Genomic DNA, 56,830 nt, shown 5'->3' on the forward strand with positions numbered 1-56,830 from the left:
CGCCGGCTTGTCAAGGGCGGGCGAGGGCATTGCGCGACAGCTCGCACCGATATAGAATTATGATCGTCATCTAAAGGAGCCGCCATGACTACTGTCGATCTGTTTTCGTTCGATATGCGCAGGCATCGGGTGGTGGAATGGCAGGCGCCGGGACCGATTGCCCGGGCGGCATCCGGAATGTCCGGGCTCGAGACCATGTGCGCGATCCGCGACGGCATCCTGCCACCGCCGCCGATGGCGCGGCTGATCGGTTTCGAGATGCGCATCGCCGAGCCCGGCCGGATCGTGATGGAACTGGATCCGGATGAAAGCCTCGAAAACACCATCGGACTGCTCCACGGCGCGACGGCCGCGGCGCTGCTGGATACTGCCATGGGTTGTGCCATCACCACCATGCAGCCGGCGGGACAGACCTCGGTCACGCTGGACCTCAAGCTGACCTATCTGCGGCCGTTGTCGGTGCGGTCGGGCGCGATCTCGGCGGAAGGCAAAGTGATAAAGTTCGGCCGCCAGACCAGCTATGCCGAAGGCTTCGTCCGCGACCGTGCAGGCAATCTTGCAGTGCACGCGACCGGAACGTTCACGATGATCGGCGTTGAAAAGGCGAATTAGATGCAGCTTTTCCCGCGTACAACTGCTATTATATGACCAGGGACATTTAATGGGATGCGTTGATGCGTTATTCGAAAGAGCACAAGCTGGAGACCCACGCACGGATCGTGAAAAAAGCCTCGGTGCGACTTCGCGAAAAGGGTGCGCATGGCATCGGCGTCGCCGACCTGATGAAGGAAGCGGGCCTGACCCATGGCGGCTTCTACGCGCATTTCGATTCCCGCGAGGCGCTCGTCATCGAGGCTTTTGCCTATGCGATGGACCGCTCGGTCGAGCATTGGCGAAAAATCGCCGCTGAAACGCCGCCGGAGAAGCGGCTGTCGACGATCATCGATTCCTACGTCTCGACGGTTCATCGCGACGATCCCGGCCGCGGTTGCGCCGTTACGACGTTAGGTGCCGAGATCGCCCGGGAAAGCGCGAAGACGCGCAAGGCCTTTGCCACCAAGCTGGAGCAGTTGATCGATGTGATCGCCGACCAGATTCCGGACGTGCCGCGCAAGACGGCCCGCAGGCAGGCGATGGGCACGCTAGCGACGATGATGGGTACGCTGGTGATGTCGCGCGTGGCCGGCAGCGGTGAACTCTCCGACGAAATTCTCCTCGCCGGCCGCGATGCGGCGCTGACGCGCGCCGAGGCGAAGCCGGCTGCGAAGAAGACGCGGGCGAAGGTGAATTAGAATCGACGGCCTCTCCACGTCGTCCCTGCGCACGCAGGGACCCATACGCCGCGGCCGATGGAAGGGGCACGCGGGGAGGCAGCTTTTATCGCCATTCACATCGGTGGGTATGGGTCCCTGCGTGCGCAGGGACGACGGTGGTTCTGTGCCAGGCCGTCACCGCCCGCCAAACAGCGCGCGCTCGCTTTCCACCGTCTCGTGGATGTAGTCGGCCACCGCCCTGATCCGCGCCAGGTCCTTGCTGTCGGCGTGCATCAGCATCCAGAACGTGCGCGAGATCCTGACCTCGTCGGGCAGCACTGCGCGCAGTTCGGCATGCGCCTTCGCCATGAAATGCGGCAGCACCGCAATGCCGAAGCCGGCAATGGTGGCGTTGAGCTGCGCGATCAGATTGGCGCTGCGAAATTTGGCCGAGATCTTCGGCGAAACCTGGGGCAGGTAATCCAGCTCGGGCGTGAACAGCAGTTCCTCGATGTAGCCGACGAAGCGATGTCCCGGCAGGTCGCCGCGGGAAGTGATTTTCGGTGCCCGGTCGAGATAGGCCGGCGCGGCATAGAGCCCGAGGCTGTAGTCGAGCAGCTTGCGCCCGACGATCCGGCCCTCCTTGGGCATGGAGAGGCTGATCGCGATGTCGGCCTCGCGCTTCGACAGGCTGAACAGCCGGGCGGTGGCGACGAGCTGCAGGTCGAGATCGGGATACCGCTCGGTGAATTTCAGAAGCCGCGCCGCCAGAAAATGGCTGCCGAACCCGTCGGGGGCGCCGATCCGGACCGTGCCGGTGAGCTGGGCGCGCGATCCGCCGACCGCCTCCTGGTTGGCGACGATGGTGGATTCCATCGCTTCGGCACTATCGGCGACGCGCTGGCCGGCTTCGGTCAGGAGGTAGCCGGTCTTGCGGCGGTTGAACAGTTTTGCGGAGAGATGCCGTTCCAGCCGGTCGACACGGCGGATCACGGTGGCATGATCGACCGATAGCTGCTTGGCGGCAGCGGAAACCGAGCCGCCGCGCACGATCGCCAGCACGAAACGGAAGTCATCCCAGTCGATCGTCTTGGTGCCTTGATCCAGCATTTCCGCACATCTATGGTGCAATATATCGGACTTGTATCCCAAGAAATGCAGGTCAAAAAGGGGCTCGAAAGCGATCCCAGACGGGACCTTAGGGAGATCATTCATGCGCTCAATCGGACACTTTATCGGCGGCAAAGAGGTCAAGGGAACGTCCGGCCGGACGGCCGACGTGTTTGAGCCGATGACCGGCGACGTCCAGGCCAAGGTGGCGCTGGCCTCAAGAGCAGAAGTCCGTGCGGCCGTCGAGAACGCCGCGCTTGCCCAGCCCGAATGGGCCAACACCAATCCGCAGCGCCGCGCGCGGGTGATGATGAAGTTCGTCGAGCTGGTGCAGCGCGACTATGACAAGCTCGCTGAGCTCCTGGCACGCGAGCACGGCAAGACAGTTCCTGACGCCAAGGGCGACATCCAGCGCGGCCTCGAAGTCGCGGAATTCGCCTGCGGTATTCCGCATTTGCTGAAGGGCGAGTACACCGAAGGCGCCGGCCCCGGCATCGACATCTACTCCCTGCGCCAGCCGCTGGGCGTCGTCGCCGGCATCACGCCGTTCAATTTCCCGGCGATGATCCCGATGTGGAAGTTCGCGCCCGCGATCGCCTGCGGCAACGCCTTTATCCTGAAGCCTTCGGAGCGCGATCCCGGCGTGCCGATGCGGCTGGCCGAATTGATGATGGAAGCGGGGCTGCCGCCCGGCATCCTCAACGTCGTCAACGGCGACAAGGAAGCCGTCGACGCCATTCTCGACGACCCCGATATCAAGGCGATCGGCTTCGTCGGCTCGACGCCGATCGCGCAATACATCTATGAGCGCGCCGCCCAGACCGGCAAGCGCTGCCAGTGTTTTGGCGGCGCCAAGAACCACGCCATCGTGATGCCCGACGCCGACATGGATCAGACGGTCGACGCGCTGATCGGGGCCGGTTACGGCTCGGCCGGCGAGCGCTGCATGGCGGTCTCCGTCGCCGTTCCCGTCGGCAAGACCACCGCCGACCGCCTGATGGAAAAGCTGATCCCGCGCGTGGAGTCGCTCAAGATCGGAACCTCGGTCGATCCGTCCGCCGATTACGGCCCGCTGGTCACCCGCGAAGCGGTCGAGAAGGTGAAGAACTACATCGATATCGGCATCAAGGAAGGAGCCACGCTCGCCGTCGACGGCCGCGGCTTCAAGATGCAGGGTTACGAGAAGGGTTTTTATCTCGGCGGCTCGCTGTTCGACAACGTCACCAAGGACATGCGGATCTACAAGGAAGAGATCTTTGGCCCGGTGCTCTCGGTGGTGCGCGCCCATGACTACAAGGAAGCCCTCGCACTGCCGTCCGAACATGATTACGGCAACGGCGTTGCGATCTTTACCCGCGATGGCGACGCGGCGCGTGACTTTGCCGCCAAGGTCAATGTCGGGATGGTCGGCATCAACGTGCCGATCCCGGTCCCGATCGCCTACTACACCTTCGGCGGCTGGAAGAAGTCGGGCTTCGGCGATCTCAACCAGCACGGTCCGGACTCGGTCCGCTTCTACACCAAGACCAAGACGGTGACCTCGCGCTGGCCGTCCGGCGTCAAGGAAGGCGCGGAGTTCTCGATTCCGTTAATGAGGTAATGGTGTAGCCCAGCCGTCATTGCGAGCGCAGCGAAGCAATCCATCTTGCCGCGAAAGGAAGAATGGATTGCTTCGTCGCTTCGCTCCTCGCAATGACGACAAGAATGAGCAAGTCGGAATGCAGTTCGCTCTCAATGAGGATCAGATCGCGGTTCGCGACATGGCGCGCGAATTCGCCGCGGAGAAGATCGCGCCGCATGCGCTGCGCTGGGACGAGGAGAAGCATTTTCCTGTCGACGTGATGCGCGAGGCCGCAGGCCTCGGCATGGGCGGCATCTACATCAAGGACGACGTCGGCGGCTCCGCGATGACCCGTTTCGACGCCGCCCTGATCTTCGAGGCGCTGGCGACCGGCTGCCCGACGGTGTCGGCCTTCATCTCGATCCACAACATGGCGTCCTGGATGATCGATGCCTATGGCAATGACAGCCAGCGGCAAACGTGGTTGCCAAAGCTCTGCACCATGGAGCTGCTGGCAAGCTATTGCCTGACCGAACCGGGCTCCGGCTCGGATGCCGCGGCACTCCGCACCCGTGCGGTGCGTGACGGCGATCATTACGTGCTCAACGGCCAGAAACAGTTCATCTCGGGCGCTGGTGGCGGCGATCTCTACGTCGTGATGGTGCGGACCGGCGGCGACGGGCCCGGCGGCATCTCGACGCTCGTCATTCCGGCCGAAACGCCCGGTGTCTCGTTCGGCGCCAACGAGCGCAAGATGGGCTGGAACGCGCAGCCCACGCGCGCGGTGATGTTTGAGAACGCCCGCGTGCCGGTCGAGAACCGGCTGGGCGAGGAGGGCATCGGCTTCAAGATCGCGATGGCCGGGCTCGACGGCGGCCGCCTCAATATCGCGGCGTGCTCGCTCGGCGGCGCGCAGAGCGCGCTCGACAAGTCGCTCGCCTACATGAAGGAGCGAAAAGCCTTCGGCAAACGTCTCGATGAATTCCAGGCGCTGCAGTTCCGCCTCGCCGACATGGCGACCGAGCTGGAAGCGGCGCGGACCTTTGTCTGGCGTGCGGCCGCCGCGCTCGACCGCAAGGATCCCGACGCCACCATGCTGTGCGCGATGGCCAAGCGGTTCGGCACCGATGTCGGCTTCGAGGTCGCCAACCAGGCGCTGCAACTGCATGGCGGCTACGGCTATTTGAGCGAATACGGCATCGAAAAAATCGTGCGCGACCTGCGCGTGCACCAGATCCTGGAAGGCACCAACGAAATCATGCGGCTGATCGTGTCGCGCAAGCTGATCGAGGGCGCGCGATGACGGATATGGCCATTGCAGACGGCGACCTCGTCGCGCGCAAGGAAGGCTCAGTCGGCATTCTCCGATTGAACCGGCCGAAGGCGATCAATGCCGTGACGCTGGAGATGTTCCACGACATCGACAAGGCGCTCGATGCCTTCGAGGCGGATACTGATATTGCGGTGATCGTTCTGGAAGGTGCCGGCGAGCGCGGGCTGTGCGCCGGCGGCGACATCCGCGCGCTGTGGGAAAGCTCCAAAGTCAAGGGCGATCTCGGCAAGATCCTGTGGCGCGACGAATACATCCTCAACGCCCGCATCAAGAAGTTCCCAAAGCCCTACGTCGCCTTCATGGACGGCATCGTGATGGGCGGCGGCGTCGGACTGTCGGCGCACTCGAGCCATCGCGTCGTCACCGAGAAGACGAAACTCGCGATGCCAGAGGTCGGCCTCGGCTTCTTCCCTGACGTCGGCGGCACCTGGCTGTTGTCGCATTCGCCGGGCGAGATCGGCACGTATTTTGGATTGACCGGGCAGACCATGAACGGTCCAGATGCCATCCATGCAAGATTTGCCGATGCGGTGGTGCCGTCGGCAAAACTGCCGGCCTTGCGCGAGGCATTGACGAAGGTTCAATCCGGCACGACATCGGCTGACATTAGGAAGCTGATCGACGGCTTCTCGACTGGAGAAACGGCCGGGCCGGTTGCCGTGCAGCAGGCGAAGATCGATGCGTTGTTCTCCCACGACCGCATGGAAGACATCATCGCGGCGCTGCAGCGCGATGGTTCTGATTTTGCGCAGGCGACGCTGAAGACGCTGAACGAAAAGTCGCCGCGCGGCATGGTGGTGACGCTCAAGCTGCTGCGGCTGGCGCGCAGCGCGCGCGCTCGCTGGAGGAATGCCTGGTGCGGGAATATCGTGCCGCGCTGGAAGTGTTCGCGAGCGACGATTTTCGCGAGGGCGTGCGCGCCGCCGTCATCGACAAGGACCGCAATCCGAAATGGTCGCCGCCGAGAATCGAGGACGTGACGCCGGAAATGGTCGCGTCTTATTTCGCCGAGATCGGCGCTGACGAACTCAGATTTCCCTGATCAGAACGAGAAAGTTTAGCGGAGGATTCGAGATGGCAAATATCGCATTCATTGGCCTCGGCAATATGGGCGGCCCGATGGCGGCCAATCTGGTCAAGGCCGGTCACAAGGTGACCGCGTTCGATCTGGTCGAAGCCTCGCGCGATCAGGCCAAGGCCGACGGCGCCGCGATCGCCGTGAGTTCGGTCGCTTCCGTCAAGGGCGCTGATGTGGTCATCACCATGCTGCCGGCGGGCAAGCATGTGCTAACGGTCTGGAACGAAGTCATTCCGGTGATGACCAAGGGCACGCTGATTATCGATTGCTCGACCATCGACGTCGAAAGCGCCAAGCAGGCGCATGCGCTCGCGGCCAAGCACGGCATGCTATCGGTCGATGCGCCCGTCTCGGGCGGCACCGGCGGCGCCAAGGGCGCGACGCTGACCTTCATGTGCGGCGGCGAGGAAAGGGCGTTTGCTGCGGCGAAACCGGTGTTGGAGAACATGGGCAAGAAGATCGTCCATTGCGGCGGCGCCGGCGCAGGGCAGGCGGCCAAGATCTGCAATAACATGATCCTGGGGATTTCGATGATTGGGGTGGGTGAAGCCTTTGCGCTCGCCGAAAAGCTGGGCCTGTCGCATCAGGCGCTGTTCGATGTCGCCTCGACCTCATCGGGGCAATGCTGGGCGCTGACGTCCTATTGCCCGGTGCCCGGCCCGGTGCCGACTTCGCCCGCTAACAACGATTATAAGCCGGGATTTGCGTCGGCCCTGATGGTGAAGGATCTGACACTGGCGCAGGATGCGGCCAAGGCTGCGGGCGCGGCGACGCCGCTCGGCAAGCACGCGCAGGAGATCTACAAGGCTTTTGATGCCGCCGGCCATGGCGGGGTGGATTTTTCCGGGATTATCCAGCACGTTGAGAGTCTCGCTGCGAAATAACGGAGACCTGATGACGACCTTCCAGGAAGCGCGCGCCTTTCTGCTCAAGCACCGCACCGATTACGATGCGGCCGTGAAGGGATTTCGCTGGCCGGACCCCGTTCCATTCAACTGGGCGCTCGACTGGTTCGACGCGGAACTCGCGCGCAATCCTGACAGCCGGGATCGCCCGGCGCTCTGGATCGTCGATCCCGGCGACAAGGAAACAAAGCTGACGTTCGCGACGCTGTCGCGCCGCTCCAATCAGGTCGCAAACTTCCTGCGGGCGCAGGGGCTGAGGCGCGGCGATCATTTGTTGTTGCTGCTCGGCAATGTCGTGCCGCTGTGGGAGACCATGCTGGCGGCGATGAAGCTCGGTGTGGTCGTGATCCCCGCGACCACGCTGCTCACCCCGGACGAACTGCGCGATCGGCTCGAGCGGGGCAGGGCGCGGGCGGTGGTTGCCTCGCAGGATCAGGTCGCGAAATTTGCGGGCCTCGGCGGCGACGGACTGGTGCGCATCGTGGTCGGCGCGACATCGAACCACGATGGCTGGCTGCCTTTCGAACAGGCCGCCATTGCCTCCGACGACTTTGCGCCTGACGGCCCGACCAATGCCGACGATCCGATGCTGCTTTATTTCACCTCGGGCACCACGGCGAAACCAAAGCTGGTGCGGCACAGCCAGCGCAGCTATCCGGTCGGCCACCTCTCGACGATGTTCTGGCTCGGCCTGCAGCCGGGCGATGTCCATCTCAACATCTCTTCGCCGGGCTGGGCCAAGCATGCCTGGAGTTGCTTCTTCGCGCCGTGGAATGCCGGCGCCACCGTGTTCGTGGTCAACCAGCCGCGCTTCGACGCCAAAGCCCTGCTCACTACGATCGGCCGCTGCGGCGTCACTACGCTGTGCGCGCCGCCGACCGTGTGGCGGCTGTTCATTCAGGAGAAGCTCGCGGATTTCAAGGTAAGCCTCCGTGAGGTCTGCGGCGCCGGCGAACCGCTCAATCCCGAAGTGATCGACCAGGTGAAGGCGGCGTGGGGTCTCACCATCCGCGACGGCTATGGCCAGACGGAGACCGCGGCGCTCGCCGGCAACTCGCCGGGCCAGAAGGTGAAGGTCGGCTCGATGGGCCGTCCGTTGCCGGGGTACCGGGTGCGGATCACCGACAGTGACGGCCACGACACCAAGGAGGGCGAGGTGACGCTGGTGCTCGGCGCCGACCGTCCCGCAGGCCTGATGCAGGGCTATCAGGGCGAGGACGGCAAATTGAGCGGCGCGGACGGCGATCTTTACCGTTCAGGCGACGTGGTGTTTGCCGACGACGAGGGCTATCTCACCTTTGTCGGCCGCTCCGACGACGTCTTCAAATCTTCCGATTACCGCATCAGTCCATTCGAGCTGGAGAGTGTGCTGCTGGAGCATGAATGGGTAGCTGAAGCTGCCGTTGTCCCAAGTCCCGATCCGATCCGGCTCGCGATCCCCAAGGCCTATGTGCTGCTGGTATCGGGTGTAGAGCGCTCGCCGGAGACGGCGCTGTCGATCTTCAGGCATCTGCACACCCGGCTCGCGCCGTTCAAGCGCATCCGCAAGGTCGAGCTGGTGACGGAACTGCCGAAGACGATTTCCGGAAAGATCCGCCGCGTCCAGTTGCGCCGGCTCGAACATGATAATAATCGCAGCGATGCGCTGCGCGGAGCGGAGTTCCGCGAAGAAGAATTCCCGGAGCTGCAGAAAGTGCGGACCGCCGGGTTGGAGAGCTAATCAATGAATGAAGTCTGGAAGAAGCCGCCGGTCTCGTTTGAGGCCTATCAGGCCATGGTCGGCAAGGAGATCGGCGTGTCGTCGTGGCACCTGATCGACCAGAGCCGGATCAACCTCTATGCCGACGTGATCGAGGACCATCAGTTCATTCATGTCGACCCGGAACGGGCAAAGAAGGAAACCGCGTTCGGCAATACCATCGCGCATGGCTTTCTCACCATGTCCTTGATGAGCATCATGTCCTATGAGGTGATGCCGGTCATCGAAGGCACGGCGATGGGCGTGAACTACGGTTTCGACAAGCTGCGCTTCCTTTCGCCGGTCCGTGCCGGCTCGCGGGTCCGCGGCCGCTTCACGCTTGTTGAAGCCAAGCTGCGCAAGCCGAAGGAATTGCAGTCGCGCACCAACGTTACCGTCGAGATCGAGGGCGAGGACAAGCCGGCGTTGGTCGCCGATTGGATCGGGCTGATCTATTTCAACTAGGTTTTGCCCGTCATGGCCGGGCAAAACCGCGAAGCGCGTCTTCAAACCAGTTGACCCGGCAATCCATCGCTGCTCAAAAACCTTCAATTTGATGGATGCCCGGGTCACCCCCGATCAAGTCGGGGGCAGGCCCCGGGCATGACGGGCAGGAACAATCGGGATCAATACTCATGGCAATCAGGTTTGACGGACGCGTCGCAATCGTCACGGGCGCGGGCAATGGTCTGGGACGGGCGCATGCGCTGGGGCTGGCGAGCCGCGGCGCCAAGGTGGTGGTCAACGATTTCGGCGGCGCGCGGGACGGCACCGGCGGCTCGCTGACGCCGGCCGAATCCGTGGTCGAGGAAATCCGTAAAGCCGGCGGCACGGCGATGGCCGACGGCGCCGACGTCTCGAAGTTCGGACAAGTCACCGCGATGGTCGAGCGAGCCACGAAGGAGTGGGGCAGTGTCGATCTGCTCTGCGCCAACGCCGGCATTCTCCGCGACAAGTCGTTTGGAAAAATGGATGTCGCCGACTTTGCCAAGGTGCTCGATGTCCATCTCGTCGGCACGTTTTACTGCTGCAAGGCGGTGTGGGAAGGCATGCGCGACCGCAATTACGGCCGCATCGTGCTGACCACCTCGTCGTCGGGCCTGTTCGGCAATTTCGGCCAGGCCAATTACGGCGCGGCGAAAGCCGGCATGGTCGGCCTGATGAACGTGCTGGCCGAGGAGGGCCGCAAGAATAATATCCGCGTCAACACGATCTCGCCGACCGCGGCCACCCGAATGACGGAAGAGCTGCTGCCGCCGCAGGCGCTGGCGCTGATGAAACCCGAAGCGATCACGCCCGCGGTGGAATATCTGCTCAGCGAGGACGCGCCGACCCGCACCATCATGGGCGCGGGCGCGGGTTCGTTTGCAGTGATCAAGATCATCGAGACCGAAGGCGTCAACTTAGCCCAGTCCGACTGGACGCCCGACGCCATCGCGGCGCATTTTGCCGAGATCGACGATGTGTCGAACGCGAAGGCGCTGCAGGGCGCATTCGAGCAGACGCAGAAGTACGTCGCCCAGGCCGCGGCGAGGGCGGGGATTAAGCTGTAGCTCACCGTCCCTCCGCCGTCATGGCCGGGCTTGACCCGGCTATCCACGTCTTTGTTGCCGCATCAAGATCAAGACGTGGATGCCCGGGACAGGCCCGGGCATGACGACTGTTATTGTGGCAGCCAATCTGGCCTACACTCTCGCTATGTCTTCGCACTCCAAAAGCGCCGCCGTCATCGGCGCCGGCCCCGCCGGGCTGATGGCCGCCGAAGTGCTGGCGCAAGGCGGCGCCAGCGTCACCGTCTATGACGCCATGCCGTCGGCGGGGCGCAAATTCCTGATGGCTGGGCGAGGCGGACTCAACCTCACGCACAGCGAAGCGCTGCCGCAATTCCTTGCTCGCTATCGTGAGGCGATGCCGCACCTGAAAACCGCCATCGAAGCGTTTCCGCCGCAGGCTTTACGCGACTGGAGCGAGGCACTGGGGCAGGAGACTTTTGTCGGCTCAAGCGGCCGGGTGTTTCCGAAAGCCTTCAAGGCCTCTCCATTGCTGCGGGCATGGCTGCGGCGGCTGGACTCGATGGGCGTCAAATTGGTGCTACGCCATCGCTGGGTCGGCTGGGATGAGCAGGGCCGCCTGCGGTTTGAAGCGCATGATGGCGCACACGTCGTCGATCCCTGCGCAACCGTGCTGGCGCTCGGCGGCGCGAGCTGGCCGCGGCTTGGTTCAGACGGCACGTGGACGGAAGCGCTCGCCGCGGTGGGCGTGAAGATATCGCCGCTGCGGCCGGCAAATTCCGGCTTCACCGTCGCCTGGTCGGAAATCTTCCGCGACCGTTTTGAGGGTCAACCGCTCAAGGGCGTGGCGTTGACCTTTGCAGCGCATACTCAGCGTGGCGAGGCCATCGTCACCCGTACCGGCATCGAGGGCGGCGCGATCTATGCGCTTTCGGCTGAGCTGCGCGAGGCCATTGCGATTTCAGGGCAGGCGACCCTGCGCATCGCGCTGCGGCCTGATCTTGAGCAAAGAGAGCTGATCGCGCGGCTGTCGGGACCAAGGGGCAAGCAATCCCTGTCCAACTTCCTGCGCAAGGCCGTGGGTTTGTCACCGGTTGCGATCGGCTTGCTGCAGGAAGCCGCCAAGGCATCCGGCGCTTCGCTGGCGTCGATGTCGCCGGCCGATCTCGCTCACCTCATCAACGCCGTCCCGATCGAACTCGACGGCATCGCGCCGATCGCGCGCGCGATCTCGACAGCGGGCGGAATAGCGTTCGACGAACTCGACGGCGAATTCATGCTCAAGCGCTTGCCCGGCGTTTTTGCCGCTGGCGAGATGCTCGATTGGGAAGCGCCGACGGGAGGGTATCTCTTGCAGGCGTCGTTCGCCACCGGCGTAGCGGCGGGCCGGGGTGCGCTGAGGTGGCTTAATTCGTAGGGTGGGTAGAGCGAAGCGAAACCCATCACTTCGCAGCCCGGCGAGTCCCGATGGGTTTCGCTGCGCTCTACCCATCCTACGGACTACGAATTCACCGCAACTTCCCTCTTGCCGCGACCGGCAGCGTGCCGATGATATCGTCGCCGCGCACCATCACTACTTCGTCCATCATGTTGACGACGACGCAGACATGGTTGGGTACGATACGCACGACGTCGCCGACATTCGGCCGCGTGTTGCTGCGGGCCAGGTCAAGAAAGCCGTGCTCTTCCGCAAAGCGCGCGATCTTCGCCTCGGGGTGCTCCAGGATCAGCCCGTAGCCGTCGAGGCCGCCGCCGGGATCCGATGTCAGCGTCTTCGAGCCGGCGTCCAGAATGCCGCGGTCCGGTCCGGCGCGGCTCACGACTGTGGAATAGATGTTCAGCGCGCAATCGTCCCATTCGGCGACGCCGGCCGCGACCTGCATGCGGTCGTTGTAGATATAGGTGCCGGGCCGGTGCTCGGTCGCGCCCTTCAGCTTGCCGAGATTTTTCAGATTGGGCGAGCCGCCGGTCGAAACCATCGTCGCATCGAGCCCGTGCGCGCGGACGCCCGCCAGCGCCTCGTCGAAAAACTTTTGTGCTTCCACCCAGCCGGTCTCGGTCGGGTACAGCATGAAGCCCGCAAATTGCAGGCCCTTCGAGCCAGCGATCTCGCGCGCGAGCGCAATCGCTTCGGCCGGCGTTTCGACACCGGCGCGCTTGCGCCCCGTATCGCACTCGACCACGACCGACAGCGGTCTGCCCGAAGCTGCGGCGGCCTGCGGTAGGCCGGCGATCACGGTCGAATTGTCGGCGGCGACCGTCATGTTGGCCTTGGCCTGCAGCGCCGCGAGGCGGGCCATCTTTTCCTCGCCGATCAAATTGTAGCTGATCAGGATGTCGTCGATCCCGGCCTCCGCCATCACTTCGGCCTCGCCGAGCTTCTGGCAAGTGATGCCCTTGGCACCGGCTGCGATCTGCATCTGTGCGAGCAGCGGGCTCTTGTGGGTCTTGATATGCGGCCGGTTGGCGACGCCGGCGGTATCGCAGGCCACCTGGATGCGGGCGATGTTGCGCTCGACGCGGTCCATGTCGATGACCGCGCAGGGCGTGCCGTATTCGCGGGCGATTTTTGCGGCGAGGGGCGTTGTCATGCTCTTCTCTCTGTCTCGATCTGTAGGATGGGTAGAGCGCAGCGAAACCCATCAATCCCGTCGACGCATCATGATGGGTATCGCTGCGCTCCACCCATCCTACGCTTGCTCAATTTCTTCCCGCAAAACTTCCAGCTCCAGCCACCGGTCTTCGGCGGCGGCCAGCTCTTCCTGCGCTTTTGCAATCGCCGATGACGCCGCGTCGAATTTCTTGCGATCCTTGGCGTAGAGGTCGGGATCGTCAAGCAGCTTCTGCTGCTTTGCGATCTCGGCCTGCAATTTCGCGATCGTTTTCGGCAGGGTTTCCAGCGCGTGCTTTTCGTTGAAGTTCAGCCGGCGTTTTGGCGCGGCGGAAGGGGCGTTAGCTCTGGTCTCCTTCTTTTCCTCAATCGGCGCCGGTCCATTGACTGATTCCCGCGACAAATCCTCGCCGCGCTGGGCCAGCATGTCGGTGTAGCCGCCGGCATACTCGATCCAGCGGCCATTGCCTTCCGGCACGATCACCGACGTCACCACGCGATCGAGGAAATCGCGGTCGTGGCTGATCAGGATCACGGTACCCTCGTAATCGCCGAGCATCTCCTCGAGCACGTCGAGCGTTTCGAGATCGAGGTCGTTGGTCGGCTCGTCCAGTACCAAGAGGTTCGACGGCTTTGCCAGCGCTCGCGCCAGCATCAGCCGGCCGCGCTCGCCGCCGGAAAGCACCTCCAGCGAAGTGCGCATCTGTTCTTGCGCGAAGAGAAAGTCCTTCATGTAGCTGACCACGTGCTTCGGCTTGCCGCCGACCATGACATGGTCGCCGCGGCCGCCGGTCAGCGCTTCCGCCAGCGTCGATTTCGGATCGAGGCTTTCGCGGTGCTGGTCCAGCGTCGCCATTTCGAGATTGGCGCCGAGCCGGATCGTGCCGCTATCAGACGGATCGTTGCCGATCAAAAGATGAACCAGCGTGGTCTTGCCGGCGCCATTCGGGCCGACGATTCCGATGCGGTCACCGCGCTGGATTCGAGTTGAGAAGCCATCGACGATCTTGCGGTCGCCATAGGCCTTGGCGATGTTCTTAGCCTCGATGACCAGCCGGCCAGATTTTTCAGCTTCGGCGGCCGCGAGGTTGGCATTGCCGGCAGCGCCACGATAATTGCGCCGCTGGTCGCGCAGCGCGTACAGGTTACCGAGCCGCTTGACGTTGCGCTTGCGGCGGCCGGAGACGCCATAGCGCAGCCAGTGTTCCTCGTTGACGATCTTGCGGTCGACCTTGTGCTGCTCGCGCTCTTCTTCCGCCAGCACCTCGTCGCGCCAGCCTTCGAATGCGGAGAAGCCGCGGTCGATCTGCCGGATCTGGCCGCGGTCGAGCCAGGCGGTCGAGCGCGACAGGTTGGAAAGGAAACGGCGATCGTGACTGATGAGGACGAGCGCGCAGCGGCGGCTTTCCAGTTCGCGTTCGAGCCATTCGATGGTGGGAAGGTCGAGATGGTTGGTCGGCTCGTCCAGCAGCAGGATATCGGGCGAGGGCGCCAGCACGCGCGCCAGCGCCGCGCGGCGGGCTTCGCCGCCGGAAATGTGCGCAGGGTCCTCGTTACCGGAGAGGCCGAGCTGTTCGACCAGATAGCGCGCCTGGTAGTGATCGTCGCCGGGGCCGAGGCCTGCCTCGACATAGGCCAGCGTCGTCTTGTGGTCGCCGAAATCAGGCTCTTGCGGCAGGTAGCGGATGGTAGCGCCGGGCTGCACGAAGCGGCTGCCGCTGTCGGGCTCGACCAGGCCGGCGGCGATCTTTAGCAGCGTCGATTTGCCGGAGCCGTTGCGCCCGATCAGGCAGACGCGCTCGCCCGACGACACCGACAATTCCACGCCCGACAACAGCGGCGTGCCGCCAAACGTCAGCCTTATATCTTTCAACTGGATCAGCGGCGGCGCCATCGTTCAACCCTGGTTCGGCGCAGGCTGCTGCGCCCGCTGGCGCTGGATGCGGCGGATGGTCTGGTCGAGCGCCGACAGAAACGTCGAGCGGTCGCGCGGTGCAAGGACTTTGGACCGCCGGTCACTTCGCCGGATGAGCGGAGATCGGTCATCAGATTGCGCACCGCAAGCGTCATGCCGATCGATGCCTCTGTAAACGGCTTGCCGTTCGGCGCGATCACCTCGGCGCCGGCCTTCACGCAGCGGCTGGCGAGCGGGATATCCGATGTGATGACGATATCGCCGCGGCCGGCGCGCTCCGCGATCCAGTCGTCGGCGGCGTCCATGTCGGAACCGGCAGCGATGCGCTCGATCAGCGGATCCTGCGGCACGCGGATGAAATTACCCGCAACGACGCTGACCGGCAGGCCGTGGCGGATCGCGACGCGATAGATCTCGTCCTTCACCGGGCAGGCGTCGGCATCAACATAGATGCGGGTTTGGTTCACGTCAGGCATATCGGTTCGACAGCGGTTCTTTTGCCCGCGCGTGGTAACCTATTCGATGCCGGAATGCGAGGGAAACGGGGGCCGGGAACACGCTTGCCACCGCACATTCTTTGCGTACCATAACCGGCGGAAAAACAACCAAAAACAACAGGAAACCGGCATGCCCATCGAGCCGTATCGCGTAAAGGCCTACAACTCCGCCAAACAATCCGAAAACAAGATGCATGACGACACCGTGGCGAAGCGGTTCGGGTTCTCGGGTGGGCTGGTCCCCGGCGTCGACGTGATGGCCTACATGATGCATCAGCCAGTGACGAAATGGGGCCGCGCATTTCTGGAACGCGGATTGATCGAGGCGCGTTTCGTCAAGCCGGTTTATGACGGCGAACTCGCGGAGCTGACGGCAGAAGAAAGCAACGGTGTGCTGTCGATCGAGGTGCAGAGCCGCGGCCAGCTTTGCGCCGCCGGCACCGCGTCGTTGCCGGTCTCCGCGCCGGCTGTTTCGCTCGCAGACTACCAGGAAGTCGCGGCGATGGCGGAACGCAAGCCGGTTAACGCATCTTCCTATGAGGTCGGCAAATGGCTCGGCACCATCCCGCGCGACTGGGCAGGCGAAGCGGCCGCGGGATATCTCGCCGACATCAGGGAAACCGATCCGATCTACGCCAGGGAAGGCCTAGGTCATCCCGGCCTGCTGCAGCGGGTGATGAATCGCGTGCTGGTCGACAATGCCATCCTGGGCCCGTGGATTCATGTCGGCAGCCGCATGCAACTGCTGTCAGCGGCGAAGGCTGGCGACGTCATCACCGCGCGTGCGAAGGTGGTCGGCAATTACGACAAGAAGGGCCATCGTTTCGTCGAGCTCGACGCGCTGGTCGTCGGCAACGGCAACACGCCGCTGGCGCATTGCCACCACATCGCGATCTACCAGCCGCGCGAGCAGGCGGCGGCGTAGTGGGGTACGGCGGCGCGCCGCGATCTCATCTGTCATTCCCCGCCACCGGGTCTCGCCTTTGGCGAGCCCGATGACAGGCTCCGGCGGGGAATCCAGTACGCCGCGGCCTCACGGTTCGATCGCTACCGTCTCTGGAATACTGGATCGCCCGCCTTCGCGGGCGATGACAGTTGTAGATGTGATGGGCTGTGCGGGCCCTACGCCGCTGCCTTCGCCTTCGCATCCTGAATCGCCCGCCACACCCGTTCCGGCGTCAGCGGCATGTCGATATGGGTGATGCCGTAATCCGACAGCGCGTCGACCACCGCGTTGACGATGCAGACGAGGCTGCCGGCGCAGCCGGCTTCGCCGCAGCCCTTGGTGCCCAGCGGATTGGATTTCGCCGGTGAGGGGTGGTCGCCGATCTCCATCGGCGGAATGTCCTCGGCCCGCGGCAGCGCGTAATCCATGAATGAGCCGGTGATCGGCTGGCCGCTGGCATCGTAGCTGACCTGCTCCATCAGCGCCTGCCCGATGCCCTGCGCGACGCCGCCATGCAACTGGCCGGCGACGATCATTGGATTGACCACGGTGCCGAAATCATTGACGGCGAAATAGCGCACGATTTGCACCACGCCGGTTTCGGGATCGATTTCCACCTCCGCGACATGACAGCCGTTGGGGAAGGTGGACGGCGTGTCCTTGGTGGCATGGTCGACGTCGAGCGACAGCGGCACGCCTTCGGGCATCTTGCCCTCGCACAGGCGCTTCGCCAAATCCATGATGCCGATCGAGCGGTCGGTGCCGGCGATGGTGAAGCGGCCATTGGAAAATTCGATGTCGCCTTCGGATGCCTCCATCAGATGCGCGGCCGCCTGCTTGCCCTTTGCGATCACCAGCGCGGAGGCTTCCACGATCGCCTGGCCGGTCGCCGTGATCGAGCGCGAGCCGCCGGTGCCGTTGCCGAAGCGGACGAGATCGCTGTCGTTCTGCTCGATGGTGATCTTCTCGAAGGGGACGCCGAGCTGTGCCGACAGCACCTGGGCGAACGGCGTGGCGTGGCCCTGGCCGTAATCGAGCGTGCCTGTGGTCAGCTTCACTGAACCGTCCGGCTCGAAGGTGATCTTGCCGAGTTCGCCGCTCGGCGGCGCGGTGACTTCCAGATACGACCCAACGGCGATGCCGCGCAGCCTGCCGTTCTTCTTGCTCTCCTTCTTGCGCTTGGCAAAATTGGCGTGGTCGGAAATCTCCAGCGCCTTGTTGAAGACGCCTGCAAAGTCGCCGCTGTCATAGGTGACGCCAGAAGCTGCCGCGAACGGCAATTGCGACGGCTTGATGAAGTTGCGCTTGCGCAGCGTCAGCCGGTTGATGCCCATCTCGTCGGCGGCGCGGTCGATCAGCCGCTCCATGTAGTAGTTCGCCTCGGGCCGGCCGGCGCCGCGATAGGCGCCCATCAGCGTGGTGTTGGTCAAAACCGTCTTGATGTCGACGCCAAGCAGCGGCGTGCGGTAGACGCTGGCGAGGTTCTTGCCGGTGTTGAGCGACAGCGGCCCCGGCGCGACGCCGGTGATATAGGCGCCGAGATTGCCGTAGCCCGAGAGCCGCACCGCGAGAAACTTGCCGTCGGTATCGAGCGCCAGTTCGGCGTGGATGAGCTGCGCGCGGCCGTGGCTGTCTGAGAGAAAGCTGGTCGAGCGCTCGTCGGTCCATTTTACCGGACGGCCCAGCGCCTTCGCCGCGTGCAGGATGCAGGTGTATTCGGGATAGCTCACGTTCTTCATGCCGAAGGAGCCGCCGACATTGGCGGTGAGGATACGGACCTTGTCGTTCGGCACATTGAGGATTTTTGCAAGCGTCACCTTGTTGCCGGAGACGCCTTGCGTCGGCACCTGCAGCGTGAAGCGCTCGGCCGCCTTGTCGTAGGCTGCCAGCGCCACGCGCGGCTCCATCGACACCACGGCGACGCGGGTGTTGACGATGTCGAGCCTGGTTACATGGGCGGCGGCAGCGAACGCGGCGTCGATCTTGGCAGCATCGCCATAGTGATAGTCGAGCGCGACGTTGTTCGGGATGTGATCGTAAAGCTGCGGCGCGCCGGGCTTTGCGGCTTCCGCCGCATCGGTCACGGCGGGCAGCGGCTCGATGTCGAGCTCTATGGCCTCCGCCGCATCGCGCGCTTGCGCCAGCGTTTCCGCGACCACGAAGGCCACGGGGTCGCCGACGAAGCGCACCTTGTCGGTCGCCAGCGCCGGGCGGTTGGTCTGCAACAGCGGCGAGCCATCCCGGCTCTTCAACGGCAGGCCGCAGGTGAAGGGGCCGTAGCCCGCGGCCTCGAGGTCCTTGCCGGTCCAGACGCCGAGCACCCCCGGCATCGCCTTGGCGGCGGCCGTGCCGATCCCCTTGATGATTCCGTGGGCATGGCTGGAGCGCACCATCCAGCAATAGGCCTGGCCGGGCAGGGTGAAATCGTCGGTGTATTTGCCCCTGCCGCGCACCAGCGTGTCGTCTTCCTTGCGGCGCACCGGCTGCCCCACACCGTATTTTTGCAGTGCGATAGCGTTGTCCAGAGAGGAGGCCGACGTTTGATCTTGCATCGAAAACACCTGAAATACTTGGGATTCTCTTGGATTTCTTGTTGGTTTCTTGGTTCCGCGAGTTCCCGCTGAGATAACGCACCGCGTCATGCACGACAACGGCTGATTGGGCATAGTCCTATGTGATGGGTTGTTGCGTAGCCCCTTGGCGCTGCTAAAGTTTCCGTGAACGGTAATTTTCTTCGGCGGCCCGACGGGGCCTGCGGAAAGACAGTTTTGATGAACCACGATGCGCGGCTGCGCGAAGCCCTTGAGGCCCGCGCCAGCCCGTCAGGGTCGGTTGCGGCGGCCACGGCAAACGGTGTCTATGCCGCGCTGGACCTTGGCACCAACAATTGCCGGCTTTTGATCGCCAGCCCGGCCGGGGACGGTTTTCGCGTGGTGGATTCGTTTTCACGGATCATCCGGCTTGGCGAGGGCATTTCCGCAACCGGTTCCATCAGCGAAGCGGCGATCGAGCGCGCCATCGCGGCGCTCAGCATCTGCAGCGACAAGATCCGCTACCGCAGGGCCAAGCGCCTGCGGCTGATCGCAACCGAGGCCTGCCGAGCCGCCGCCAATGCCGACAGCTTTCGCGCCCGCGTCGCGAGCGAGACCGGCATCCGGCTCGAGGTGATCGATCGCGAGACCGAAGCAACCCTGGCCGTGATCGGCTGCTCGCCGCTGCTCGACGCCAAGGGGCGGGGCGCGATCCTGTTCGACATCGGCGGCGGCTCGACCGAGCTGGTGCGGATCGAGCGCGATCCGGAAGAGCAGAACGCGGTGCCGCGCATCAAGGCGTGGATGTCAGTCCCGCTCGGCGTCGTCACGCTGGCCGAGCATTTCGGCGGACGCGACGTCACGGCGGAATCCTATGCCCGGATGGTGCGCGAAGTCGCGCACTATGTGGCGCCGTTTGCGGCCGCGCACGGCAACGATTTGCGCGACATGCATATGCTGGGCACCTCGGGCACCGTGACGACGCTTGCCGGCATCCATCTCAATCTGGCGCGCTACGACCGCCGGCGCATCGATGGCATCTGGATGAACGGTTCCGACGTCACGGCGGTGATCCAGCGGCTGCTCGGCATGAGCTATCAGGAGCGGGCCAACAATAATTGCATCAGCGTCGAGCGTGCCGACCTGGTGCTGGCCGGTTGCGCCATTCTCGACGCCATCCGCGACGCCTTCCCATTGCCTCGGCTCCGCGTCGCCGACCGCGGCCTGCGCGAGGGCATGCTGGTGGAGATGATGCGCGAGGATGGCGCGCTGCGGCCGTGCTGATATGTGAGGTCCCGGGCTATGCCCGCAAACTGGAAGAGCGGCTGAAAGCCAGCCGCTCTTCCCTCAAAGCTGAGCAACAGGGCCCGCACTAGGCGGCATGCCGTACCTCTTCCATATTTTGCTTAATCTGCTTTCCGGCATCGTCGGCCAATTTGAGCGACATGTCGGCGATCCGACGGCTGCTCTCCAGAACGGATCCCACGGTCTCACGTACCAGGTCCGTCTGAACGGCTGCAACCTCCTGAGGAGTTCGGCAGGCCCACAATTCATTCATGCGGTCCATGCTCGTCTCGACCTGATGCCGAACCAACTGCAGGTATTCCTGCGAAATGCCACCCATCACCTTGGCAGCAGTCGTGCCGGTGTAAAGGATGGTTTGCGCGTTGCGGGCCGATCGTTCGGTTGCCTGTTGCACTCCGCCTCCTGACAGACCGAGCGTGCGGCCAAGTTGCTCCGTGGACCGCCCCATGACGGTCGTCGCCATATCCAGGCCGAAGCGCCAGGTGTTCTGTAACGTCTCGGCGTTTTGCTGGAATAGGGTGGCACTGGCCCGGGCCACTTGCTCGCCGGCTTCGGCCGCGGCTTGTCCGGCGCGCGTTGTCTGCTCGACTGCAGCTTGTCCGAACCGGCTGGCCTGTTCAGCAGTCCTCTCGCCGGCGCGGCGGGCAGCGTCTTCCATGCCTTGGGTAGACTTTTCCTCTTGGCGTGGGTTTGCCATCTGACTTCTCCGCTGATTGCAGGTTGATGACTCCCCCAGCTCCGACCCGAGCAACGCAATCGCTGTGCGACCGTTCCACGCCTTCCAATCTTTTCCGCTCTTCTCGTTTAGGTCGCAACGACTGCTTAGGAGCGTCGGCAACATGTCGCGGTTATGCCGCAGACTGGCTGTTCGCCCGCCGCAATTCGGATCGCTACGCACGGCACGAGGCTCAGCGAATGTCCACTGCCCACCGATCAGCCGCTTCATCGACTGCGATGGTGAGCGGCTGCATTACCTCGAACGGGGTGACCCGGCAGCTCGGAGCGTCGTGCTGTTCCATGGCAACGGGGGCTGGCGTTAGGGTGGTGGGTCCGGCGGCTCATCATACTCGCTTCAATGCGCATCCACTTCCGTGCTACTGATTCCAGGCTCCGGGTCCGGGCTGGCATTTTCAAGACAAGTATCGATATGGCGAAAGACACCACCGGACGGTTGCACGTCACGGTCAAGAGCGCGGGCAAGCGCAAGCTGTCGTCAAAGCTCTGGCTGGAGCGGCAGCTCAACGATCCCTACGTGGCGAAGGCCAAGCGGGAGGGCTATCGCTCGCGGGCGGCCTACAAGCTGATCGAAATCGACGACAAGTATCGGTTTCTCAAGCCCGGCAACGCCGTGGTCGATCTCGGCGCTGCCCCCGGCGGCTGGAGCCAGATCGCGGCCAAGCGCGTCGGCGCGATCAATGGCAGGGGCAAAGTGGTCGCGATCGATCTGCTGGAAATGCCGGAAATTCCCGGCGTCGATTTCGCGCAGCTCGACTTTCTGGCCGAGGACGCACCCGAAAAGCTGATCGCAATGATGGGCGGGCGCGCCGATGTTGTGATGTCCGACATGGCGGCCAACACCACCGGCCACCGCAAGACCGATCAGCTCCGCATCATCGGCCTCGTCGAGACGGCCGCGGCCTTTGCCGCCGAGGTGCTCAATCCCGGCGGGACGTTCCTGGCAAAAGTCTTTCAAAGCGGCGCTGATGCCGAACTGGTCGGCCAACTGAAGCGCGACTTTTCCAGCGTACGTCACGTCAAGCCGGCCTCGAGCCGGCAGGACTCCTCGGAGCGCTACGTGCTGGCGATGGGGTTTCGAGGGCACCGCAACTAGCTAGACTAGCCTGAGCGCAACCTGGACGGCGCGAGGACTGGACGGCGTCTTCAACGGTTGCAGTCTTGGGGCCGGCTCACGTGTCGAATCCCTGGAACTTTTTCCCGTAGCGGCGTATTTCAGTATTTCAGTACTCAGGCGCGGTCTGTTTATCGCATGCAGCCCCAACGCCACCGGGAATTTTCTGCAAGCGAGCCGCGCCTCCGTCTGGGAAGGAGTATTCCCGTGATGGAGCAGAGCGCCAGAGTTGGCAATCGATTGTTAGCTGCGTTGCCGCCGGCAGATCTCGATTTGCTTGTGCGTCATTTCCGACTGGTTACCCTCGAACGTGACGCCGTGCTGGCGCGATCGGGCGATCCAATAGAACGGATTCATTTCCCGCTTAGCGGCCTGATCGCTTTCGTGATGGATATGCCGAGCGGACAAACCGTTGCGACCGCCGTCGTTGGCAATGAAGGAGCCGTGGGCGTCCTGACGACGCTGGGGCCTTCCCGCTCTCCGATGACGGCTGTGGTGCGGATGGCGGGGACCGCGCTGCAGATTTCGCCGGCACAGTTTCAGGCGGCGGTTGAACGCAGCAGCGCCTTGAGGGGAACGGTTCAAACCCACACCAGGGCGCTAATGGCCCAATTCCAACACGTCGCTGCCTGCAATGCGCTGCACTCTGTGACGGCCCGCCTGGCAAGATGGCTGCTGCAACTCCACGATCGTGCCGACGGGGACATCCTGCCGGTGACGCAAGAGACGCTTTCGGAATTGCTCGGTGTGCGCCGCCCGACGGTGACGCATGTCGTATGCAAGCTGCGCGCCTCGGGTGGAATCCGATCCAATCGGCGAAGCTCGATTGAGATTGACAGGCCGGGGCTCGAAGCGGCGGCATGCGAGTGCTACCAGCTCATGCGCCGCCGAATCGATCGCATCACGCTGACGGAGGAGATGAAATCGCCGCCTCCTGCGGCCGAGGCTTCCCTGTTTGCCGACGCGAACGAAGTGCGGCAGCGCGCACCGATACGGGGAACGACTAGCCAACGGCCAAGGGGTCATTGACCGGACGCAAGGCCTCGATGAGCCTATGCCGATTACACGGCGAACGCGGACCCGAGCATGCGCCATTTTTCTTCAGGCTCGTGAATCCAGGCCTCCCGGGCAAACCATTCGTGATTAGACTGGCACATCAAACAAAAGGTGCGCGCGAAAAACACTGGGCTGCATCGAAAGCTCTCCCGGTCTGCCTTCATGCCTGTCGAGATAGCTTGTCCCGTGCGGGGGCATTTGATCATGACCACGCCCATCCTGCTCCTCCACTACTGAATTTTTGTGCCGGCATGTTGCTTCGCCACCGGCTGGAATGCGCCCTTCTCACAGGGGAGCGCTTGTTCCAGCCGATTGCCGCGTGCTGCAAAGGTTCGACTAAGAACTAGGCCGCCTTCTGCAGCGCGCCGGCAAGGCTTTTCTTGATCGGGTCAGCCGTCTCGGTCGCGACCCTGCGCGTAAGCTGCCAAAGCTCCCGGCTCTGCGCAGCCGTGGCTTCGAAGTTCTTGCAGCTCTGTGCCGCCGACAGTTGCAGGATTTCCGAGGGCGTCTTCATGCCCAAGAGATGACTGAAAAAATCGAAGGCGGCGCTGGTATTGGCTGCGGAGAACTCGATGACTTTGGCGGCATAGTCCGCAACGCCTTTTGCGTTGGCCGAACTGGCTTCGCGAAGAGCGTCGTTGATCGCTCCCGAGGCGATCTTCATCTTCTCGATGGTTTCCTTGGCCCGGATCGTGTTCTGCTCGGAGAGCACATCAAACAGGCCCGGCATCGCAAACGGCATGCCAGGGCGCTTCTGGTCGGCACCGGGTTTCGTATCGACATTCGCTTCGTTCGTATTGACTTCACTCACAGGTGTTCATCCTTTCAAGCGAAACAGAGATCAAACAGCAGTCCAGACTTCATCCGGAGCGGGCGCGCGTGATGCACCACCGAGATCGAGTAGGATCTCCCTCAATCATAATCGGCGCTGAGATGGTGAGCCGCCCGCTGACCGCTATATGGACGACCGGCGGCGAAGCTTCCGTTCGCTTTCTGACCCTCACGTCGGATTCTTTTTACGGCGCAGGATGTTCGGAGCGGTGCGGAACGGGAGAATCCGGCATTTGGGCGTGAAGATGCGCCGCGAGTTACCCGAGCCGCTGATCCCGCGCGTCCTCGGTGCCTTCGCTGGCGGCCTTCTTGGTCGCTGCTTTTTCCGCACCCTTGCGGCTGGAGATCTCGACGACCTTGCGCCCTGAAATCTCGTGGCCGGCGTCGTCAGGCATCTGCCAGAAGAAGTATGCCGACGCCGCCGAGATGATCGCAACCACGAGGAAGGCGGGCGGGAATACGCCGGCACTCAGCTCCGCGACATGCTGGTACAGCATGGTCGATTCGACCGAGAACGCGCCCACGGCGACGCCTGCCGATATCGCCAATTGTTGGTTGACGCTGACGAGCGTGGTGGCTCGGCTCATCTGCGCCGGCTCGACCTCGGCATAGGCGACGGTGTTGATCGCGGTGAACTGCAGCGAGCGGAAGAAGCCGCCGACCACCAGGATGATGAAGATAAGCAACAGCGGCGTCGTCACCGTGAACAATGCGCAGGCCGCGAGAAAGACTGCGCTGATGACGGCGTTGACCGTCATCATGTAGCGGAAGCCGAAGGCGCGGATGATGCGTGCGGCCAGCGTCTTCATCCACATGGCGCCGACGGCCGAGGCAAACGTCACCAGGCCGGACTGGAACGGCGTCAGCCCAAAACCTTCCTGCATCAATAGCGGCAGCAGGAACGGCAGCGCGCCGATGCCGAGCCGGAACAGGAAGCCGCCGATAATGCTGGCGCGCATGGTGGACAGGCGCAGCAGCGAGAAATCCAGCACCGGCGAGCCGGTTCGTTTCGCGTGCATGACATAGAGCGTCATCGAGATGGTGCCGACCGCGACGAGGCCCGCGATAATCGGCCAGGGCAACAAATTGAGACCCGCGACCGAAAGGCCGAAGGCGATGCCGGCTAGCCCAATCCCGGCCAGCACCAGCCCATAGAGATCGAAGCGCTCGGGATCCTCGCTCTTTATCGGGTCGATGTACTTCATCGCCATGAAGATGCCGAGCAGCCCGATCGGGATGTTGATCAGAAAGATCCAGTGCCAGGAGAAGTAGGTGGTAATGAAGCCGCCGAGCGGGGGCCGATCACCGGCCCGATCAGCGCCGGCACCGTCACCCACGTCATCGCATTGACCAGCGCGCTCTTGTCGATTGAGCGCAACAGCACCAGCCGCCCGACCGGCGTCATCATCGCCCCGCCCATGCCCTGCAGGATGCGGGCAATGACGAAATGGGTGATGTTCTGCGACAGCGCGCACCCGATCGACCCGATCATGAACACTCCAATGGCGATCGAGAACACCATGCGCGCACCGAAGCGATCGGCGGTCCAGCCGCTGGCCGGAATGAACACCGCGAGCGAGAGCAAATAGGACGTGATCGCCAGCTTCAGCGTCAGCGGGCTGGTGCCGATGTCAGCCGCGATCGCCGGCAGCGAGGTCGCAATCACCGTCGAGTCCATGTTCTCCATGAACAGCGCGGTGGCGACGATCAGCGGGATCAGGCGTTGCTTGTCCATCGGGATCGGGGAAGTGGAGAGAGAGGCAGGCGAGGGCGCTGTATCATTCCGCCGCCACACAAGCCATTGCGGAACCGAGCAAACCACCTAAATCCTGCGTGACGCTGGTATGCACCGCGCCAGCCGCTGGAGGTCATCATGATCTACGTTCTCGCCGCGCTGTTGCCGCCGCTCGGACTGCTCCTGAACGGGCAGCCGTTTTCGGCGATCTTCAACCTGGTCCTGATCGTGTTTTGCCTGGTTTTCGGGCTGATCTTCCACGTCCTGCTCTTGGTGCCGTCGGCGCATGCGCTGATCGCGGTTCACATGAAGCGGGAGGACCGCCGGCACCGCGAGGTGGTGGAGGCGATCCGCCAGCATGGGCCGCCGCCGGGCTATCGGCCGTAAGGCCTTCCCGTAAACTCCTCCCGCTAAACCCTTGGGATTGCGGTGTTTCCCGAAAAGTCTGTGCATAGCCGCCAAATGCTTTGATTCGGCGTGCTGCCATGCTATCGACCACCGTCAACCCCACCGATGGGCTTCGATTCGACGGCGATGCCGGTAGCATCGCCGAAGGCGGCGTTCATCCATAGAACTGATCGCGGCGGCGAGCCGCCGAAAGGAGTTGGCAATGGCGCAGGGACTTCAGGGTATCCGTGAAGCCTTCACGTTCGACGATGTGCTTCTGAAGCCCGGTCTCTCGGATATCTTGCCCTCGGAGGCCGATATCCGCTCCTACGTGACCCGCGCAATTCCGCTGAACATTCCGATTATCGCGTCGGCGATGGACACGGTCACCGAAGCGCGCATGGCGATCGCGATGGCGCAATCCGGCGGCGTCGGCGTCATCCACCGCAACTTCGATCCGGAGGGGCAGGCCGCCCAGGTGCGGCAGGTCAAGAAGTATGAATCCGGAATGGTGGTCAATCCGCTGACCATCGGTCCCGATGCGATGCTGTCGGACGCGCTGGCGCTGATGAAGGACCACGGCTTTTCCGGCATTCCCGTCGTCACCGGCGCCGGCAAGAATTCGCCCGGCAAGCTGATCGGTATTCTCACCAACCGCGACGTCCGCTTTGCGACCAATCCCAAGCAAAAAGTCTCGGAGCTGATGACGCATGAGAACCTCGTCACGGTTCGCGAGGACGTCAGCCAGGACGAGGCGAAGCGGATGCTGCACACGCACCGCATCGAGAAACTGCTCGTTGTCGACGACCAGTACCGCTGCGTCGGGCTGATCACCGTCAAGGACATGGAAAAGGCGGTTGCGCATCCGCTCGCCTGCAAGGACGAGCATGGCCGCCTGCGTGTCGCGGCCGCGACCACCGTCGGCGAGGGTGGCTTTGAGCGCACCGAGCGGCTGATCGATGCCGGCGTCGACCTGATCGTGGTCGATACCGCACACGGCCATTCTTCGCGGGTGCTCGACGCGGTCAACCGCATCAAGCGGCTTTCCAACGCGGTGCAGGTGATTGCCGGCAATATCGCAACGAAAGAGGGCGCGCAGGCGCTGATCGACGCGGGCGCTGACGCGATCAAGGTCGGCATCGGCCCGGGCTCGATCTGCACCACGCGCATCGTCGCCGGCGTCGGCGTGCCGCAGCTCACCGCGATCATGGATGCGGTGGAAGCGGCGAAGAAGGCCGATGTGCCCGTGATTGCCGATGGCGGCATCAAATATTCCGGCGATCTGGCCAAAGCACTCGCCGCGGGTGCCGACATCGCCATGGTCGGCTCGTTGCTCGCCGGCACCGACGAGACGCCCGGCGAAGTGTTTCTGTGGCAGGGCCGCTCCTACAAGGCCTATCGCGGCATGGGGTCGGTCGGCGCAATGGCGCGCGGCTCGGCCGACCGCTATTTCCAGCAGGACATCAAGGACACGCTCAAGCTCGTGCCCGAGGGCATCGAGGGCCAGGTGCCGTATAAGGGCCCGGTCGCCAACGTCATGCACCAGCTCGCCGGCGGCCTGCGTGCCGCCATGGGCTATGTCGGCGCCCGCAACCTCGCCGAATTCCACGAAAAGGCGCAGTTCGTCCGCATCACCGGCGCGGGCCTGCGCGAAAGCCACGTCCACGATGTGACGATCACGCGGGAAAGCCCGAATTATCCGGGCGGGGCGTAGCTGCCCTCCGTCATTGCGAGCGCAGCGAAACAATCCATTTCACAGCTTGCGGAGCTGTGGATTGCTTCGCTACGCTCGCAATGACGAAGAACAAAAACCGGAGGAACATCCATGTCCGCATCAGGCAAACGCATCGTTCTCGCCTCGCGCCCCGTCGGCGAACCAAAACCCTCCGACTTCCGCCTCGAGGATTGCCCCATCCCCACGCCGGGCGCTGGCGAGGTGCTCCTTCGCACCATCTGGCTGTCGCTCGATCCCTACATGCGCGGGCGCATGAGCGACGGGCCGTCCTACGCCCAGCCGGTGCCGATCGGCGGCGTGATGGAAGCAGGCACCGTCAGCGAAGTGATCGCCTCGAACAATCCCGGATTCGCCAAGGGCGACATCGTGCTGTCGCGCGCCGGCTGGCAGACGCATGCGATCTCCGACGGCAAGGGCCTTGCAAAAATCGATCCGAAAATCGCGCCGATCTCAACCGCGGTCGGGGTGCTCGGCATGCCCGGCATGACCGCCTATACGGGCCTGCTCGACATCGGCAAGCCGCAGGCGGGCGAGACCGTCGTCGTCGCGGCTGCTTCCGGCGCGGTCGGCTCGGCGGTCGGCCAGATCGCGAAGATCAAGGGCGCACGCGCGGTCGGCATCGCCGGCGGGAAAGACAAATGCGCTTACGTCAAGAATGAACTCGGCTTCGACGATTGCCTCGACCATCGCGACCCTGATCTGGCGGCCAAGCTGAAGGATGCCTGCCCAAAAGGCATCGACGTCTATTTCGAAAACGTCGGCGGCGCGGTGTTCGAAGCGGTGTTCCCGCTGCTCAATGCGTTTGCGCGCATTCCGGTCTGCGGCCTGATCGCGCATTACAACGATACGCAGGCGGTGGCGCCGAAATGGGCGCCTTCGCTGATGCGCGCGGTATTGACCAAGCGCCTGACCATCCGCGGTTTCATCGTCAGCGATTTCGCTGCGCGCCATGGCGACTTCCTGCGCGACATGTCGGGGTGGGTGCGCGAGGGCAAGGTCAAGCACAAGGAATTCGTCACAGAAGGGCTCGAGAGCGCGCCGGCCGCGTTCATGGGCCTTCTGAAGGGCGCCAATTTCGGCAAGCAGCTCGTGCGCGTCGGGCCGGATAAGGGTTGAAACCAGCCCGAGTTGTGGGAACCCTCCGGAACAAGCTCACGCCTACTTGAGGCGGGCGGCGGAACGTCCCTTCGCAACTGTCGTTGGCCCTGACATCTGATGGAGAAGCCAAATGACGATCTGCAAGAAACTATCGCTCGGCATGGTTGCCGCCACGATGCTGGCCACTCCTGCGATGGCTCAAATGGTCTATCAGGAGCCCGGCTATAGCTATCCGAACTCAGCTTACGTCACAGGAGGCTATGGCGTCAGGACCACCACGCCCCCGGGCTACTATTATGGTAACCGGTTTCACCCGGCCCCACGCGTAGGTGCCTTTGCGTCACAGCCTTGGACCGATGGCTCCTACTACGGCTACGTTGAGCGGGAATACTGAGGTGCTCTAGGATTTCCTGCCAATCAGTGAATCCAGATCAATATCGGTTTGTCCCGGCGCCTTGACGTGCCGGACTTCAAGGGCGTCGGGCTGGAAACGATACTCTACCAGCCCGACTTCCTTGATGCCGATGACCGGCTGAATTCGTTCGGGAAGGATGAAGCCTGTCGACGGCGCCCAGACGTGGCGCGTGTGGCGATAGGTGAAGTCGCGACGCTGGTGGACGTGCCCTGTGGCGACGAGCCGCAAATCGACCTTCGAAAACATTTCGATCAAGCTTCTGCGCCGCGGTTGCGGCACATAGCGGATCGCCGTTTCGAGAGTCTCGGGGTCATCAGGTGCGTTCAAAAACAGCGGCTTGTGCAGGAACAGCGCGATCGGCTTGCCGTTCACACGCCCGAGTTCTGAAGCCAGCCAGCCGAACTGCTCCGCCTCGCTCTCGATCCCGGTATTCATGATCAGCGAGTTCAATCCGATGAAGCACCAGCCGGCCGCATCGAAGCGCCAGCGGTCTTCGCCGATCACGGAAAGATAGTTCTGCCGTTCGTTCTCTGTCGCCAGATCCTTCGGCGCAGGGGCGACTTCCGTCGGGTTGTCGCCGACGTCGTGATTGCCCGGCAAATGCCGGCACGGCACCGGCAGCGAGTCATGCAATTCCCTGGCAAATTGGAGATCGTCTCGGCTGGTTGGCGCATCGAAAGCCAGATCGCCGGTGTTGACGACGAGGTCCGGCCGCGTCGCATCGATGTGCTCGCTGACGCGATGGAAATTGTCGGTGAGCTGTTGCAGGCGGCGGGCGAGGTGGGTATCGGAAATTTGCGTCAGGCGAAATTCGGACATGCAGTATTCCTTTTCGTCCGATCATAGCCGGGCCCGACGTCGAAAGGATGACGATATCTTAGTCGCCGTCGCCGCCCCACCTTCCATTGTCGTACCCCGCGAAGGCGGGTACCCAGTACGCCGCGGCTTCTCGATTCGATCACCAGCGTCTCTGGAATGCTGGATCACCCGCTTTCGCGGGTGATGACGACTATTTGTGTGGTGGATCTCAGGCCTCACCCCAACGTCCGTCGCCAGAACGCCAGCATGTCCGCCTTGAACAGTTCGGCGTCTCCATCGCGGCTTCCAATCCGGGCGCCCTTGCGGCCATAGCCGGCCTTCAGCGCATAGATCATCAGGTCGCGGTCGGTGAGCTTGCTCTCCGCGACGCCCTGAAGCGGATGGATGAAGGCGCCGTCATTGGCGATATAGGCCGTCGGCGCGGCGGGGGATACGGACGCTTCAGCGACGTTCTCGATCGCGGTGCCGCGGTCAAAACTGTGCTGCGCGCCGCCGATCAGCCGCATCGTCGCCTTGCCGCCGGAGAGGCGGATGGCCTGGCAATGGCCCTGCACTTGCATCGGCGAGCACCATTCATCGGCATCGCCCATGATGACGCGGATTTCGGTTTCGTCGACGGACGGATCGAGGAACTGATGACCGCTCCAGGGATAGGCGGCGAGCACGCTTCGATAACCGGCGCCGGCGCCGACCACCGCATCGGCAAAGCGACGCGTCGCAGCCGTCAGCACGGCCGAGCCGCCGCGGCTGTGGCCCTGCGCGCCGATCCGGGATGCGTCGATCTCCGGATGGGCTGACAGCACCATCCAGGCCGCCAGCACGTCATAGGCGCTGGCGGCAAAGGAGAATTGGGTCTGGTCGGCAACCGTCGAGGTCACGTCGCGCGCGCCGAAACTGTCGAGGACAAACGCCGCAAAGCCGTCACCGACCACCGTTTCGGCATGCGCCAGGTGCGAGGGCGCAACGCCGAGACTGCCGGGCACCACCATCACCAGCGGAAGCTTTCCGTTACGTTTGCGAGTGTCCGAGGCCGGCAGGAACAGCTTGCCGTCGATCACAAGTCTGGGCAGCTCGGCCGAATTGCTGATGACGTGGAAGTAGTTGACCGGATTGGCGGTGAGAATGTCGAAATTCTGCCCTTTGGCGCCGGTGGCGAAGATGATGTCCTGGTCGCGAAATCGCAAAGTTGCACTCCTCCCGCGGCTGCTCTCTTTCGGCGACCGTCAGGGATACAGTAGAGCGCTGGTTGTTGGCGTCAAAGCAAATGTGCCCAGCGGTCCGCCATCTGCATATCTCAATGGGCGTCACAGCACGCGGTAGCGGATCGCGAAGGCGTCATGGGTTTCGGTCGTCACCGTGTCGCCATTGGCGGGGACGATGCCGTCGGCCAGATGCCACGGCCCGAACTGCTCCGAATGCGAGGGGCTTGCCGGCAGCCGCAGGCGGAACGTGCTTTGGGCCCGGCCGGGCAGGTTCAGCACCATCATCCGCTCGGTGGTGCGGTAATCGAGCGTCACGGTCCCGCGCAAGATGCTGCGGCCGTCGGGGGCGGAGGCCAGCGCGCCCTCGACCTTCGCCAGTTTCTGGTTCCGGTCCGTGAGCAGCTCGATCTGGACGTCCGCCGCGGTCGTCAGCGTCGCCTTCGGCAGGCGGATTTCAAACTCCACCGCGGGCTTTGCCGGATTGAGGCCGAGATAGGCCTGCGCCGCGTGCCTGACGTCCGAGATCGCGAAAGCGAGCAGGACCAGCACCGCGGAAGCGGCAAGCCCGTGTTTGAGCAGATCGTGGCGGCTGCGGTGGCCGCTGTGGAAATAGACGGAGAGCATGATCGCGACCGCCAGCGCCGCGGCGATACCGGCCAAGGCCGACATGACGATGCCAAGGCCGCCGTCGGGACCGTCGCTGAATCCGACGGCCCGGAGCAGGGAAGTCACGGAATCGCCGGGCAACTCGGCGGCGCGGCCGGCGCCGGTCAGGATCGGGGAGGTGATGTTCATCGCCTGCTCGCGGATTGCTTTCCAAGCCGGTTCGAGACCAGAACCATCGGAATTCTCGCTAGTTGGTCGTCTGGGTTCTCCTTGTGGTTCAAGCGAGCCCGGTTAAGTGGATTTGTCAGGTGAGGGGCGTCTCGTTATTGCTTTAGGAACTCAGGCAGGCTTCGGGGGAGATTCTCATGTCGGTTCAAATGGTTTTGCTGCCGGTTTTCGTTTTGATCGGGCTCACTTTCTTCCTGCTGCTCTGGATGGTGACGGCCCGCACCAAGGCGGTGAAGGCCCGCGAAACCAGCCTGAAGGACATCGCGCTCGGACAGCCGAAATATCCGGCCCGCGTCGCCCAGATCGGCAATTGCTTCTCAAATCAGTTCGAAGTACCCCTGCTGTTCTACCTCCTGATCGCGCTGGCGCTGCCGCTGCGCCGGGCCGATCTCTTCATTGTGCTGATGTCCTGGGTGTTCGTGGTGACACGATTTGCCCATGCCGGCATTTTCGTCACCTCGAACAACATCCAGCAGCGCAGCCTGGCGTGGTTTGCCGGCGCGCTGGTGTTGCTTGCGATGTGGATCTATTTCGCGCTGAAGCTTCTGCTTCTGATCTGATCTTTGTTTGACGCGTTTTCTTTACGCGAACCGGTTCCCACTTCGCTTGAAAACGCTTTAGAAAGCCCTGAATGACCCCCGCTGCCCGTCTTTCCGCCGCCATCGAACTGATCGACACCATCGACGCGCAACGCGTTCCGGCGGCAAAGGCGCTGAAGGAGTGGGGCACCGCGCACCGCTATGCCGGCTCGGGCGATCGCGCGGCGATTTCGGGCCTGATCTGGGACGTGCTGCGGCGACAGGCATCGAGCGCCTGGCTGATGAACGCCGACACGCCGCGGGCGCGCGTGCTCGGCATGATGAAGCTCGAGCGCAAGCTCGATGTGGAGGCGATATCGGCTCTCTGCGACGGCGGGCGTTTTTGCGCCGGAACCGCTGACCGGGGCCGAACGATCAGCGCTCACCTCGCGGACCCTCGACGACGCGCCGCCGCACATCGCCGGCGACTATCCGGAATGGCTGGATGCGCATCTGGCCGCCGTGTTCGGCGACGACCGCGTGGCGGAGGCGACCGCAATGGCGAGCCGCGCGCCGCTCGATCTGCGCGTCAATACGCTCAAAGCCAAGCGCGAAAAAGTGCTGGCGTCGCTCGGCTATCTCGGAGCTACGCCGACGCCGTGGTCGCCGATCGGGCTTCGCATCGAACTCGGCGCCGACGCCCGCAATCCCGGCATTCATGCGGAAGAAGATTTCATCAAGGGCGCGATCGAAGTGCAGGACGAGGGCTCGCAGCTTGCGGCGCTGTTCACCGCTGCCAAGCCCGGCGAGCAGGTGATCGATCTCTGCGCCGGTGCCGGCGGCAAGACGCTGGCGCTGGCCGCGATGATACAAGGCAAGGGGCGATTGATCGCAACCGACCGCGACAAGCGCCAGCTCGCCCCGATCTATGAGCGGCTGTCGCGCGCCGGCGTCCACAACGCCGAGATCCGCGCGCCGAAGGGCGACACTGATCCATTGGCCGACATCAAGGCATCGGCCGATCTCGTGCTGATCGACGCGCCCTGCACCGGCACCGGCACCTGGCGCCGCAACCCCGACGCCAAATGGCGGATGCGCCCCGGCGCGCTGGAGGTTCGCTTGAAGGACCAGGCCGAAGTGCTTGATCGCGCAAGCCGCCTGGTCAAGCCCGGCGGCCGGATCGCCTATGTCACCTGCTCGGTGCTGCCAAGCGAAAACGGCGAACAAGTCCGCGCCTTCGTGGCACGTCATCCCGAGTTTTCGATTCAGCCACTGAACGAGACGGCGAGTGTGCTGTGGGACAGAGCCGAGGATTTTGCGAAGGCTGCGCTGCGATCGCCGGAGGGTTGGCTGATGACGCCGCGCAGGACAGGCACGGATGGATTTTTTGTGTCGGTGCTGAAGAAGGCGTGACGCTCTTTCCCCGTCATTGCGAGCGAAGCGAAGCATTCCATCGCGCGGCATAACGGAGAGATGGATTGCTTCGTCGCTTCGCTTCTCGCAATGACGCGGATGGGCCTCAGCTCCACATTGGTAGGCGTCGTCTGTCGCGCCGCTCAATGCACCCGATGGTTCGCCGAACCCTGCGTACCTCAAAACAGGTCAATAATACTTACCTAATATCGATTTGTCCATGCCCCAGAAAGAATGTGGGTCAGCCCGTTGGCGCGGTTGCGAGGCCGCGCCCCGTCGCGTAATTCCTGTCCATGACAGCAGCACAGAAAGCCCGCGAGTCGACGCCCTCGGTGGCCTCGGCGCATGACAAGATTCTGATTGTCGACTTCGGCAGTCAGGTGACGCAACTGATCGCCCGCCGGGTACGCGAGGAGGGCGTCTATTCCGAAATCGTGCCGTTCCAGAAGGCCGAAGCCGCCTTCAAGGAGATGAAGCCGAAGGCGGTGATCCTCTCCGGTGGGCCGGAGTCGGTCCACGAAGAAGGCTCGCCGCGCGCGCCGCAACTGATCTTCGATTCCGGCGTCCCCGTGCTCGGCATCTGCTACGGCCAGATGACGCTTGCCGCCCAGCTCGGCGGCGAGGTCGAAGGCGGCCACCACCGCGAGTTCGGCCGCGCCGATGTCGAGGTGAAGACGGCGAGCAAACTGTTCGACGACACCTGGTCGATGGGCGAGCGCCATCCGGTGTGGATGAGCCATGGCGACCGCATCACCAAAATGCCGCCGGGTTTTACCGTCGCCGCCGTCTCGCCGAACGCGCCGTTCGCGGTGATCCAGGACGAGAAGCGCAAATATTACGGCCTGATGTTCCACCCCGAAGTGGTGCACACGCCCGACGGCGCCAAGCTGCTGCGCAATTTCGTCCGCAAGGTCGCAGGATTCACCGGCGACTGGACCATGCGAGCCTTCCGCGAGGAAGCGATCGAAAAAATCCGCGCCCAGGTCGGCAAGGGCAGGGTGATCTGCGGCCTGTCCGGCGGCGTCGATTCCGCGGTCGCCGCGGTGCTGATCCACGAGGCGATCGGCGACCAGCTCACCTGCGTGTTCGTCGATCACGGCCTGCTGCGGCTGAACGAAGCCGAGACGGTAGTCGACCTGTTCCGCCATCACTACAACATCCCGCTGGTGCATGTTGATGCCTCAAAGCTTTTCCTCGGCGAGCTCAAGGGCGTCAGCGATCCCGAGGCGAAGCGCAAGACCATCGGCCGCCTGTTCATCGACGTGTTCGATGCGGAAGCCAAGAAAATCGGCGGCGCCGAATTTCTGGCGCAGGGCACGCTCTATCCCGACGTGATCGAAAGCGTCTCCTTCACCGGCGGCCCGTCGGTAACGATCAAGTCGCACCACAATGTCGGCGGCTTGCCTGCGCGCATGAACATGAAGCTGGTCGAGCCGTTGCGCGAACTGTTCAAGGACGAAGTCCGCATGTTGGGCCGCGAACTCGGCCTCCCCGAAATCTTCGTCGGCCGCCACCCGTTCCCCGGGCCGGGTCTCGCGATCCGCTGCCCTGGTGACATCACGAAAGAAAAGCTCGACATCCTCCGCAACGCGGACGCGGTCTATATTGACCAGATCCGCAAAGCCGGCCTCTACGACAAGATCTGGCAGGCCTTTGCCGTGCTGCTGCCGGTGAAAACGGTCGGCGTGATGGGCGACGGCCGCACCTACGAATATGTCGTGGGCTTACGCGCCGTGACCTCCACCGACGGCATGACCGCCGACTTCTATCCCTTCGACATGAGCTTCCTCGGCGCCACCGCGACGCGGATCATCAACGAGGTGAAGGGGGTGAACAGGGTGGTTTATGATGTGACGTCTAAGCCGCCGGGAACGATCGAGTGGGAGTGAGCGCGAGCTCTCGCTATCGCGCGCATTTTCATGAGCACTATCCGTACTGTTCCCGACGAAATCGCCAAGCAGCTACAGCAGGCGCTTGCGGTCATCGAGCGGCATCTCAGCGGCCAGGTTCATGCTATCCATCTGTTCGGCTCTGCCATCGATGGCGGGCTGAAGCCGCATAGCGACATCGATTTGCTGGTTACCGTCCATGCCCCGCTTTCACCTGCCGCGCGCGCCTCGTTTATGACGGGCTTGTTGGCGGTGTCGGGAACGCCGGAGGGTGGCACGCCGCTGCGCCCACTGGAAGTGACAGTCGTCGTCAAAGCCGAGGTGGTGCCATGGCGCTATTCCCCAAGGCGTGAACTGCAATTCGGCGAGTGGCTGCGCGGCGACCTGAAACGGGGGATCGTCGAACCTCCCATCGAAGATCGTGATCTTGCGATCCTGCTGACAAAGCTGCGTCGGCACAGTGTCGCCTTGAAGGGGCCTGGCGCGTCCGATCTTTTCGATCCTGTGCCGCCAGCTGACTTTCGCCGCGCGCTGCACGAAACATTGTCCCTGTGGAATTGCGAGGACGATCTCCGCGGTGACGAGCGGAACATCATTCTTACGCTGGCCCGCATCTGGTTCAGCGCCTGTACGGGCGAAATCGCGTCCAAGGATGCCGCTGCCCGATGGACGCTTGAACGCCTGCCGCATCAGCACCGGCCTGTCATGGAGACGGCGCTGCGAGCCCATCTCGACGGGGGCGAAGACGATCTCGGTGATCGTCTCGATGAAGTCCTGGCTTTCGCCCGCTTCTGCAAGGTGGAAATCACCTCGCCGTCACTTCCGCAATGACCGCTCGCCTACGCTTCACGTTGGTCTGAACCTTTTCATACTGGAGCATTGAGGCTAGGTCGTAGGATGGATTAGCCGAAGGCGACTTACGGTGACACTAAATTGCAACGGAGACTTAAGGCCACGTTTCGCTCGTTGCGTGGTCCCGCTTAATGCATACGGTGCTATGGACTGCATCGCTGAGCTCGCAATGACAAGCGAGCCCGACAAACTGGCGCGACAGGCAAATTACTTCTGTTGTCCGAAATCGTGTCAAACGCGTAGACCGAGGCAACCCTGTGAATAACCGGGACAACGTCCCGATCCTCGCATTGCGACCCTGCATTGTGCCATCGTGGAGGCTCCCGATTCTCAGCCCGTAGGGTGGATTAGCCGGAGGCGTAATCCACGGCATCCCTTTATCGAGAGTGGTGCTCGTGATGGCGGGTTACGCTTTCGCTAAGCCGGCCTACGGCCCTACAAAGTTTGAGTTTTGAGCAGTTGGCTAGAGGATCAAATCAATTTTCGGAAAGGCGTGCCGATAAACTATGGGATTTGGCGTATTTATTCATCGCTCAGACTCGATCTACGACGACAGTCCGGCTGAACAATATCAGTTTCCTAGCCAGTATCTGCGTCGCGTTGAGGCCTGTGTCGGCGACTGGATAATCTATTATGAGCCGCGCAAGATCGCTGAGACGCGAGGCTACTTTGCGATTGCAAAGGTTAGTCAAGTAATTCCCGATCCCGGCGTTTCCGGGATGTATCTCGCCCTGATTGAGCCAGGAAGCTATCTCGATTTTGCTAATCCAGTCGCCTTCAACGGAACGACGGGACCAGTAGAGCAAGGCGTGCTCAATGAGCAGGGGCGGATTTCCGGACGCGCTCAATCGGCGGTCCGTCCAATCTCTCCCGACGATTTCAATCGCATAATCGAACTCGGCTTCGAGGAAAAGGCGCCCTTATTGCCTCGGTTCGACAGCGACATGCCATCGTTCGGCTTTGACGAGGAACAAGCACCTTTTAGATTTGACCAGCAGCGCGACCGGGTTAGTGTCACCGTATCGAGGATTTTGCGCGATCGAGTATTCCGTCGTGTCGTCTTGCGCGCCTATGACGAGCGCTGCGCGATCACCGGGTTAAAGCTCATCAACGGAAGCGGGCGGGCGGAAGTTGCTGCGGCACATATCCGGCCGGTGGAAGCGAGCGGGCCGGATATCGTCAGCAATGGGATCGCGCTCTCAGGCACGGCACATTGGATGTTTGATCGTGGTCTTATTAGCTTGGCCGACGATTTGGAGATTTTGATTTCTCGGCAGACGAATGATCCGCAAGGGGTGCGATCGATAATTAACAAATCCGGTCGCGCGCTTGAGCCGCGGCGCACATCGGATCGTCCACATCCGCATTTCTTAAAATGGCACCGCGAGCATTGTTTCAAGCAATAGTGCACGCGGTGTGCGCGTAAGGCGGGTTACGCTTCGCTAACCGGCCCTACGGACCTGCTCCAACTCATCCCGACGGGGCGGCGCTGTTTTACCGCTAGAAATGAGGTTGCGGCCGAACTCAGACTGCCCTGAGGTGTAAGCGCAAAGATCGTCGTCACGCCGGCTGCTGTAGCATCCCGCTGATCATGGCACGCATTGCGATAGGTCAGTCAGGTTGCATGTCGCAACGCCTTGTGATTGGACGTGAGCTATTGTCATTTGATCCGATCAAAGGCGCGCTGACTAATGCAGTGATCTTTCTGGGGGCCTTGCAGTCAAGGGGAGGCGTCCATGACTGATCTCAGGGTCACAATCAAAAATACCTCCGAGAGCGGCGGCACATTTTTGACGCCGGCCTGGCTCGGTTTCCACGATGGAAGCTTCGATCTGTTCAACGTCGGCGAAGCGGCTTCGGCGGGGCTCGAGCAATTGGCCGAGGACGGCGCCGTCACGATACTTGGCACCGAGCTCGTCGCCGCCGATGCCGACGGACAGGGTTTACTCGTCCCCGGCGCCGCCGGCCCGATCGCGACGCAGGAGACCACCTCGGCCATCCTCGACGTCGACGGTGTCTCCAACGGCTTCGCCAGTTTCGGATCGATGATTATCCCGTCGAACGATGCGTTCATCGGCACGGATGAGGCGTTGCGGCTGTTCGACGCCCAGGGTCGCTTCCTCGGCGAGACGACAATCACATTCGCGGGCAAAGATGCTTACGACGCCGGCACTGAAGTAAACACCGAACTTGACGCGGCCTTCATCAACCAGATGGCGCCCAACACTGGCGTGGATGAGGCCGGTGTCGTTCACCTCCATCCCGGATTCAACGGCTCTCTGGGCAACCCGGTCGGCGAAGGCGACCAGATCATCCTCGGTGGCGTCAATGAGGCCGGCGAGTTCATTGATCCGGTCGCGGCCGACTTCACCCGTCCGGGCGCCCAGCTCGCTGAAGTCCACATCAACACGGTTCGCGTTCGGGAAGGAACGGACGACCGCGATCTGATCATCGGCCGCGGAGACGATGACCTTGTCACGGCGGGCGGGGGTGACGACACGGTGTTTGGCGGCGCCGGCTGGGATGTTGTCGATGGCGGCAGCGGCGATGACAAGATTTTTGGCGGCCGGGGCGACGACCAGCTCAATGGCGGCGCCGGCGATGACAAGATCTTCGGCGGTCGGGGCGACGACCTGATTGCCGGCGGGGAGGGCGACGACTGGATATTGGGCAGTGCGGGCGCCGACACGTTCATGTTCCAGGGCGGCGACGGCAACGACGCGATTGTGGGGTTCGGCAAGGACGACCAGATCGCACTCAATGTCGAGGGCGTCGACAGCTTTGAGGACGTGCTTACGCACGCGACACAACGCAATTTCGGCGTCGTCATCGACTTCGGCGCCGACGGCAGCATTTTCCTGCCAGGAGAGTCGCTCCGTGATCTTTCGGCCGACAACTTGCTGTTCGCCTAGGACGTCGTCTGGGCATCGACATTATGCCGATGCCCGTATAAGCCGAAGCATTATTCACTCGGGGTGGGCACGCGAAGCATGCCCACCCACAAGACGCTGCCAAGCGCGTAGGACGCAACAGCGCAGAACTTAAGGCCGCGTCGCAAATGGCATGACGGGCAAATCACTTCTGATTTTCCGAAATCGTGTCAAGCCCGGAAATCAAAAATGTTCTGCTTTCGTTCTCACCCAAATCAGTCGCATAACTCCGTCCGTCTCACGGCGGATGAGGGGCGCTTCGCGATCGTCACGAACGTGCGGTGAGATGCGGTGGACGCTGATGGCGCGAAAGACGTACGCGCCGGAGGCGTACGGCGAAGTCGTGTGGTTCGGGTGCCGCGGTGCTGGCGCTAAGTCGGCGGGAAGTGTCCCGCTGACGACGGAGGCAAAAGAGCCGTTCTCCGGGAAGAGCACGAAGTAAGCCGTAAAGCCATTGCGCAGGGAAGGCCGGAATGCTCCCGCTGCCCTGTATGCTCGTGTGCAGTTTTGTTTGCGCAAATCGCACGCGAGACCGCGGGTGCAGCAAGCACCCGGTCTTCCCTGCGCCCTCTATTGATGCAGAGGGTCTTTGGATGACGCAAAGCTCGGGCGCTTCTCGCCGCGAGAATGCGGACTCACATCCTCATGCTGTTTGAAATGTAGATGAGTCATAGAGCGGAATAGCGCCGCGTATTTCGCCAATCAGCCACGACCGGCGCGGCGCCCATCGTCATTGAGCGCTACGATCTATCCACCACGAAACGGATTGGCGATGCGCACCTCCAGCATGTTCAATCTTCCATCAGCCTGGAGGACAGGAATTCGATGAAGCGCTGGGTCTTGGCTGGAATAAGGCGAGTTTCGGTGACGGCGTGAATGCTGACCGACGACCCCTGCCATTCGGGCAGGACACGCCGCAGGCGGCCAGAGGCGAGATCTTCGGCGACGATCTTCTCGGCAAGCAGGGCGATGCCCTGGTCGTTGACCGCCAGGGCGCGGGTCATCCCCACACTGTTGAGCGTGAAGCGGCCGCGAACGCCGACATCGACCTTGTTCATCCCCTGGTGCAAAGTCCAGGCCGGGATCCGCGGCATGCAGATGCATTCATGCTCCGCCAGGTCCGCCGGTGTCGCGGGCTCGCCTGACGTTTCGATATAGCCAGGAGACGCATAGAGGTGGCGCGAATGCCGCCCGATCAGGCGAGCGATCAGACTGGAATCTTCCAGTTTGCCGATGCGGATCGCCACATCGAACGGCTCGGCTACCAAATCGACACGGCGTGGCGTCAGATCGAATTCGAATGTGATGCCGGGATAGTGCCGCGCGAAGTCGGCGATGATCGGCGTGAGGTAAAGCGTGGCGAAGTCGACCGGGAGCGAAACCCGCAGGACGCCGCTCGGCTGCTCCAACATCGCGCCGAGCTGTTCGTGCGCGAGCCGTGCCTCGTCGACGATCTGCTTGCTTCGTTCATAATAAAGCTGGCCGGCCTCGGTGAGCTCGATCTTGCGCGTCGTGCGGTGCAGGAGCCTCAGGCCGATCGCCTTCTCCAGCTCGCTGATACGTCGCGACAGGGTGGAATTTGGCATGCCGACAGCCTCCGCAGCCCTCCGAAAGCTCCTGGCTCGCGCCACCTCCACGAACAGCGCCATGTCGTTCAAATGACTCATCCGATTGCTCCACAGATGGAACATTGATTTCAATTCTGCCGGATTTATCCCGAGATCGGGATGGTGGACAAGGGCTCCAACGAATGGAGAGCCCCAATGAATCCACTGTTCACCCCGGTCCGCATTGGCCGCTACATGCTTCCCAACCGGCTGGTCATGGCGCCCATGACCCGCAGCCGCGCCGCCTTCGACGGTACGCCGGGAGAGCTGGCGGACGAATATTATGCCCAGCGCGCTGGTGTTGGCCTGATCGTCACCGAAGGCACCCAGCCCTCGGATGACGCCCAGGGCTACCTCACCACCCCGGGCATCTACACGCCCGCACACGTCGCCGGCTGGCGGAAGGTCACGTCCGCCGTGCACGACAAAGGCGGCCACATCTTCATCCAGCTCATGCACGCCGGGCGCATGTCGCATCCCGACAACACGCCGCATCACCGCCAGGGCGTCGCGCCGTCCGCAATCGCGCCGGGGACGGGCATGTTCACGGCGACCGGGATGCAGGACATTCCCACGCCGCGCGCGCTGACGGCCGAAGAGGTGCGCCAGACCGTCGCCGATTTCCGCCACGCGGCCCGCTCAGCGATCGAGGCCGGCGCCGACGGCGTCGAGATTCACGGCGCGAACGCTTACCTCGTCCAGCAGTTCTTCGCGCCGAGTGCCAACACGCGCACGGACGAATATGGCGGCTCCATCGAGAACCGCGCCCGCTTCGCCATCGAGGTCGCCACCGCGATCGCCGAGGAGATCGGCGCGGACCGCACCGCGATCCGCCTGTCCCCCGGCGCGACGATATGGGGAATCGACGAAGGCGCCGAAGGGCCGGACCTCTACCGCTATCTCGTCGCCGAACTCGACAAGCTCGGGCTCGCGTATGTGCACGTTATGCACCAGGGCAACGAGCCGTTGCTGGCCGATATTCGCAAGCTCTGGCACCAATCGCTGATCCTCAACCGGCCGGGTCGTCCGCGCGAGCAGATCGGCGCCGACATGGCTTCGGGGCTGGCCGATCTGGAAGCCTATGGGCAGATGGTCCTTGCTAATCCGGACTTCGTCGTGCGGCTGAAGGCCAATGCAGCGATGAACGAGGCAGACCACAACACCTTCTTCGGCGGCACCGCGCGAGGCTACATCGATTACCCCGCCCTGAGCGCCTAGGGTTCGCGGCCATTCCAGTCGTCGTTCCGCTCCAGTGGGCGGGCCCGCCTTGAATGGCCGCCGTTCTCACAAGGCTGTCTCATGCACTTCCTCGCATTACGCCCGATCGGCAGGGACCCATCTTTCGACATCGGCGTTCCAGCCGTATCTGCTCCTCGTCGCGGAGGGGAGTGCGATAGCCGAATGCGCTAGACATCACGGTGACAGCCGAAAAGGAGCAACGCATGAGCGCGACAGCACTGGCCATCCAGGGGCACCGGCTGATTCAGATCGGCGTGGCCCTGTTCCTCTTCACGAGCTTCCAGGGATTTGCGGTGCCGTATTTCGCCGCACCCAATCTCGGCCGTTCGGTTCACACGCTCAGCGGATTCACCGGAGTGTTGCTTGTGGCCGTGGGTCTGGTCTGGCCGAAGCTGAATCTCACATCGATGCCGTCACGGCTGGCATTCTGGTTTCTCGTCTATTCCGCGCTTGCAACGATCGCCGGTTTCGTGATCGCGGCTCTCTTGGGAGCCGGTGGTTCGATCATTCCGATCGCGGCGGCCGGCGCTCGTGGGAGCGACGCTCAGGAGATGCTGATCCAACTCGTCATGTACCCAGCCGCCCCGACGGGAATCATATCCTTTGCGCTGATCCTCTGGGGCCTTCGCGGCAGCGGGGTTCATGAGAACGCCGTAGCTCGTGGGGTGGATTAGCCCAACGGGTCCGCGCGAACCGCAGCCCGATGACAGGCTCCGGCGTAATCCACCGCATTGTCTCATCGTGACGAACGCGTGAACGGCGGGTTACGCTTTCGCTAACCCGCCCCCACGACCTGCGCCGCCGTCAGCGTTTCCATTTCCGGCACATATGCTAGAAGCCGCCGCGCAGGAGGGACGCCATGTTTCGTGTTGCAAATGACGCGCAATTCTGGGATCGCGCTGCGCGCAAATATGCCACTGATCCGATCGCCGATATGGCGGGCTATGAGCGCACGCTCGAGCGGACGCGACATTACCTCAAGGGGGATGAGACGGCATTCGAGTTCGGATGCGGAACGGGAACGACGGCGCTAAGACTTGCGCCATCGGTCGGGCGCATTGTGGCGACCGACTTATCGGGTGAAATGATCGCGATCGCGCGCGAGAAAGCGAAGGCCGAAGGCTGCAGCAACGCCACGTTCGAAGTGATGCGGCCCGAGGCGGCGCCGTGGCCGGACGGGACCTTCGATATCGCTTTCGGCTTCAATGTTCTGCATCTGGTGGCGGCCCGCGAAGCGGCGCTCCGAGGCGTCCATCGGCTGCTGCGGCCCGGCGGGATCTTCATTTCCAAGACGCCGTGCCTGAAGGAGATGAATCCGCTGCTGCGCATAGCGCTGCCCTTGATGCAGCTCGTTGGCAAGGCGCCCTATGTGGCGTACCTGTCAGCGGAGGACCTGGAGCACGAGATCTCGGCGGCGGGATTTAAAATCATCGAGCGCGCCCGCCATGCCTCGCGTGGCAAGGACGCGCGGCCGTTCGTTGTGGCAAGGAAGTAATTATCGATAGCCGCTTGGCGTTCTCATCGTGCCGAACCAGTGAACGGCGCGAAGGGTGAATCAAGCCGCCCGGGCATTCCCTCTGGCGGCCTTGGTCTCCCGGCCCGGCGGCAAGCCGAACAGGCGGCCACCGTGTTGACCGCGATGCCGCGACTGCCCAGCTCCTTAGCCATGTAAACGCTGAGCACCTCGACCGCACCCTTGGCCGCCGCATAGGCGGAGAAGCCGGGGAAGGAGACGCGGGTCAGGCCGGTGGAAAGATTCACGATGCGGCCGCCATCGGCGATGCGAGGTGATCTGGTGCTCGGGCGCGAACTCGGCCTGCCCGAAATCTTCGTCGGCCGCCACCCGTTCCCCGGGTCGGGTCTCGCCATCCGCCGTTTCAAATCTCCGACTTCAGGTCGGCGAACGCCTCTTTTAGATAGATGGCGATAGGTCGCTTCCCCTGGTCGCGGTTCCAGTTATCGATCGCAAGGCGTAGTGCTCCGACCGACATCATGGCCACGATGCGGAGCGCAGGCTGTCGCTTGGGCTGCGGCCACATCTGGCAGAGTGCGTCGAATACCGCTTGTTCTTTCTCTACATATTTCGCCTGGTGTCGTATGCGTAGCGACTCGTTCGCGCACATCAGGCGTTCGATCACCCTGGTTTGCTTGTAGTCGGCCGGAATGCGGGTCGTCAGCTCCAACAAGGCGTTCTTCACCGCGTTGAGTGGTGACTGTCTGGTCGATTGCTCCAGCACGGCGGTTCGCAGAGTCTCGATGAAACCGCCGTCCTGCCACGCCAGCAGAATCTCTTCCTTGGACTTGAAGTAGTAGAAGAATGTCCTGCGCGAGATTCCCGCTGCCTCCGCGATCGCGTCGAGCGTGGTGGCCTCATAGCCGCGGGTCAAAAACAGTTTCAGGCCTTGCTCGGCGATGCGATGCAGCGTCTCGCGCCGCTTCCGCTCGCGCGGACGTTCCTCCTTGGGGGGTGAACTTTCCATGACGAGTTCTGACACGAATTTGTTATTTTGCAAAATTACACTCAGTGTAATACAAGATTACACCCAGTGCGAATTGTGTTCAAGGTGTGTTTATGAAGAGCAGGGTGGGCGGCGATACTCCCTCGCGGCATGTTCAATCCGCTCTCGCGGATGGCCGGGGCGAAACAACCGTGGCGGGCAACATGACGCGACGGTGCCTCGGTGCCATGCTGCTCGCCGTCGCAATCACGACCTCCGCTCCGGTAAGTTCAGCGCGAGCGCAGTCCGCCGCGCCTTCCTTCATTGACTTCGACTGGGTTGATCCCGCGCGTTCGCGGGCCGTTCCGGCGCGCCTGCATTGGCCCACGAGTGTCGCGCCGGGGTCGCGCGTGCCGCTCATCGTGTTCTCCCATGGCATGGGTGGCTCCCGCCGGGGCTACAGCTATCTGGCGCGATATTGGGCTGCCCGTGGCATTGCGAGTTTGCATGTTCAGCATGCGGGCAGCGATTCGTCGCTCTGGGTGGGCAATCCTCTCACCGTCGTGGACCGTTTGCAGCGAGCGGCTCATGAGAGCGAGGCGCTGGCGCGGGCCTGGGATCTGCACTTCGCCCTGGACCGCGTGCTGTCGAGCCTCTACGGCACCCAGGTCGATCGTCGGCGTATCGTGGCGGCCGGACATTCATATGGCGCGAACACGGCCCTTCTTGCGGTCGGCGCCCGCGTGATGCGCGAGGGGCAGTGGGTCGAGGCTCGCGACCCGCGCTTTGCGGCGGCGATCGTGATCTCTGCGCCGCCATTCTACGGCGAGTCCGATCTTGCTTCGGTGCTGAGCAAGATCACGGTTCCGAACCTGCACGTGACTGCGACCAACGACGTCATCGAAATTCCCGGATACCACTCGCCCGCCGCCGATCGGTTAGCCGTCTTCAACGGCATTGCCACACCGCGCAAGCTGCTTGCCGTGTTTGAGGGTGGCTCGCACAGCATCTTTACCGATCGCGCGTTCACGGGTGGTCCGACTCTAAATCCGAAAGTGAAGGCTGCGACGGCGGAACTCACTCTGGCTTTCCTCGATCTGGCCTTCGACGGCAACGGGACGACGCTGGCGCGCTGGAATGCGACTTGGCAGCCAATCCTGGCATCGGCGCCCGGCGCCGCGCCTTCTCCTGTTCCGGTCGCGCGTTCCCGGCGCATTGTCCAGGGATCGGCGGTCGGCCTCGTTGCCTCGCCTTGAGTTGGCTCGCCTTGAGATGGGTCCTGGTACCGACGCTAGGCTTGATGGCTGCCGGTTGCGCGACCGCACCGCTGGAGCGGTCCGGGTCGCTGGCCTCCTACGACAATCTGACACCGTCCGATGGTCTTCTGACCAAATCGCAGGTTCGGGTCAGCAAGGCTGATGTTCTCGGCGCAAAGACCGCGCGTATCGAGCCAACTGCATTCACGGTAGCCGCGGCAAGAGAGCCGTTCTCGGACCAGCAGCGCAGCCTGATCAAGAATGCGGTAAACAGAGCGATGTGTTTTGCGCTGAGCGAGCGCTTCCGAATTGTAGCACCGACGGAAGCGGCGGACCTGAGTGTCCGGGCGGTCATTACCCACGTTGCGCCGACCGATGCGACGGCCGCGGGCGTCTCCAAGGTCGCGAGCGTTGTACCGTCTATCGTTGCTCCCGGTGTGCCCATCCCTGTGCCGCGGCTTCCGATCGGACTCGGGAGCCTGTCTGTCGAGGCCGAGGCCCGTGATCGCAGCGGCAACCAAAAGGCTGCCATGATCTGGGCGCGCGGAGCGAATTCCTTCACCAGCGCTCCGCGCGTATCGAGCGACGGGGATGCCTATGATCTCGCCAGTGCTTTCGGAGACGATTTCGGGAAGTTTCTTGTTACTGCCGAGAGTCCGTTCGGGAAGGTCTCGGCGCCGCCATCCATCGGCAGTCTGAAGGCCTCTCTCGGTGGTGCGCCGAAAGAGGCGATTTGTGAAGCATTCGGGCGCGCGCCGGGACTGCCCGGTATGATCGGCGAGAGGATCGGGCTGCCGCCGGATTGGACCGACCGCGGCGCGTCGGCGAACGCAGTGTCGGAAGCGCCGGTTACCGATTAGTATTACGGTGACGGTGCTGGCGCTGCTGCCGGTCCACCGACGGCATGACCGCCGACTTCTACCCCTTCGACATGAGCTTCCTCGGCCAGACCGCGACGCGGATTATCAACGAGGTGAAGGGTGTGAACCGGGTGGGTATACGACGTGACGAGCAAGCCGCCGGGGACGATTGAGTGGGAGTGAGAGGAGTACCGTGGAGTAGTATCGGACAGCAGAGGACACTCGGGCGAATCCTAGGCTACCGATAGTAGTCGATAGATTCTAAGCGACCCGCAGATCTGCCGCTCCGTCGGGCATCTCCCCGCTCTTCGAACGGCGCCCATACGCCGATTACTGCTCCTTCTTGAACAAATCCTGGAAGATGAGCTGGCCCCAAGTGCGGCCGCGTGCGTGCACCAGCGCGCCGCCTTCGTTGAGCTTTCCCAGCTTGACGGGTGCGAACCCGAGTTGCTTGGCCAAGGCCGCCACGGGAGCGGTCGCGTCCTCGTCGTCGCCCGACAGGAAGACGACCCGGTGGCCGCCCTCGACGATCGGATCGGCAGCCAGGGTGGCCGCAATCAGGTGATTAAAACCTTTCACGAACTCGGCGCCGGTGAACGCCTTCGCGACGAAGGCGGAGGACGGGAGGCCATCCAGCTCTTCAGGGACAGGATACGCGTTCATCGTGTCGATGACCGTCTTGCCTTTCCAGCTCGGCAGGGCCTTCGCAACCTCGCGATGCTCGCCGAACGGGACCGCCAAGATGATTGTGTCGGCCTCGAGTGCGTCCCGCAGCGACTTGGCGACGACCGTGGGTCCGATCGCCCGAGCCTGCGGCGCCAACGCCTCGGGCGGCCGGCGGCTCGCGACGGCCACCTTGACGTTCTTACGGGCGAAGGCCCGGGCGAGGGCCTGGCCTACCGCACCGAATCCTACAATCGCATAGCTCATAATGCTTCTCCGATCCGTGTTGATATTGATTCCCGGGCCTTCAACGGCGCTGGGTTATCCGTTTCGCTGCATGGCGACCTTCGCGAGATCTTCGGACCGCCACCGCAAGCGATGCGCGTCATCGGTTCGAATTCCTGAATTGACGCGTAGACGTCCTGCCGTGAACGACTTCCGCGTGGCCGGACGGTCAGCCACTTCCGGCGATCGGGCGCGATTTCAGATGGCCGAGAAGCCGCCGTCGACAGACAACTCCACCCCATTCACGAAGCTTGAATCGTCTGAAGCAAGAAACAGCGCGACCGCCGCAATTTCCTCAGGACGACCCATCTTTCCCCGCGGGATCAGAGATTCGAACATCCGCTTCGCCTCCTCTGTGAGAACTTGGTCCTGCATCGGTGTGGCGATCGGCCCCGGGCTCAGCACGTTCACCCGGATATTCCTGCCCTTCAGTTCGTTGAGCCAAGTGCGTGCGAATGAGCGCAACGCCGCCTTGCTCGCCGAATACACGCCGTAACCAGGAAAACCTTTCACCGAAGCAACTGACCCGGTCATGAAGATCGATCCGCCATCGTTGAACAGCGGCAAGGCTTTCTGAACCGTAAACAGCGTGCCGCGCGTATTCAGGCCGAAGGCCGCATCGAAATGCTGCTCGGTAATCTCGCCCAGTGGGACGGCTTTGCCCATGCCGGCGCTCGCGTACAGGACGTCGATCCTGCCCTTTTCCCGCTTGACCGTGTCGAACAGACGGTCGAGGTCGTCGAGATTGGCCGCGTCGCCGCGCACGCCGGTCACGTTCCGGCCAATCAGCTTGACCGCCTCGTCGAGCGCCTCCTGCCTTCGGCCCGTGATGAAAACATAGGCGCCTTCTTCAGCGAACCGCCTGGCGCTCGCCAGCGCCATGCCGCTCGATCCACCCGTGATGACTGCAACCTTACCGTCCAGCTTACCCATGACTTTTCCTTTCAGGCTCCGTCTTTGGTTGTTCGGGTTCGCCCCGAGACCCTCACCATGGGTCTGTCGGCGTCAGGCGTTGAGTGCGGAAGCGCGCACATCGGTGGTGCGAAATCGATCCGGCTGGACGACCGACGCCAGCCGCGATCGACGCCCGCCGTTCGGAATTGCGCCGTGCTTGTCGACGTAGTCAGTGATCACCTGCCCGTGCTACCCAGCATTGGAGAGGATGTTCGATGGTGTTGGACTGGAGCTTTCGAAGGCAAACCCGGCGGTGCCGGATTGCACCATGATCGACTGGGATGACGTTCGCTACTTTCTTGCCGTCGCGCGCGGAGGCTCGGTGCGGGCTGCCGCCGAGCGCCTCGGTGTGAACCACTCGACCGTGCTGCGACGCATCGCCCAGCTCGAGGAACGCCTCGGGGTGCACATGTTCGAAAAGCTGCCTTCGGGCTACCGCCTGACGGCTGCGGGCGAGGAGGTCCTCGAGTTCGCGGACCAGATGGAAGCGTCGTCGCACCTGCTGGAGACGCGCGTCTTCGGGCGCGATCAGAGCGTGCGCGGGCTTCTGCGGGTGACGCTGGCGCCGCCCCTCGCGACACACCTGCTCATGCCGGACTTCGCCGATTTCGCGCGTCTGCATCCGGACATCGAGATGGAAATCTTGTCGTCCGGCGAGCTCGCCAATCTGACCAACCGAGAGGCCGACGTGGCGATCCGCGTCGTCTACGACCGCAAAACCCTGCCGCTCAATCTTCACGGCCTGAAGGGACCGGAGCTGTTCGGCGGCGTCTACATGTCCCGCGATCGACTAGCCGCGTGGCGTGCGGGCGCGCCTGATCCCATCCGGTGGATCGTCATAAGCATTCATGGAATTCCGGATTGGGCCAGCGAGGGTGAGGTTCGCACCACGGGGGATCCGTTCAGGACCACGGACGCCGAGGCGCAACTCGTTGCGGTACGGCAAGGGCTTGGGATCACGACACTGCCGTGCTTCGTCGGAGATGCCGACCCCCTACTGGTGAGGGTGCCGGGTACCGACCTGCACATGTACGGAACGCTCTGGCTTCTCACCCAGGGGGAGACACGCAAGACGAAGCGCGTGCGGCTCTTCGCGGAGTTCGTATCCCGCAGGCTCGCCGCGTACGCTCCGCTTCTCGCGGGGCTGTGCATATCGCGCGACTGACGCGCGGCAGGTCGCCGGCGACGCTTGCCGTAATCCGGTCGGAAGCCGAGCTGCGATCGCTTGAAGCGATGTCGTTCAATCCGCGAATGACGCGCCGTATCGCAAGCGGCGCGAGGGCCACACCACCGGCCGCGGTGCTGGCGCTAAGTCGGCGGGAAGTGTCCCGCTGACGACGGAGGCAAAAGAGCCGTTCTCCGGGAAGAGCACGAAGTAAGCCGTAAAGCCATTGCGCAGGGAAGGCCGGAATGCTCCCGCTGCCCTGTATGCTCGTGTGCAGTTTTGTTTGCGCAAATCGCACGCGAGACCGCGGGTGCAGCAAGCACCCGGTCTTCCCTGCGCCCTCTAATGATTCAGAGGGTCTTTGGATGACGCAAAGCTCGGGCGCTCCTCGCCGCGAGAATGCGGACTCACACCCTCATGCTGTTTGAAATGTAGATCAGACACAAGCGGAATAGGCATTCCGCCAGGTCGGACGTCGCCTTCGCAAATAACCTTCGCTATCGCGGCCAATACGCTCGCAAAACTACGCTCGCAAAACTACTGCCGAGGCGTGTTAAACTGCGGACATCGATGGACGTAATCCCAGGGAATATCGTACACGCACGTGAAGCGGATATCGTCCGATGTTTTGAGTGGCGGAGTCTCCACGACAACCGGTCGGTCGACCTCATTCGACAGACCATAGACAACGCCGCCGGCCGGCCAGAAGCCGCTTACTCCCCGGTGATGATGGTGATGATGCCCCGATTTGGGGAATGCCGGGAAAGCCGGACGCGACGGCGCAACGCCTGCGCCGCGCGCCACGACCGGATCGGCAAATGCCTCGCCCGCGGCAAGGACAAGCGCGACTGCACTGAGAGACGCAATGAACGTCGTTCTATAGGTCATGGCACTCACCCATCGTAGGTTACTGAGCAGCATTGCCAAAACGCTAAGCTGAGCCTTTCGTGCCCGCAAAGCCATAATTAATTATTGGTTAAGGCGTAAGCTTAATGCGGGGGACGCTCGCTTCGCCGGTGGCGTGAATGCCCGGGCGCTAGCCTCGAAGCCAGGGGCCGGCGCGAGTTCTTGACAGGAGATTGCGATGGCCGAGCTCGTAACGTGCCTGTGGTTCGATCAGGGCAGAGCGCGAGAGGCGGCGGAGTTTTACGCCGCGACCTGTCCCGATAGCCATGTCGGCGCCGGGCCATGCATCCGCCAAGCCGGGCGTGGGGCAGAGCGACGAACTGACGGTCGAGTTCACCGTGCTCGGCCGGCGCTTCCTGGGGCTGAAACGGCGGACCCAACTACACGCCGAACGAGGCGGTGAGCTTCATGGTCCAGACCGATAGCCAGCAGGATACCGACCGCTATTGGAATGCCATCATCACCAATGGAGGCGAGAAAAGGCCTTGCGGTTGGTGCAAGGACCGTTGGGGTTTTTCCTGGCAGATCGCGCCCAAGCGGTTGCTCGAGCTTTTCAACGGACCCGATCGCGACGCCGCCAGACGCGCGATGGACAGAATGATGACGATGAAGAAGATCGATATCGCGGAGATCGAACGGGCGGCGGCGGGGTGATGGCTGCAAGAAATCGCGAGCACTTTCAAATTTCGGACGGCGGCCCGGCAAACCGACCGACCAGGGCGTGGGCTCATATCGGGTGCTCGCCGCAGAATTGATAGCGCAGGACTGGTGGTTCTTGTAGGATTGACAAGTCAACCAAGGGGTGTGAACGGGCCGGGTATGACGTTGAACCGCCGGGGACGATCGAGTGTGACTAGGGCTTATGAGCTTGCTCACGTCAGATCATCCCCTTATGTAGCCAATCGCTCGTGTCGTGGAATTTCATTGCGTGCTTTCGAACCTGCTGAAGCGCAAGGACTTGTATGACTACTTCAGCCGTTCGGCTTTCGAGAAAGCGCACGTCTATCAAGCGCAAGGGCGCGTCAAGGGCCTGGAAGTCAGCGAAGACCTGACGCACCTTCGTGCCAAGGTGCGTGGAAGCGGATCGAACGAATATCGCGTCGATATTCAACTTGAATTCAGTGACGATCGGCTCACGGACCTCGACGGCGAATGTAGCTGTCCGATGTCCTTCAACTGCAAGCATGTGGCAGCAACCCTGCTCGAAGCCACCAGTGGGAAGCCGTTATCGGTCGGCTCCACGGCGACCGAGCAAGGTGCGGCACACCTGCCGCCCGTGCTAGGCTACGAAGTCAATAGCTGGCTTGAGAATGTCGGCAACGCGGTGCGCGGCGACGATTATCCCGCCGAACTGAACCAGCGGCTGCTTTATCGTCTGTATCCCGCCCACGAGGCGGGACAGACCCCACTTCTCGCCGTATCGCTGCTCTCCGTAAGGGTGCTGAAAGGCGGCGAATTCGGCGGCAACTACTCCCAACCCAACGTGACCGATTTTGCGCCCGAGCGCGCACCGAAATATTACCGCGACAGCGACATCGATATCCTAAGTCAAGTTTCGGCCACGTCCCGGGCTTACTACGGCAAGCGGCCGCTTTCGGGCGAGCTATTGCAGCGGATCGTCGCGACGGGCCGCGCCTATTGGCTCGACCATAAGCGACAGCCGCTGCGGTGGGGAGACAAGCGCGAAGGTCGGATCGAATGGCGCCAGGCCAGCAAGCGCGGTGTTGCTCCCTGCCTGCTGGTGCCAGGAACGGTCGCGCTCAATGCCGAGCCACCGGTCTACGTGGATGAGTCCGCTGGGACCATCGGACCGGTAGAACTGAGCTTGCCGCCACGGCTTGCCCGCCAGGTATTGTCGGCGCCGGAGATTCCGCGCGCCCAGGTCATGGAAGTATCGCGTCGTCTCAGCCAACGTCTGCCGGAACGCCATCACGACCTGTTGCCGGCGCCGCCTGCGGCCGCGGTGCAGATCGACGAGCAACCGGTCCCGGTGTTGCGCCTGCAACGGGGGCGGACGAACGAGATGTCGTTCTACTACCGCGACCCGCGGGCAAACAGCGGCCCGGTCGCAGTCGCTCATCTCGGCTTCCGCTACGGCCCGATCGAGATCGACCTATCGGAACGGGCGAGCCGCGTCGAAGCATTTCATGCCGGACAGGTCTACGCGATCAAGCGCCGTCAGCCGAAGGAGAAGGAGGCGCGCAGACGGCTGACCGATCTCGGTTTCGTCGAGGCGAGGGCGAAGCTTCCCTTTCTCGAACCCCGCCATGCCCGTGACCTGACGCTCGACGAGCCCTATGACTGGCTCGATTTTCTCAACTTCGAGGCGGCTGAACTGCGGGCGCAGGGTTTCGAGATCCATATCGACGATGACTTTCCCCATCGGCTGGCGGAATCGGGCGACTTCGATGCAGAACTGGAATCCAGCGGCATCGACTGGTTCGAACTGGCGCTCGGAATCGAAATTGACGGTGAGCGGCGCGATCTTGCGCCGATGCTGGCTGCGCTGGTGTCCACGCCCAACTTCACTCCCGATCTGATCAAACAGCTCGCCGAAAGCGGCGATCATTTCTATCTGCCGCTTGCCGACGGTCGCTATGTTTCGTTGGCCGCCGATCGCTTCCTTCCGCTGATATTGGCGCTGCATGGTCTGAACCTGAGCGGGATTTCCCCAGACGGTTTGGGGAAGTTGAAGCTGTCACGTGCAGACGTCGTGCCGCTGCTCGGGGTCGAGAACGACAAGTTCGCCTTCCGCGGCGCTGACAATCTTCGTCGTCTCGCCAGTCTGGTTCAAGCCCATGGCTTGAGCGATCCGCGCCTGCCGGAGAGCTTTCGCGCTGGACTACGGCCCTACCAGGCGCAAGGCGTGGCCTGGCTCGATCTGCTCCGTGAAAGCGATCTCGGCGGCGTGCTCGCCGACGATATGGGGCTGGGCAAGACCGTGCAGATCCTGGCCCTTCTTGCGCTGGAAAAGGCGCGCGGGCATATCACACAACCGGCGCTGATCGTCGCACCGACCAGCCTGATGACCAACTGGTTCAACGAAGCGCAGAAATTCGCGCCTGACCTGAAAGTCCTCGTGCTGCATGGTCCTGATCGCAAGCACAGTTTTGCGCGCATTCCCGAGCATGATGTGGTCCTGACCACCTATCCGCTGATCGCGCGCGACCGGGAGGTGCTGCTGTCACGCGATTGGCACATGGCGGTGCTGGACGAAGCGCAAACGATCAAGAATCCCGACGCTGCGACCACCCGATGGCTGCGCGACGTCAAGGCGCGACACCGCTTCTGTCTGACGGGGACGCCGATGGAAAATCATCTTGGCGAACTCTGGTCTATTATGAGTTTCGCCAATCCCGGCTTTCTCGGCGACAAGGCCGGCTTTTCCCGTCAGTGGCGCACACCGATCGAGAAGCGCGCCGACAAGGTCCGTGCGGCCGCGCTGGCCCGGCGGGTCAGGCCGTTTCTGCTGCGCCGGACCAAGACGGAGGTGGCGGCGGAGCTGCCTGCCAAGAGCGTAATCGTCGAGCGGATCGTCCTGGAGGGGAGCCAGCGCGATCTCTACGACGCGATCCGCCTATCGATGTCGGAAAAGGTTCGCAAGGCAATCCAGCAGCGCGGCCTGGCCAAAAGCCACATCGTCGTCCTTGAAGCGTTGCTGAGAATGCGGCAGGTCTGTTGCGATCCCTTGCTGCTGAAGCTCGACGACGGTGTCGAGCGGCCGTCGGCCAAGCTCGATCGCTTGATGGAAATGGTGCTGGAGTTGCTGAGCGAGGGCCGGAAGATCATCGTCTTCTCGCAATTTACCTCCATGCTCGATCTGGTTCGAAAGCGCCTGGACGCGGAACGCGTGCGCTATGGCGTGTTGACTGGCGAGACCAAGGACCGCAAGCGCGCGATCGACGGCTTTCAGAACGGGACGAACGACGTTTTCCTGGTCAGCCTGAAGGCCGGCGGCGTCGGCCTCAACCTGACGGCGGCGGATACCGTTATCATCTTTGACCCCTGGTGGAATCCCGCCGTCGAGGAACAGGCGATCGATCGTGCCCACCGCATCGGGCAGGACAAAGCGGTTTTCGTCTACCGGCTGGTGGCTGCCGGCACCGTCGAAGAGAAAATGGAAGAGCTCAAGGAACGGAAGCGTGCCTTGGTCGACAGCCTGTTCGATCGCGACGGACGGATCGCTTCAGCCCTCACGGAGGAGGACGTGCGGGCATTGTTCGAGGATTGAGGGCGTGGGCGGAAGGCTGGCGTGCATTCGCCTCGTCTCTATTGAGTCCGAAATCGATAGGGAGACGGTCGCGGAAGGCGCCGTCAGGGATTCCAGCCGCCGCTGCCGTACTCGCGGGTAATAACTTCAAAAAGATGCCCGTTCTTCTCCTTGAAGTAGACGCCACGCCCGCCGTCGTGGTGGTTGATCTTGCCCGGCTGCGTTTGTCCAGGGGTTGTGTCGTTCCATTGACGAAACGACAGCCCGTAGGGCGAAGGAGCAGAGGTCGCTACCTCCCATAAAGCCGCTCATCCCACCACACCGGCTCGGGCAGGGTGTGCGTGATGTTCTTGGCTTCCGGATGAGCCGGGTTGATCAGAAAGTTGCGCTCCAGCCGCGCCGGGATTGAGGGGACGATCAGGAGCGCCGAACGTTTCTCCTCGCACCATTTCTGGCCGAAGACCTTGCAGATGGTCTCGTTTCGCGAGTCCCAGCCGGGATGCGCCGCAGTTTGGAAAACTTCATACGACACGCCGTTTGGTATCTTGATCTCGATGAAGTGCTGGTTGGCGGGCATCACCAGATTGGCATGCACCAGCTTTTCGAGCATGGCGGTGGAATAGTGCTCGGATGCGTAGATCATCGGGCTGGTACGCGTATTCCACCGACCCGGGTAGAGGCGCGATCCCTCGGCATCGTACACGGGGTAGGCGCCGTCTGGGTCCCCGATGCGATAGCATGTCAGGACACGATCGCTCTTCGGCACGCCTAGACGCCGCCGCTATAGGCTGTACGCCCCAGCAGGTTGACGACGGCGTCCGCCCCGGGGCCGGTTGCCAAGGCCAGTTCGAGCGGGGTCTTGTCTTCAAGCATCGGGTGCGGCCGGTTGAGAAAATCGCGCACCTTGGCCTCGTCGCGAAACACTTCGAGGCCGAAGGCGAACACTTTTGCGACACGCGCGAGCCGGTCGCTCTCTTCGGTCGTGAGATGCTGCTTTTCCTTGCGGCGCCGTTCCAGCGTCGGCTTCGGCACCACGCGATAGGTGAAGTGACGGACGTCCTGCGGGGATACGCGGCCGGCGAATTTATCCAACGCCGATACCGGCAGGCCCTTCTCCACGGAACGGGCGAGGGTAAGCGTCGTCTCTGTGTTCTTCGGCCTGACGCCGAGCAGACCGGCCAGGATCGCGGCTAGATGGCTCACGGGAACCTCAAAATCAGATGAGACAAAAGTATGCCTCAGATGAGACATAGTCAAGGCCGATATCGCACGTGGTCAATCAGCGCGCGCAGCTTTGGCGGCAGATTTCGTCGGTCCGCGAAATAGAGAAAGAAGCCCTGAAAGGGCGGGCAATACTGCTCCAGCAGCGGCACCAGCTCGCCGCGCTCGA

At 62.9% G+C, this 56,830-nt stretch carries 46 protein-coding genes and 8 pseudogenes (1 of these 54 running past the window's edge); 33 read left to right on the forward strand and 21 right to left on the reverse strand.

Annotated features, from left to right (window positions below; translation table 11 throughout):
* Nucleotides 1-84: 84 nt before the first annotated feature.
* Together ACFXS9_RS09425 and ACFXS9_RS09430 are read left to right on the forward strand one after the other, a co-directional pair.
* Nucleotides 85-612 (forward strand): PaaI family thioesterase, encoded by a 528-nt coding sequence (locus tag ACFXS9_RS09425; protein ID WP_392687881.1) that lies wholly within the window; start codon nt 85-87, stop codon nt 610-612.
* A gap of 62 nt (nt 613-674) precedes the next feature.
* Complete coding sequence (locus tag ACFXS9_RS09430; protein ID WP_392687884.1) at nt 675-1,292, forward strand: TetR/AcrR family transcriptional regulator; 618 nt, start codon at nt 675-677, stop codon at nt 1,290-1,292.
* 156 nt (nt 1,293-1,448) lie between these two features.
* Here the strand turns inward: ACFXS9_RS09430 and ACFXS9_RS09435 are convergent, their stop codons facing one another.
* Nucleotides 1,449-2,363, reverse strand: a complete 915-nt coding sequence (locus ACFXS9_RS09435) for a LysR family transcriptional regulator (protein WP_392687887.1) — start codon at nt 2,361-2,363, stop codon at nt 1,449-1,451.
* A gap of 103 nt (nt 2,364-2,466) precedes the next feature.
* On the opposite strand from ACFXS9_RS09435, the gene ACFXS9_RS09440 reads away from it, so the two are divergent.
* From ACFXS9_RS09440 to ACFXS9_RS09475, 8 genes and pseudogenes are all read left to right on the forward strand, one after another.
* The gene (locus ACFXS9_RS09440) at nt 2,467-3,963 is read left to right on the forward strand and encodes a CoA-acylating methylmalonate-semialdehyde dehydrogenase (RefSeq protein ID WP_392687890.1); all 1,497 of its coding nucleotides are present in this window, start codon (nt 2,467-2,469) and stop codon (nt 3,961-3,963) included.
* Between the two features lie 118 nt (nt 3,964-4,081).
* A complete protein-coding gene (locus ACFXS9_RS09445; RefSeq protein WP_392687893.1) occupies nt 4,082-5,227 on the forward strand; it encodes an isobutyryl-CoA dehydrogenase in 1,146 nt (381 codons plus the stop codon).
* Nucleotides 5,224-6,299: pseudogene (locus ACFXS9_RS09450) on the forward strand (enoyl-CoA hydratase/isomerase family protein). The gene ACFXS9_RS09445 and the pseudogene ACFXS9_RS09450 overlap by 4 nt, the downstream one beginning before the upstream one ends.
* A 32-nt stretch (nt 6,300-6,331) precedes the next feature.
* The gene (gene mmsB / locus ACFXS9_RS09455; protein ID WP_392687896.1) at nt 6,332-7,219 is read left to right on the forward strand and encodes a 3-hydroxyisobutyrate dehydrogenase; all 888 of its coding nucleotides are present in this window, start codon (nt 6,332-6,334) and stop codon (nt 7,217-7,219) included.
* A gap of 10 nt (nt 7,220-7,229) precedes the next feature.
* Nucleotides 7,230-8,960, forward strand: a complete 1,731-nt coding sequence (locus ACFXS9_RS09460) for an AMP-binding protein (protein ID WP_392687899.1) — start codon at nt 7,230-7,232, stop codon at nt 8,958-8,960.
* A gap of 3 nt (nt 8,961-8,963) precedes the next feature.
* Nucleotides 8,964-9,443: a MaoC family dehydratase gene (locus tag ACFXS9_RS09465; RefSeq protein ID WP_028346616.1), complete on the forward strand. Its 480-nt coding sequence runs from the start codon at nt 8,964-8,966 to the stop codon at nt 9,441-9,443.
* Nucleotides 9,444-9,613: 170 nt separating this feature from the next.
* Nucleotides 9,614-10,531: an SDR family NAD(P)-dependent oxidoreductase gene (locus tag ACFXS9_RS09470; RefSeq protein WP_392687902.1), complete on the forward strand. Its 918-nt coding sequence runs from the start codon at nt 9,614-9,616 to the stop codon at nt 10,529-10,531.
* A 145-nt stretch (nt 10,532-10,676) separates the two neighbouring features.
* Nucleotides 10,677-11,906, forward strand: a complete 1,230-nt coding sequence (locus ACFXS9_RS09475) for an NAD(P)/FAD-dependent oxidoreductase (protein ID WP_392699698.1) — start codon at nt 10,677-10,679, stop codon at nt 11,904-11,906.
* A gap of 91 nt (nt 11,907-11,997) precedes the next feature.
* Here ACFXS9_RS09475 and ACFXS9_RS09480 read toward each other — a convergent pair whose 3' ends face one another.
* From ACFXS9_RS09480 to ACFXS9_RS09490, 3 genes and pseudogenes are all read right to left on the reverse strand, one after another.
* Nucleotides 11,998-13,080, reverse strand: a complete 1,083-nt coding sequence (locus ACFXS9_RS09480; RefSeq protein ID WP_392687905.1) for a D-TA family PLP-dependent enzyme — start codon at nt 13,078-13,080, stop codon at nt 11,998-12,000.
* 99 nt (nt 13,081-13,179) lie between these two features.
* Nucleotides 13,180-14,994: an ABC-F family ATP-binding cassette domain-containing protein gene (locus tag ACFXS9_RS09485; RefSeq protein ID WP_392687908.1), complete on the reverse strand. Its 1,815-nt coding sequence runs from the start codon at nt 14,992-14,994 to the stop codon at nt 13,180-13,182.
* Nucleotides 14,995-14,997: 3 nt separating this feature from the next.
* A pseudogene (locus tag ACFXS9_RS09490) lies at nt 14,998-15,491 on the reverse strand (YaiI/YqxD family protein).
* Nucleotides 15,492-15,642: 151 nt separating this feature from the next.
* Between ACFXS9_RS09490 and ACFXS9_RS09495 the strand changes: the two are divergent.
* Nucleotides 15,643-16,437, forward strand: a complete 795-nt coding sequence (locus ACFXS9_RS09495; protein WP_392687911.1) for a hypothetical protein — start codon at nt 15,643-15,645, stop codon at nt 16,435-16,437.
* Between the two features lie 197 nt (nt 16,438-16,634).
* On the opposite strand, the gene ACFXS9_RS09500 is transcribed toward ACFXS9_RS09495, so the two are convergent.
* Nucleotides 16,635-19,010: a xanthine dehydrogenase family protein molybdopterin-binding subunit gene (locus ACFXS9_RS09500; RefSeq protein ID WP_392687914.1), complete on the reverse strand. Its 2,376-nt coding sequence runs from the start codon at nt 19,008-19,010 to the stop codon at nt 16,635-16,637.
* A 219-nt stretch (nt 19,011-19,229) separates the two neighbouring features.
* Between ACFXS9_RS09500 and ACFXS9_RS09505 the strand changes: the two genes are divergently transcribed.
* Entirely contained in the window at nt 19,230-20,273 is a 1,044-nt protein-coding gene (locus ACFXS9_RS09505; protein ID WP_392687917.1) for a Ppx/GppA phosphatase family protein, read from the forward strand.
* A gap of 88 nt (nt 20,274-20,361) precedes the next feature.
* Here ACFXS9_RS09505 and phaP read toward each other — a convergent pair whose 3' ends face one another.
* Entirely contained in the window at nt 20,362-20,991 is a 630-nt protein-coding gene (gene phaP / locus ACFXS9_RS09510; RefSeq protein WP_392687920.1) for a TIGR01841 family phasin, read from the reverse strand.
* Nucleotides 20,992-21,441: 450 nt separating this feature from the next.
* Here phaP and ACFXS9_RS09515 point away from each other — a divergent pair, with 450 nt between their 5' ends.
* Nucleotides 21,442-22,125, forward strand: coding sequence for an RlmE family RNA methyltransferase (locus tag ACFXS9_RS09515; protein ID WP_392687923.1), 684 nt, complete (start codon nt 21,442-21,444; stop codon nt 22,123-22,125).
* A gap of 228 nt (nt 22,126-22,353) precedes the next feature.
* Nucleotides 22,354-23,172: a Crp/Fnr family transcriptional regulator gene (locus ACFXS9_RS09520; RefSeq protein WP_392699700.1), complete on the forward strand. Its 819-nt coding sequence runs from the start codon at nt 22,354-22,356 to the stop codon at nt 23,170-23,172.
* A gap of 370 nt (nt 23,173-23,542) precedes the next feature.
* Here the strand turns inward: ACFXS9_RS09520 and ACFXS9_RS09525 are convergent, their stop codons facing one another.
* Nucleotides 23,543-24,010 (reverse strand): phasin family protein, encoded by a 468-nt coding sequence (locus tag ACFXS9_RS09525; protein ID WP_392687926.1) that lies wholly within the window; start codon nt 24,008-24,010, stop codon nt 23,543-23,545.
* A 277-nt stretch (nt 24,011-24,287) separates the two neighbouring features.
* Nucleotides 24,288-25,765, reverse strand: a pseudogene (locus ACFXS9_RS09530) (DHA2 family efflux MFS transporter permease subunit).
* Nucleotides 25,766-25,903: 138 nt separating this feature from the next.
* Between ACFXS9_RS09530 and ACFXS9_RS09535 the strand changes: the two are divergent.
* From ACFXS9_RS09535 to ACFXS9_RS09550, 4 genes are all read left to right on the forward strand, one after another.
* On the forward strand, nt 25,904-26,152 hold the full coding sequence (locus ACFXS9_RS09535; RefSeq protein WP_028346604.1) for a hypothetical protein: 249 nt from the start codon (nt 25,904-25,906) through the stop codon (nt 26,150-26,152).
* Between the two features lie 223 nt (nt 26,153-26,375).
* The gene (guaB, locus tag ACFXS9_RS09540) at nt 26,376-27,866 is read left to right on the forward strand and encodes an IMP dehydrogenase (protein ID WP_392687930.1); all 1,491 of its coding nucleotides are present in this window, start codon (nt 26,376-26,378) and stop codon (nt 27,864-27,866) included.
* Between the two features lie 111 nt (nt 27,867-27,977).
* Nucleotides 27,978-29,003 carry an NADP-dependent oxidoreductase gene (locus tag ACFXS9_RS09545; RefSeq protein WP_392687933.1) on the forward strand — a complete coding sequence of 342 codons (1,026 nt, stop codon included), beginning with the start codon at nt 27,978-27,980 and terminating at the stop codon, nt 29,001-29,003.
* A gap of 112 nt (nt 29,004-29,115) precedes the next feature.
* Complete coding sequence (locus ACFXS9_RS09550; RefSeq protein ID WP_392687937.1) at nt 29,116-29,379, forward strand: hypothetical protein; 264 nt, start codon at nt 29,116-29,118, stop codon at nt 29,377-29,379.
* Between the two features lie 6 nt (nt 29,380-29,385).
* On the opposite strand, the gene ACFXS9_RS09555 is transcribed toward ACFXS9_RS09550, so the two are convergent.
* The 3 genes from ACFXS9_RS09555 to ACFXS9_RS09565 form a co-directional block, all read right to left on the reverse strand.
* Nucleotides 29,386-30,219: a metallophosphoesterase family protein gene (locus ACFXS9_RS09555; protein WP_392687939.1), complete on the reverse strand. Its 834-nt coding sequence runs from the start codon at nt 30,217-30,219 to the stop codon at nt 29,386-29,388.
* A 215-nt stretch (nt 30,220-30,434) separates the two neighbouring features.
* Complete coding sequence (locus tag ACFXS9_RS09560; RefSeq protein ID WP_392687942.1) at nt 30,435-31,403, reverse strand: dienelactone hydrolase family protein; 969 nt, start codon at nt 31,401-31,403, stop codon at nt 30,435-30,437.
* A 120-nt stretch (nt 31,404-31,523) separates the two neighbouring features.
* The gene (locus tag ACFXS9_RS09565) at nt 31,524-32,216 is read right to left on the reverse strand and encodes an acriflavin resistance protein (protein ID WP_392687945.1); all 693 of its coding nucleotides are present in this window, start codon (nt 32,214-32,216) and stop codon (nt 31,524-31,526) included.
* Between the two features lie 176 nt (nt 32,217-32,392).
* Between ACFXS9_RS09565 and ACFXS9_RS09570 the strand changes: the two genes are divergently transcribed.
* The 6 genes and pseudogenes from ACFXS9_RS09570 (at nt 32,393) to ACFXS9_RS09595 (ending at nt 39,839) form a co-directional block, all read left to right on the forward strand.
* The gene (locus ACFXS9_RS09570; RefSeq protein ID WP_392687948.1) at nt 32,393-32,815 is read left to right on the forward strand and encodes an MAPEG family protein; all 423 of its coding nucleotides are present in this window, start codon (nt 32,393-32,395) and stop codon (nt 32,813-32,815) included.
* A gap of 71 nt (nt 32,816-32,886) precedes the next feature.
* Nucleotides 32,887-34,186, forward strand: a pseudogene (locus tag ACFXS9_RS09575) (RsmB/NOP family class I SAM-dependent RNA methyltransferase).
* A gap of 293 nt (nt 34,187-34,479) precedes the next feature.
* Nucleotides 34,480-36,075, forward strand: a complete 1,596-nt coding sequence (gene guaA / locus ACFXS9_RS09580) for a glutamine-hydrolyzing GMP synthase (protein ID WP_392687951.1) — start codon at nt 34,480-34,482, stop codon at nt 36,073-36,075.
* Nucleotides 36,076-36,105: 30 nt separating this feature from the next.
* The gene (locus ACFXS9_RS09585) at nt 36,106-36,906 is read left to right on the forward strand and encodes an aminoglycoside adenylyltransferase family protein (RefSeq protein ID WP_392687954.1); all 801 of its coding nucleotides are present in this window, start codon (nt 36,106-36,108) and stop codon (nt 36,904-36,906) included.
* Between the two features lie 527 nt (nt 36,907-37,433).
* Nucleotides 37,434-38,333 carry an HNH endonuclease gene (locus ACFXS9_RS09590; protein WP_392687957.1) on the forward strand — a complete coding sequence of 300 codons (900 nt, stop codon included), beginning with the start codon at nt 37,434-37,436 and terminating at the stop codon, nt 38,331-38,333.
* Between the two features lie 330 nt (nt 38,334-38,663).
* Nucleotides 38,664-39,839 carry a spondin domain-containing protein gene (locus tag ACFXS9_RS09595; protein WP_392687960.1) on the forward strand — a complete coding sequence of 392 codons (1,176 nt, stop codon included), beginning with the start codon at nt 38,664-38,666 and terminating at the stop codon, nt 39,837-39,839.
* A gap of 809 nt (nt 39,840-40,648) precedes the next feature.
* Here ACFXS9_RS09595 and ACFXS9_RS09600 read toward each other — a convergent pair.
* Nucleotides 40,649-41,524 carry a LysR family transcriptional regulator gene (locus tag ACFXS9_RS09600; RefSeq protein WP_392687963.1) on the reverse strand — a complete coding sequence of 292 codons (876 nt, stop codon included), beginning with the start codon at nt 41,522-41,524 and terminating at the stop codon, nt 40,649-40,651.
* Between the two features lie 96 nt (nt 41,525-41,620).
* On the opposite strand from ACFXS9_RS09600, the gene ACFXS9_RS09605 reads away from it, so the two are divergent.
* From ACFXS9_RS09605 to ACFXS9_RS09615, 3 genes are all read left to right on the forward strand, one after another.
* A complete protein-coding gene (locus ACFXS9_RS09605) occupies nt 41,621-42,682 on the forward strand; it encodes an alkene reductase (protein WP_392687966.1) in 1,062 nt (353 codons plus the stop codon).
* Between the two features lie 224 nt (nt 42,683-42,906).
* Complete coding sequence (locus ACFXS9_RS09610) at nt 42,907-43,377, forward strand: hypothetical protein (protein WP_392687969.1); 471 nt, start codon at nt 42,907-42,909, stop codon at nt 43,375-43,377.
* Between the two features lie 185 nt (nt 43,378-43,562).
* Nucleotides 43,563-44,198 carry a class I SAM-dependent methyltransferase gene (locus tag ACFXS9_RS09615; protein ID WP_392687972.1) on the forward strand — a complete coding sequence of 212 codons (636 nt, stop codon included), beginning with the start codon at nt 43,563-43,565 and terminating at the stop codon, nt 44,196-44,198.
* Nucleotides 44,199-44,323: 125 nt separating this feature from the next.
* On the opposite strand, the pseudogene ACFXS9_RS09620 reads toward ACFXS9_RS09615, so the two are convergent.
* Both ACFXS9_RS09620 and ACFXS9_RS09625 read right to left on the reverse strand, forming a co-directional pair.
* A pseudogene (locus ACFXS9_RS09620) lies at nt 44,324-44,491 on the reverse strand (SDR family oxidoreductase); the annotation flags it as partial.
* Between the two features lie 89 nt (nt 44,492-44,580).
* Nucleotides 44,581-45,183: a TetR/AcrR family transcriptional regulator gene (locus ACFXS9_RS09625; RefSeq protein ID WP_392687975.1), complete on the reverse strand. Its 603-nt coding sequence runs from the start codon at nt 45,181-45,183 to the stop codon at nt 44,581-44,583.
* Between the two features lie 182 nt (nt 45,184-45,365).
* On the opposite strand from ACFXS9_RS09625, the gene ACFXS9_RS09630 reads away from it, so the two are divergent.
* The 3 genes and pseudogenes from ACFXS9_RS09630 to ACFXS9_RS09640 all read left to right on the forward strand — a co-directional run.
* Nucleotides 45,366-46,397, forward strand: a complete 1,032-nt coding sequence (locus ACFXS9_RS09630; RefSeq protein ID WP_392687978.1) for an alpha/beta hydrolase family protein — start codon at nt 45,366-45,368, stop codon at nt 46,395-46,397.
* Nucleotides 46,398-46,441: 44 nt separating this feature from the next.
* Entirely contained in the window at nt 46,442-47,257 is an 816-nt protein-coding gene (locus ACFXS9_RS09635; protein ID WP_392687981.1) for a DUF3313 domain-containing protein, read from the forward strand.
* A gap of 20 nt (nt 47,258-47,277) precedes the next feature.
* Nucleotides 47,278-47,440, forward strand: a pseudogene (locus tag ACFXS9_RS09640) (GMP synthase (glutamine-hydrolyzing)); the annotation flags it as partial.
* A 147-nt stretch (nt 47,441-47,587) separates the two neighbouring features.
* On the opposite strand, the gene ACFXS9_RS09645 reads toward ACFXS9_RS09640, so the two are convergent.
* From ACFXS9_RS09645 to ACFXS9_RS09655, 3 genes are all read right to left on the reverse strand, one after another.
* Nucleotides 47,588-48,187 (reverse strand): NADPH-dependent F420 reductase, encoded by a 600-nt coding sequence (locus tag ACFXS9_RS09645; protein ID WP_392687984.1) that lies wholly within the window; start codon nt 48,185-48,187, stop codon nt 47,588-47,590.
* Between the two features lie 216 nt (nt 48,188-48,403).
* The gene (locus ACFXS9_RS09650) at nt 48,404-49,138 is read right to left on the reverse strand and encodes an SDR family NAD(P)-dependent oxidoreductase (protein WP_392687987.1); all 735 of its coding nucleotides are present in this window, start codon (nt 49,136-49,138) and stop codon (nt 48,404-48,406) included.
* 72 nt (nt 49,139-49,210) lie between these two features.
* Nucleotides 49,211-49,339 (reverse strand): hypothetical protein, encoded by a 129-nt coding sequence (locus tag ACFXS9_RS09655; RefSeq protein ID WP_392687990.1) that lies wholly within the window; start codon nt 49,337-49,339, stop codon nt 49,211-49,213.
* Between the two features lie 88 nt (nt 49,340-49,427).
* Between ACFXS9_RS09655 and ACFXS9_RS09660 the strand changes: the two genes are divergently transcribed.
* Nucleotides 49,428-50,324 (forward strand): LysR family transcriptional regulator, encoded by an 897-nt coding sequence (locus ACFXS9_RS09660; RefSeq protein WP_392687993.1) that lies wholly within the window; start codon nt 49,428-49,430, stop codon nt 50,322-50,324.
* A gap of 537 nt (nt 50,325-50,861) precedes the next feature.
* Here the strand turns inward: ACFXS9_RS09660 and ACFXS9_RS09665 are convergent.
* Nucleotides 50,862-51,212: a hypothetical protein gene (locus ACFXS9_RS09665; protein ID WP_392687995.1), complete on the reverse strand. Its 351-nt coding sequence runs from the start codon at nt 51,210-51,212 to the stop codon at nt 50,862-50,864.
* 196 nt (nt 51,213-51,408) lie between these two features.
* Between ACFXS9_RS09665 and ACFXS9_RS09670 the strand changes: the two are divergent.
* Nucleotides 51,409-51,884, forward strand: a pseudogene (locus tag ACFXS9_RS09670) (VOC family protein).
* A gap of 274 nt (nt 51,885-52,158) precedes the next feature.
* Complete coding sequence (locus tag ACFXS9_RS09675) at nt 52,159-55,461, forward strand: SNF2-related protein (protein ID WP_392687997.1); 3,303 nt, start codon at nt 52,159-52,161, stop codon at nt 55,459-55,461.
* A 268-nt stretch (nt 55,462-55,729) separates the two neighbouring features.
* On the opposite strand, the gene ACFXS9_RS09680 is transcribed toward ACFXS9_RS09675, so the two are convergent.
* The 3 genes and pseudogenes from ACFXS9_RS09680 to ACFXS9_RS09690 form a co-directional block, all read right to left on the reverse strand.
* Nucleotides 55,730-56,206, reverse strand: coding sequence for an RES family NAD+ phosphorylase (locus ACFXS9_RS09680; protein WP_392687999.1), 477 nt, complete (start codon nt 56,204-56,206; stop codon nt 55,730-55,732).
* A gap of 2 nt (nt 56,207-56,208) precedes the next feature.
* Nucleotides 56,209-56,643, reverse strand: a complete 435-nt coding sequence (locus tag ACFXS9_RS09685) for an antitoxin Xre/MbcA/ParS toxin-binding domain-containing protein (RefSeq protein ID WP_028346575.1) — start codon at nt 56,641-56,643, stop codon at nt 56,209-56,211.
* Between the two features lie 50 nt (nt 56,644-56,693).
* Nucleotides 56,694-56,830, reverse strand: a pseudogene (locus tag ACFXS9_RS09690) (LysR family transcriptional regulator) (it continues 752 nt past the right edge of the window).

It is taken from the genome of Bradyrhizobium sp. RDI18 (assembly GCF_043203335.1).
GTDB lineage: Bacteria > Pseudomonadota > Alphaproteobacteria > Rhizobiales > Xanthobacteraceae > Bradyrhizobium > Bradyrhizobium retamae.

Bases quoted from the DNA above. Each gene is read 5' to 3' on its own strand.
- ACFXS9_RS09430 (WP_392687884.1), top strand. From the start codon at position 675: ATGCGTTATTCGAAAGAGCACAAGCTGGAGACCCACGCACGGATCGTG.
- ACFXS9_RS09505 (WP_392687917.1), top strand. From the start codon at position 19,230: ATGAACCACGATGCGCGGCTGCGCGAAGCCCTTGAGGCCCGCGCCAGC.
- guaA (WP_392687951.1), top strand. From the start codon at position 34,480: ATGACAGCAGCACAGAAAGCCCGCGAGTCGACGCCCTCGGTGGCCTCG.
- ACFXS9_RS09475 (WP_392699698.1), top strand. From the start codon at position 10,677: ATGTCTTCGCACTCCAAAAGCGCCGCCGTCATCGGCGCCGGCCCCGCC.
- ACFXS9_RS09625 (WP_392687975.1), bottom strand. From the start codon at position 45,183: ATGGAAAGTTCACCCCCCAAGGAGGAACGTCCGCGCGAGCGGAAGCGG.
- ACFXS9_RS09425 (WP_392687881.1), top strand. From the start codon at position 85: ATGACTACTGTCGATCTGTTTTCGTTCGATATGCGCAGGCATCGGGTG.
- ACFXS9_RS09600 (WP_392687963.1), bottom strand. From the start codon at position 41,524: ATGAGTCATTTGAACGACATGGCGCTGTTCGTGGAGGTGGCGCGAGCC.
- ACFXS9_RS09650 (WP_392687987.1), bottom strand. From the start codon at position 49,138: ATGGGTAAGCTGGACGGTAAGGTTGCAGTCATCACGGGTGGATCGAGC.
- guaB (WP_392687930.1), top strand. From the start codon at position 26,376: ATGGCGCAGGGACTTCAGGGTATCCGTGAAGCCTTCACGTTCGACGAT.
- ACFXS9_RS09495 (WP_392687911.1), top strand. From the start codon at position 15,643: ATGCCCATCGAGCCGTATCGCGTAAAGGCCTACAACTCCGCCAAACAA.
- ACFXS9_RS09635 (WP_392687981.1), top strand. From the start codon at position 46,442: ATGGCTGCCGGTTGCGCGACCGCACCGCTGGAGCGGTCCGGGTCGCTG.
- ACFXS9_RS09550 (WP_392687937.1), top strand. From the start codon at position 29,116: ATGACGATCTGCAAGAAACTATCGCTCGGCATGGTTGCCGCCACGATG.
- ACFXS9_RS09555 (WP_392687939.1), bottom strand. From the start codon at position 30,219: ATGTCCGAATTTCGCCTGACGCAAATTTCCGATACCCACCTCGCCCGC.
- ACFXS9_RS09585 (WP_392687954.1), top strand. From the start codon at position 36,106: ATGAGCACTATCCGTACTGTTCCCGACGAAATCGCCAAGCAGCTACAG.
- ACFXS9_RS09435 (WP_392687887.1), bottom strand. From the start codon at position 2,363: ATGCTGGATCAAGGCACCAAGACGATCGACTGGGATGACTTCCGTTTC.
- mmsB (WP_392687896.1), top strand. From the start codon at position 6,332: ATGGCAAATATCGCATTCATTGGCCTCGGCAATATGGGCGGCCCGATG.
- ACFXS9_RS09545 (WP_392687933.1), top strand. From the start codon at position 27,978: ATGTCCGCATCAGGCAAACGCATCGTTCTCGCCTCGCGCCCCGTCGGC.
- ACFXS9_RS09665 (WP_392687995.1), bottom strand. From the start codon at position 51,212: ATGACCTATAGAACGACGTTCATTGCGTCTCTCAGTGCAGTCGCGCTT.
- ACFXS9_RS09595 (WP_392687960.1), top strand. From the start codon at position 38,664: ATGACTGATCTCAGGGTCACAATCAAAAATACCTCCGAGAGCGGCGGC.
- ACFXS9_RS09520 (WP_392699700.1), top strand. From the start codon at position 22,354: ATGGAGCAGAGCGCCAGAGTTGGCAATCGATTGTTAGCTGCGTTGCCG.
- ACFXS9_RS09535 (WP_028346604.1), top strand. From the start codon at position 25,904: ATGATCTACGTTCTCGCCGCGCTGTTGCCGCCGCTCGGACTGCTCCTG.
- ACFXS9_RS09515 (WP_392687923.1), top strand. From the start codon at position 21,442: ATGGCGAAAGACACCACCGGACGGTTGCACGTCACGGTCAAGAGCGCG.
- ACFXS9_RS09565 (WP_392687945.1), bottom strand. From the start codon at position 32,216: ATGAACATCACCTCCCCGATCCTGACCGGCGCCGGCCGCGCCGCCGAG.
- ACFXS9_RS09630 (WP_392687978.1), top strand. From the start codon at position 45,366: ATGACGCGACGGTGCCTCGGTGCCATGCTGCTCGCCGTCGCAATCACG.
- ACFXS9_RS09470 (WP_392687902.1), top strand. From the start codon at position 9,614: ATGGCAATCAGGTTTGACGGACGCGTCGCAATCGTCACGGGCGCGGGC.
- ACFXS9_RS09570 (WP_392687948.1), top strand. From the start codon at position 32,393: ATGTCGGTTCAAATGGTTTTGCTGCCGGTTTTCGTTTTGATCGGGCTC.
- ACFXS9_RS09485 (WP_392687908.1), bottom strand. From the start codon at position 14,994: ATGGCGCCGCCGCTGATCCAGTTGAAAGATATAAGGCTGACGTTTGGC.
- ACFXS9_RS09440 (WP_392687890.1), top strand. From the start codon at position 2,467: ATGCGCTCAATCGGACACTTTATCGGCGGCAAAGAGGTCAAGGGAACG.
- ACFXS9_RS09590 (WP_392687957.1), top strand. From the start codon at position 37,434: ATGGGATTTGGCGTATTTATTCATCGCTCAGACTCGATCTACGACGAC.
- phaP (WP_392687920.1), bottom strand. From the start codon at position 20,991: ATGGCAAACCCACGCCAAGAGGAAAAGTCTACCCAAGGCATGGAAGAC.
- ACFXS9_RS09445 (WP_392687893.1), top strand. From the start codon at position 4,082: ATGCAGTTCGCTCTCAATGAGGATCAGATCGCGGTTCGCGACATGGCG.
- ACFXS9_RS09500 (WP_392687914.1), bottom strand. From the start codon at position 19,010: ATGCAAGATCAAACGTCGGCCTCCTCTCTGGACAACGCTATCGCACTG.
- ACFXS9_RS09480 (WP_392687905.1), bottom strand. From the start codon at position 13,080: ATGACAACGCCCCTCGCCGCAAAAATCGCCCGCGAATACGGCACGCCC.
- ACFXS9_RS09605 (WP_392687966.1), top strand. From the start codon at position 41,621: ATGAATCCACTGTTCACCCCGGTCCGCATTGGCCGCTACATGCTTCCC.
- ACFXS9_RS09615 (WP_392687972.1), top strand. From the start codon at position 43,563: ATGTTTCGTGTTGCAAATGACGCGCAATTCTGGGATCGCGCTGCGCGC.
- ACFXS9_RS09460 (WP_392687899.1), top strand. From the start codon at position 7,230: ATGACGACCTTCCAGGAAGCGCGCGCCTTTCTGCTCAAGCACCGCACC.
- ACFXS9_RS09465 (WP_028346616.1), top strand. From the start codon at position 8,964: ATGAATGAAGTCTGGAAGAAGCCGCCGGTCTCGTTTGAGGCCTATCAG.
- ACFXS9_RS09610 (WP_392687969.1), top strand. From the start codon at position 42,907: ATGAGCGCGACAGCACTGGCCATCCAGGGGCACCGGCTGATTCAGATC.
- ACFXS9_RS09660 (WP_392687993.1), top strand. From the start codon at position 49,428: ATGATCGACTGGGATGACGTTCGCTACTTTCTTGCCGTCGCGCGCGGA.
- ACFXS9_RS09645 (WP_392687984.1), bottom strand. From the start codon at position 48,187: ATGAGCTATGCGATTGTAGGATTCGGTGCGGTAGGCCAGGCCCTCGCC.